Consider the following 57,671-nt stretch of genomic DNA (forward strand, 5'->3'; position numbering starts at 1 on the left):
CAACATCGCAGGCATTAGCGGCTGCTTGAGTTGGATACGCCCTTGCTCGCGGGTGAAGAAATGTTCCCCGACTTCAACACCTTCATCATCCCAAGCGTGTAAGCGAGCGTGCGGATGGGCAGTGGTGGCAAACGCCGTCCCCGCTGGTAATTCCGAGAAATTGTAACGATCGAGTGCCGGTAATAGTTGAATATCCATCATCGGGTCAATGAAACTAAAACTGTATTGTTCCGGCAGCGTCACCCGTGCCACCGTTTGGTAAATCTGCATGTCGTGCGGCGGTAGCGGGTGATCTGGCAATTCCTGCAAGTGCAACACCGCATCCAAAAACTCCAGCACATGCTCAACCCCGTGCGCCACACCGGGTTTACCGCATTCCACCGTCACCGCAGGGCAATGCGGCGCAAACGCCATCGACTGTACCCCACGCGGCGTTTCAAAATACACCGCAATATTGGCGAACAACCGCGCCAATTGCAGCGCGCGATTATCCAGCACATTGATGCAGCCGTAATGCGGATTTTTGCCGGTATTATTGTGAACGTCAATGCTGGCAAATAAACCTTTGCCCAGCATAATGTCAGTCACTTGCGCCATCAACCAGGTTTCATCGCAATCACCTAACTCGCTACCCGGCCACACCCGGTTATAGTCGGGCTGACCTTGCAAACGGCGTTTCCCGAACGTCGCCGCTTCAATATTGCCGAAAAACACCGACAGCGAACGCGGTAACGCTTGTGTCTGGTACTTCTGCAACAGTTGCTGAATGGCAAAAAACCCCGTGTCTTCATTGCCGTGCAATAGCACCGAAATAAACACACGCGGCTCACGTTTGCCCTGCAAATGCAGCAGCGTTGGGTTCGGCATCAAAGTATGTAAGTCACGCGGGCTGCGCAACGCAAAAAAGCCCGCTGGTAACGTATCTAATTCAGTCAATGTCAGCATGTGTGGTTGTTCTCAATCCATAGCCCAAGTGTGAACAGGTGTGTGAGTACGCTGCAAGCGCACGTAATCCAGCAATAGCCGGTAAAAACTGCCCTTAGTCCGTGCCAGATGGCGCTGTTGCCACACCGACCCGGTTTGTCCGGTTTCAATCCGCGCCGCAATAATGCTCAGGTAATGGCGAATATCCACCTCCGCAATCCCCAATTGCGCCAAACCTTCCGCTGCCTGCGGCAACAACTCCTCTAACATCAGTTGCGGCACTTGCCATTCCTGACGCTGCCAACGCAAGGATGCATCCAAGCCCACCCGTGCTGCGTTGTAGAAGTTTTCACGGGCGGTGGCAAATGCCATTGGCAAGGGTTCGCCTGCGCACAGTTGCTCACCGATATATTGAGTCAACCCGTAGAATAACGCGGCATTTGCCAGCATATCCGGCACACTAGGGCCTGCGGGCAAAATGCGGTGTTCAAGACGAATATGCGGCGTACCATCAGGATCAAACCCCACCAGCGGGCGATTCCAGCGCCAGACCACCCCATTATGCAAGCGTAAGTGGGCAAAGCGTTCGGCGGGTTCATCCAACAACTCCGGCAATAACACGGGGTAAATGTCGCGGTTTTCCTCGAAACATTCCGCAATACTGTTATCCGCAAAACCCGAACCGAAACTCACCCGTGCCGGACTCTCGCGCCCAGCATCCACCGCTTGCTCAAACACCGGAATCCGCGTTTCCTCCCATAAGGCTCGCCCGAACAGAAAAGGGGAATTCCCCGTCACCGCCATAATCGGTGCCGAGGTAATCAGCGCCGCGTTATAGAAATGATGAGCAACGTCTGCCGACACTTGCCAATGCACCTGAAACGAAGTCGTCACCGCCTCCAGCATCACGCTATCGTGGTGAATATGCAGCGATTCGCGCCCGTCAATTGCCATGCGTAACGGTCGCCCCTGCCGCGCTTTGAGAATTTCAGCATTCAACACATGGTAGCGGTTGGAATCGGTCATGGTTGCCAAACCAAAATCACTTTGCGCGGCACTGGGTAAAATGCCGATCAGCACTAAGTTTGCATCGAGGGTTTGCGCTGCCGTATTGGCACGTTCCAGCAGTTCACGCAGGGAAGTTTCAAATTCAGACAGCGCCAGCGCCGTCAGCAGGCGTGGGGGTGTATTCAGTTCAATATTAAATTTTGCCAGCTCCGTGGTCGCCAGCGAACTGTTTAAGGCGTGTAGAAAAGCGGTATTGCAGGACAAGGGGCGTAAGTGTACATCCGTGAGCCAGCCTTCCAACTCAAAGCCACCCTTTGCGGGCTGCTTTGAAAACCTCCCAGCCGTTAACTGCTCACGCAACAAGCGGGTTTCTGCATCTAAACGCCGTGCGTATTCCAGCCAGTCTTCAGGACTAAAATGGTCGTGTGCAATTTCCTGCCCCATCTGTCACCTCCCGTAAGCATGGTTTGATTATGCCACGTTTACCGACTTAGTGATTGATACTCGTCAGCAAGGCAGCTCTTCATTCGGCGGCAATTGCAGGAAAAACCCATTCGTCTGCATCACGCGCCGCACTTCGCTGGCAGCAACCTTGAATTGCAACTGGCGCTCATCATCCAGAAAAAACTCAAACGAGAATTCAGGCACTCCAAAAATTTTCAATAAAACCTCAGGGACTCGCGCAAAATTATCCTTTTCCGGCAGGAACAGGAAAGAACCCTGTTTGCGCCGACTGCGGTAAACGTAGCATTGCATGGCGTTACTCCTTGCCTTGTTCGTGTGTCATAAGCGCTGCTTCGCGGATGTCGGCAGTTTTCAAAGCGCGTGTCACCGTGCCACCGTTCAAACGCTCCTCCAGACCAATCTCATTGGCAGAGGTCGTCACCAGCTTGCCTTCACGCTTACGCCCGTCTTTCTGCGTAATACGCACGTATTGCCCGATATTGCTTGACAATTTACCCAGCTCAATCGGCTTGAACACCACATGGTATAAGGCGTTGGAAGGTAAACTTTTCGCCCCTGCCAACACATCCGCTGGTTTAGGCTCAGGAGCGGGAACTGGTGCAGGAGTCGTCGCGGCAGCAGCAACCGCTGGCTGCTCAGAACGGGCACTGGACGGAATATCGATGGTATGTGTGACCGGCGCGGCTTCCGCTGGTATTGCCACCGTCTGCGAGGCGGTATTCACTGGCACAGACACATTCATCCCCATTGCTTGCGCCTGACGGTAAACTTGCTGATTAGCACCCGCAAACCAAGCCACTGCTGCCAATAACACGCCGATAAAACTGGTAATGACCCAACCGCCCACCCGATGCCACATCGCAGGCAAGGTCAGCAGATTCACCCCCGGAATCAATGCCACCAACCCCGTGACCGGATGTCGCTGGAAACACAGCACTACCATTACCAACCAACCCAGCAAAAATAACACCGCACCTAACAACAGTACGCCTAATAATACGTATTCCATGATTTTCCTATTTGCCCCACTAATCTTCGAGGTAAGTATAACCGATTAAACCGGCTTCTATTTCACGCAATAGCATTTTTTGGCGCTCAGAATCGTCAACCGCAGCGGCAAGTTTGCGGCGGCATTGCGCCAGCAAGTCTTTCGGCTCGAAATGCACGTAGCGCAACAGCTCATCAATCGTGTCACCGCGTTCCGGCTCGGATAACTTATAACTGCCATCCGGTAATAATTCCACATTGATGGAATCGGTGTCGCCAAACAGGTTATGCAAATCGCCGAGGATTTCCTGATACGCGCCCACCATGAAAATCCCCAGCAAATACGGCTGATCTTTTTGCAACGAATGCAGCGCCAACGTGCTTGCCAACCGCCCGCTTTCCACATAATGCGACACCGTGCCGTCGGAATCGCAAGTTAAATCCTGCATGGTGACACGCCGATCCGGATTTTCCTGCAAGCGGTGTAGCGGCATGATCGGGAAAATCTGCTCGATTGCCCAGGCATCCGGCATCGACTGGAACAGCGAGAAATTGCAGAAATATTTATCGGCCAATTTTTCCTGCAAACTGGTTTGAATCTCCGGCTCTAACACCTCAAACAGCTCCGGTTGGCTGAGCAGTTTGCGGCAGATCGCGCGGTGAAACTCTTCCGCCCGCGCCCGTTGATTCAAGTCGATCGAACCGTGCGCGTACATGCCGTGCGCCTCGTCCAACCAATACGCCGCGTCGTGGTAGATTTCTGAAGGCGGTAAGCGCTTACGGTTGTGATACAGGCGGAACAGATTGTGCAAGATCATCGGGTCATCATCGTCCGGCTCACTCAGCGTCGGCTGCACTTCCGGCTGTTCGGGGTCAGTGTCAATGACGTTGGTGATTAAGACCGCGTGATGGGCGCTTAAACCGCGCCCGGATTCGGAGATGAAATCGGGGAACGGCAGTTCGTATTCTTCGCACACGTCCTGCACGCTGCGCACGATGGTATTGGCGTATTCCTGCAAGCTGTAGTTGATCGAGCATTCATTGCGCGAACGTGAGCCGTCGTAATCCACGCCCAACCCGCCGCCGACATCGACCACGCGAATGTTGGCACCCAAGCGATGCAATTCTGCGAAATAACGGCTGGCTTCGCGCATTCCGCGTTGAATATCTTGGATATTGGCAATCTGCGACCCCATGTGAAAGTGCAGCAATTGCAGGCAATCGAGTTTCCCAGCGGCTTGCAATTGCTCAATCATGTGCAAAGCTTGCGCAGCAGAAAGCCCGAATTTGGACTTCTCGCCACCGGTATTTTGCCATTTGCCTTTGCCGAGGGTGTACAAACGGGTGCGAATACCGAGCAATGGTTCAATGCCAAGTTTGGCAGCTTCTTCTAGCGTTTCGGCGAGTTCCGAGGGTTTTTCCACCACGATGAAAATGCGATGCCCCATTTGCCGCCCGATCAAGGCGAGGCGCAGGTATTCGCGATCTTTGTAGCCGTTGCAAATGATGGTGCTGCCCGTAGGCGCTGAGCCGAGCACCGCCATGAGTTCGGGTTTGCTGCCCGCTTCCAAACCGACTTGTGCGCCGCCGCCTTTGAGGATTTCTTGGACTACGCTGCGTTGCTGGTTGACTTTGATGGGGTAAATCGCGGTGTATTGGCTGCTTTGCCCGCAATCGGCAATCGCTTGGTTGAATGCGCCTTGCAAGCGTTGCACCCGATCATGCAATACATTGACGAAACGTACTAACAGTGGGAAACGCATTCCGTCTTCGTTGTGGACGCGCATAGCGAGGGCGTGCAAATCGACTTGCTGCGCTGGGTTGCCGGGGACGCACATGGCAACATTGCCTGCGGCGTTAATGTCGAAATAGCCATCACCCCAATGCTGGATGCTGTATAGGCGACGGGCGGCTTCAATGTTCCAAGTGTTGTGGGTATACATGGTGTTCCTGCTGGCGTGGGTGGCACGGTTTCAAGGAGTGCAGGATACTAGAAAAGTTGCCCAAATAAATACCCCCGCTTTCGGAACGGGGGTTAGAGGAGTCGAAGCATGGTCAGGCAATTTATTGTTATTAATGGTTAAGCCTGCTCTCTGCCTCTTGGGGCTTGCTGATAAATACTTGTTGTTGTTTCGCTGTTCTGACTGAAAGGACTATTGCAATGGGTATGCCAACGTTGGCGATTATTATTAAGTGATTGATAATATTGATTGAGACTGTTTTTGGCGGGAAAAAGTGCTAGGCATTGGCTTGGCAATGCTGTCAGAAAACGACAGGGTGGCGGCAGAGAGTGACAGAGGTGACAGTACGAAAATTAGCAACCCACACGAAATACTGGCTTTCGGTAACGGATTTTGTGAATCCAGAGGGCGCGTATGCCATACGCCCCATTCTGATATACTGCTGTAAACCTCAACAAGCAGGGCTTGCAGTATGTCAGGGCAACACCAACACATCTTCATTTCCCACGCGAGCGCTGACGATGCGTTCGTCAAGCAATTGCGTGAAAAGCTGGAACTTCATCACCTTAACGTGTGGGTCGATTCGCGTAATCTGCGCGGTGGCGACAAACTTTGGCCGGAAGTTGCCGAAGCCATCCGCACCGCCCGCCATGTGTTGGTTGTCATCAGCCCGCAAACCATCAATTCCGACTGGGTATTCGACGAAATTGAACTGGCGGAACAGGTCGAAAAGGAAGGTGCCGATTACCGCGTGATTCCGTTGATGCTCCCCGACATTACGCCCAAAGCCCTGAAACGCTATTTCACGGAAGAACCCGCTGGCGAAAAGATCGAGCTGGAAGTCGGCAAGTTGCAGGAGGCGATGCCGCGTATCCTCGCCGCCCTCGGCGAACGCTTGCCCGATGACTTACCCACCGAACAAACCATCGAAAACAAACCCCTTGCCGAATTGCTGCTGGAACTCACCGAACCCACCTTGACGCGCAATGCCGATGGCAGCGAACAACTGAGTGCGCGGGCAACCCTGACCTACACCCCCGCCGACCTCAGCAAGGAACGCGAAGTCACCAGCCGCCCGTTCCGCTTCACCGCCCCCATCGGGCAGATCGAGCAGGACGAACTGCGCTGGTATCTGGAGGCGTATTACCACTGGCCTGTCGGTTTGTTCCGCGAACGGGCGCAACGTACCGAAGCGCAATTGCCGCAATGGGGCGCGAAGCTATCCGCCGCTGTGCTGGACAAACCCGAATGTCAGGCAGTGAAAGCGGCTTGGCACAATACCCGCACCGAGTCCGAACGCCTGTTTTCGGTGCTGGTGGAAACGGCGTTGCTGGAGGATGCCAGCGATGCGGAAAAAGCCAATGCCAATACTGCTGCCAGCCGCTTGCAAAGCCTGCCGTGGGAATTGCTGCACGATGGCAAAGGCTATGTCAGTGATGGCAAATACCCGGTGCGCATCCGCCGCCGTTTGCCCAATTACGATCAGAAACCGCCCAGCATTACCCAGTTGCCGATCCGCATTTTGCTGCTGAGTCCGCGCCCGGAACAGGCTGGCGTGGGTTATATCGACCACCGTGCCAGTGCCTTGCCGCTGGTGGCGGCGGTGGAAGCATTGGGTGATTTGGCAGAACTGAGCGTATTGACTCCACCAACATTGGGCGCACTGGAAAAGGAATTGCGTCGCGCCAGTGAAGCGGGCAAACCCTATCACGTCGTCCACTTCGATGGTCACGGGATTTATGACCAGCAGCATGGGCTGGGTGCGTTGTGTTTTGAAGACCCGCAGGATAGCCATGAGTTGAAAAACCGACGGATGCAATTGGTACACGCTGACACGCTGGCGGTGCTGTTGCGCGATTACCGCATTCCGCTGGTGTTTCTCGAAGCCTGCCAAACCGCGCAGACCGATACCGACCCCAGCGCGTCGGTTGCCGCCAAATTGCTGGAAGAAGGCATTGCCTCGGTGGTTGCGATGTCGCACAGCGTGTTGGTGGCAACGGCTCGGCGTTTCGTCACGCAGTTCTACCGCACCTTGGCGGAGGGGCAACGCATTGGCAAGGCGATGCTGGCGGGGCAAACAGAGCTGATGCGCGACAAGTTTCGTCTGTCGATTGCGGGCGCGGGCGATTTGCACTTGCAGGACTGGTTTGTGCCGATTTTGTATCAGGAACAGCACGACCCGCAGTTGTTCGCACGGCTGCCATCCGCCACCGCGCAATTGATGACGGCGCAACAACGCCAGACGCGGCTGGGCAGGTTGCCCGAACCGCCGCCACACAGCTTCATCGGACGTAGCCGCGAATTGCTGCAAGTCGAGCGGCTGCTGGAACAGCAACCCTATGCGGTGCTGCGCGGTCAGGGTGGTGCGGGCAAAACCACGCTGGCGGTGGAACTGGCTCGGTGGCTGGTGCAAAGCCGCCGCTTCGAGCGGTGCGCCTTCGTCAGCGTCGAGCAATACACCCACCCCGACTACGTGCTGGAACAACTACTCCAGCAACTGGTGAACCCGAATCACAATTTTGCAGCGGAATACGCCAGCGACACCGACCAAGCCTTGCAGGCAATCCGGCGGGTGCTGGAAAACGAGCGGGTGTTGATTGTGGTGGATAATGTGGAGGCGTTGCTGGCGGATGAGGGGAATGTGGGGGCGGTGTTGCAGATTTTGAAGCAGTTGGAAAACCCTCACCCCAACCCCTCTCCCAGAGGTAGAGGGGCTAATACAACTTCTTACTCCCCCTCTACCGCTTCGCGGGAGAGGGGGGCGGGGGGTGAGGGTCTTTCCCTTCTGTTTACTACCCGCGAACCACTCCCCGCGCCGTTCAACCATAAAGCCCGCGAGATTGTGCTGGGGGCGTTGAGCGTGACGGATGCCAAGGCGTTGGTGATGCAGGTGATGAACAACGAAGGTTTGCACCTGCGCCATGATGATCAGGGCAATACGCCGCAGGAAGTGGACGATCTGGTGGGTTCAGTCGGTTGCCATGCGCGGGCGTTGGTGCTGCTGGCGCGGGAACTGGCACAGCGCGGGGTGAAGGCGACCACCGCGAATGTGCGGGCGATCATGCAGGAACTGGAACAACGCCATCCGGGGCAGCGCGAACTGTCGCTCTTCGCCAGCGTCGAACTCTCCCTGCGGCGGCTGTCGCCGGAAGTGCGCGAACAGATTGCGGGGCTGGCAGTGTTTCAGGATGGCGGATACATGGGAGGAATGCACCATGTATTAGGTGTCACAGGCGAACAAGTCACCGAAATCATCAAAGCACTGATCGAAGTCGGTCTGGCACAACCCATCGGCGACTACGGCTACATCCGTCTTGATCCCGCTTTGCCTGCGACGCTGGATTTGGGGCTGACAGCGGAACAGCGCGATGGCTATCGGCAACGCTGGCGGGAAGTGATGGGGCAACTGGTGGATTTTCTCGTCGGTAATCTTGGAAAAGACATCAAACTAGCATTCAGCCTCACCCAACTGGAACTGCCCAACCTGATGGCTTATCTGCAAACGCTGGTGGCGGATTTACAAGCCGGAAGTGTGGCGGCAGAAGTCGTGGCTGACAAGGCAGGCAGTGTCGAGCAATTGCTGGCAAACCTGCATCAACCGCAGGCACTGGCGCAGGTGGTAGCATGGCGCAAGCAGGCTGCACAGGCTTTAGGGGAGTGGAGTCGTGCCCGCTTTGAAAATGAACGCATGAACATTGAACGCCTGTTGCAGCAGGGTGATCTACAAGCCGCTTTTCAGGCAGCCCAAACCTTGTTGCAGCAATGCCAGCAGGCTGGGGAACAAGCGTATGTCGATGCAGATTATGATCTGGCGATGGCACACATCCTGTTGGGGCGGGTGTTGCAAACAGGCGGCGCAGCCGCGCAAGCCTTGCCCTATTTGCAGGAAGCGCAACGGCGTTTTGAAGCATTGGGGGAACGCAGGGCAAGGATGGCTTCAGCCGCCTTGACGGAACAGGGCGATTGCCTGCAAGCCTTGGGGCAACTGGAAGCGGCGGCAGCGGCTTATGAGGAACGCATTAAACGCGGTGAAAAACTGGAAGATACACGCGGTGTTGCGGTAGGCAAAATCCAGCTTGCTTCGGTACGTCTATTGCAAAAACGCTATACCGATGCCCTGCAAGGCTATCAGCAAGTACTGGCACTGTTCCAGCAACTGGATGAACCGGGTGCAGTGGCAACGGCTTGGCATCAGATCGGGATGACGCACAGGAATGCAGGCGACTTTGCACAGGCTGAGCAGGCGTATCGGCAAGCATTAGCGATTCATACACAAAACAATAATCGCTCGTACATGGCGAGTAGCCTGAATGAACTGGGCAATCTTTATAATGTCTGGAATCGCCCGGAACAGGTGGTGAGTTTTTATCGGCAGGCAGCGGGCATGTATGTGGCATTGGGGGATTTGCGCTATGAAGGTGTTGTGCGTAACAACCTCGCGGCTACCTTGATCAAACTCCAACGCTATGACGAAGCCCGCCCGGAACTGCTACGTGCGATTGAGTGCGATCAGGCATTTGGTCATGCGGCTCAACCGTGGCAAACATGGGACATCCTGCACGATCTGGAACAAGCCAGCGGCAATCCACAAGCCGCCCGCGAGGCACGGCGACAGGCACTGGCGGCTTATCTGGCGTATCGGCGGGATGGCGGGGAGAATCATTCTGGTTTTGGGCGTTTGGCTTTGGCGGTGGGGCAGGCGATACAGCAGGGGGATGCCGTGGAGATTGAGCAGGTGATCGGGCAATTGCTTGAACTTGAGGATTGGGACAAAAACTTCCTGCACAAGCTGCAAGCGATTATCGCTGGGGAGCGGGATTTGGCTTTGGCGGAGGATGAGGATTTGCACTACGAGGGAGCTGCGGAGTTGGTTTTGTTGTTGGAGGGGGTGCAGTAAGAACCCCCCATCCCCAACCCCTTCCCCCGCAAGGGGGGGCAGGGGCCAAGAACACGGCTGACAGGCAAGTGCCAAACTTTGAAAATAGTGCAGCTTGCTCCCTTCACCCCTTGCGGGGGAAGGGCTGGGGATGGGGGGAAGAAAGGGAGCAAGAGGTGCTGTCTGTCGGTGAATATTGCGTGGCAGGGCGAGGTTACTGACACTGGCGGGATGGAAAGACAACACAACAAGATTCATCGTGACCTTGCCCGCAATCTGCGCAAGAACATGACCACACCAGAACAGCAGTTATGGGAAGCCCTGAGAAAACGCCAACTCGACGGCTACCGCTTTCGCCGCCAAACCCCGCTAGGGCGTTACATCGCTGATTTTGTTTGTCTGGAAGCACGCTTGGTGATTGAGCTGGATGGCAATCACCATCACGACCAGCAAGACTACGACCGCGAACGCGACGACTGGATGCAACAACAAAACTTTTGCGTACTCCGCTTCTGGAATCACGAAATCCAGCACCATCAGCAAACCGTCATCCAACAAATCCGCCAAGCCCTACACCAACAATCTTCTCTCCTCTTACCCCCTTCACCCCCTGCGGGGGAAGGGCTGGGGATGGGGGGTAAGTTCGGAGTGAGATAGTTAGTCACGCCCCCAACACCACATCCAAAAACGCCTGCCCATACTGCGCCAACTTACGCTCCCCAATCCCCGCAATACCCCGCATCGCCTCCAGCGTTTGCGGGCGTTCATCCGCCATTTGCAGCAAGGTGGAATCGTGGAAAATGACATACGGCGGCACACCCTGCTCCTGTGCCAAGCGCAGTCGCAGCGCACGCAAAGCTTCCCACAAGGCTTCCACCTCAATGGGCATGGTATCGCGGTTAAACCGAGGTTTGGCCACAGGATCACCCCGCACACGATCACGCCGCATCCGTTCGCGCTTCTGCTCTTTGCGCAAATGCAGTTCGATTTCCCCGCGCAACAACGGGCGGGCATTATCGGTCAAACGCAAGCCGCCATGCCCGTCCACATCCACCGTCAAATACCCCAATGCAATCAGTTGGCGGAAAATATTGCGCCATTCCGCATCCGAATGTTCCTTACCAATCCCAAAGGTGGAAAGCTGCTCGTGGCGAAACTGGCGGATGCGCTCATCATCCTTGCCCAGCAACACCTCGATAATGTAATTCACCCCGAAACGCTGCCCGGTGCGGTACACGCACGACAAGGCTTTTTGCGCAGCCACCGCTGCTTCCCACACTTCCGGCGGATTCCGACAGTTATCGCAATTCCCGCACGGTTGCGGTGTCGGTTCACCAAAGTAGCTCAATAACGCTTGGCGGCGGCAGGTGGTCATTTCGCACAAGCCCAACATGGCTTGCAGCTTGTGGTGTTCGATGCGCTTTTGCTGCTCGCTGGCGGTGGATTCCTGCATCATCTGGCGCAAGGTGATGACATCCTGCAAGCCGTAAGACATCCACGCATTCGCAGGCAAACCGTCACGCCCCGCCCGTCCGGTTTCCTGATAATAAGCTTCGATGCTTTTCGGCAGGCTCAAATGCGCCACGAAACGCACATCCGGCTTGTCAATCCCCATGCCGAACGCGATGGTAGCAACAATGATCACCCCCTCTTCGCGCAGGAAACGTTGCTGATGGTTACGGCGCGTATCCGCATCCATCCCCGCATGATACGGCAAGGCGGTGCGCCCCTGTTGCGCCAGCCACGCGGCGGTATCTTCGACCTTTTTGCGCGACAAGCAGTAAACAATCCCGGCATCCTGCGAATGATGCGCGTCGATAAACTGCCACAATTGTTGCCGTGCGTTTTGCCCCTGCTGGATGGTGTAGTGGATATTGGGGCGATCAAAACTGTTGACGTAAATATCAGCGCGTTGCAGGCGCAACTGCTCGATAATTTCTTGGCGCGTGCGCTGATCCGCCGTCGCCGTCAACGCAATGCGCGGCACACCGGGGAAACGTTCCGCCAGGATCGACAATTGCTGATATTCCGGGCGGAAATCATGCCCCCATTGCGACACACAATGCGCTTCGTCGATGGCGAACAGACTGATACCGATGGTGGTGTGCAAACGTTCCAGCAAGGGCAGCATTTTTTCGCTGAGCAAACGTTCGGGCGCGACGTAGAGCAGGTCGATTTCACCCGCCAGTAATTCGCGCTCTACCCGCTGCACCGCGCCGTAGTTCAGCGAGGAATTGAGGTACGCCGCACGAATCCCCAGTTGCAGCAAAGCATCGACCTGATCCTGCATCAAGGCAATCAGCGGCGACACGATAATACCCACACCATCGCGCACCAACGCCGGAATCTGGTAACACAACGATTTGCCGCCGCCCGTGGGCATTAGCGCAAGGACATCACGATCTTGCAGCAATGATCCAATAATATCGCGCTGGTTCAGGCGAAAATCGGCGTAGCCGTAGGTGTTGTTGAGAATGTGGTAGGCACGTTGCATGGCGCTATTGTTTCACCTTAATGGGTTCGTAACCACTGCCATGTTGCCATACCCACCAATGTCATGAGCAACGAACCAATAACATGTACGCTAATAACGCCTGCCGCCCATGCCATACGCCCGTTTTGGAACAACAACATGACTTCCGCCGAAAACGTCGAAAACGTCGTCAAACTGCCGCAAAAGCCAGTGATGATCAGCAGCTTCCATTCGGGAGACAGGTTGGTGCTGGAGAAAAATGCAATCGCCAAGCCGATGGTGTAAGCACCCAGCAAATTAGCGGTGAGCGTACCCACCGCCAGATGCGGCAACAGCGTGTTGAGCTTCAAACCTAACAACCAGCGTAACCATGCACCAAGTGCTGCGCCAATGGCGATGGCGAGAAAGGTTTTCCACATGAACGTTATTCCCTGAATTTTTAATCCATATTCGATTCTGCTAGCTCCACAAGAGTGTGTCAAAGCATGATTCGACGGTAATGGTAAGGTTTTTTGCACTCCCACAACTCACACCCATACTGAGCATTTTTCATTGGGAGTTGCCTATGCCATTCCACGGTGTCTTACCCCATCGCCAACACCTGTTCCAGCCGCAACCCGTGCAAAACATTGGCGTGAACGATACTTACGCTTGGCAGCTTAATCCTGAGCATCGCCATGTCTACAACAAATTAGCACTAGCGCTTGCCCAAGGCTTGCAAGCTGCGCCGTGTGGCATTGACCCGCTGAGTGTCGGTATTGACGCGGCAATCCCGCTATTCGTCAAACCGATTACCAATTTGTTGGGCATGTCGCTGGATGCGCAAGCCACCACCGCAGGCGATTTGGCGAGTGGGTATACTCAGTGCGCCCCCGGCTGTTTCTGGGGTGAATACTTGGTCGGCGACCACACCAGTACCGATTGTTTGGTACTCGCGGGCAAAGTGTTGTGGTTTGCCCATACGCAAGGCGCAATCACCAAAGACAAACAACGCCCGATTTATTGGCATATTGGGGTACGTTTGCCTGCGTTAGAGCCGCTAATTGCCACTTTCATCCAAACCCAGCTCCCCGGTTATACTGGACTGTGCAATGTGGAAATGATCGGTGACAAGGTTATCGAAATGCACTTGCGCGGCTCCAACGGCTTCTTCGATTTTTACGGCGCACATTTTGTCCCCGCTTGGGTGGAATTGGTGGATAAACACCTCTGGCATGGGCTGGAATTTGTACGCGAAGGTTATGTTTACTCGCTGTTTGGTGAAGGTGAACTGCCTGCGGATTATGCCGAGATTGCGGCGGCGCATGGGGTGAAAGCTGTGCCGGACACGGTGACGCGGGATCGTATCGCTATTTTGTATGCTGGCACGCTCGATGCGGCAGAACAGGTTGCCATGCGCTTGCGTAACTACCAATGACAAAGGAAAAACAGGCGTTCTCCTTCGTCATAAAATTTTAATAAATAAGGGATTGCGTTGAGTCCAAACACTCCGACACAAACGTTGCGCCGCCAACGATAACCGCACCATCGACCAACTCACCTTCTTTGACCTGACGCGCCCCGACGCACGGCCCACAAACATACATTTTGCCACCAGCGTCAGCATATAAACTAATCATCTCAACCAATGTTGGGAAACCTTTTGCTGCCACATGCTCTGCAATCCCTTTAATCATCAACATACTGCCGTTGCCTTGAAATCCCATTACCACCTCTACATCGGATGCTTGCGCAGACGTTGCCATTACAAAAGGGATGGTTGCCAGTTCTGGATTTTCAGGACCATTCGTAACCATGATGAACAGTTTTTTCTTAGCCTCTGACATTTTGATTTCTCCTGTTATCAACAGCTTTAAATACAGTTTCATACTGGCACAAGTTACCAACACCAGAATTGATATGCGTCATAAACAAGTCACAGAAGCGTCAAACAAAAACCCCACAATCATGGCGTACACCTGCCTTCGACGCGAAAACGTATTACAAAGCACCAAACAACGAAGGAATGTCAGATGACCACTACCCTAGCCTCCGAATACCAACGCATCCGCCACACCAGCGCGGCAATTTGTGCCCCGCTTGCCCGTGACGATTACCAACTGCAAAGCATTGTCGAAACCAGCCCCCCAAAATGGCATTTGGGGCATGTGACCTGGTTTTTTGAAACCTTTTTGCTGCAAGCGTTTGTGAAAAATTACCAACCGTTTCGCGCTGAATACAACTACCTGTTCAACTCGTATTACCAAACCGTTGGCTCAATGCAACCCCGCGCCGAACGCGGCTTAATGTCACGCCCGACGGTGGAAGAAGTCTACGCCTACCGCGCCGCGATTGATGAGCGCATGATGGCATTGCTAAGCGACGCTGACCCCAGCCAAGCACAGGCAATCGCCGCACGGGTCACACTCGGCTTGCACCACGAACAGCAACACCAAGAACTGCTGTACATGGACATTAAACACAACTTCTGGCGCAACCCGCTGCGCCCGATTTACCTCCCCAAAACCTTGCCCGTGCAGGAAGCCGCCCCGCTTGAATGGGAAATGCGCGAAGGGGGTTTGATTGAAAGCGGCTTCGACGGCGACAGCTTCGCCTACGACAACGAACGCCCGCAGCACAGGGTTTGGCTCGAACCGCATCGCCTTGCCTCGCGCTTGACCACTAATGCCGAATACCTCGCCTTCATCGAAGACGGCGGCTATCAACGCGCCGAACTGTGGCTGGCGGATGGCTGGTATCACCGCAAGCAACACGGCTGGCAAGCGCCCTTGTATTGGGAACAACGTGACGGGCAGTGGTACGAATTCACCCTGCACGGTTTCGAGTCACTCAACCTTGCCGCGCCCGTTGCCCACACCAGTTATTACGAAGCCGATGCCTTCGCCCGCTGGTCAGGCAAACGCTTGCCGCTAGAAGCCGAACTCGAACACAAATTGCGCGAATTGCCGATTAAGGGGCATTTCACCGACAGCAATACCTTCCACCCGCAAGCAGGCACAGGGCAACACTACGGCTCGCTGTGGGAATGGACAGCCTCGCCCTACACCGCCTACCCGCGTTTCCAACCGCTGGAAGGCAGCATGGGCGAATATAACGGTAAATTCATGTGCAACCAGTGGGTATTGCGCGGCGGGGCGTGTATAACACCAGCCGACCATATTCGCCCCACCTACCGAAACTTTTTTTACCCCCACGACCGCTGGCAGTTCAGCGGTATTCGTCTCGCGGAGGACGTATGAACGCTATTTGCCCCAAAGCCACCAAGGTCAGCTTCCACGATTACCAGCCGGAGCTGGACAATTTCCGCCAAACCGTGCTGCACGGGTTAGCGCACGAACACAAACAAATTCCGCCGAAATTTTTCTACGATGAACGCGGTTCGCAATTGTTTGAAGCGATTCTGAAACAGCCGGAATACTACGTGCCACACGTCGAAAAACAGCTCTACCGCGACTATGCGGCGGACATGGCAGCGTTAATCGGCAAGGATGCGGTGCTGATCGAACCCGGTAGCGGCAGTTGCGAAAAGGTGCAGTTATTGCTGGATGCACTGCGCCCAGCGGCGTATGTGCCAATGGATATTTCTGGCGATTTTCTGCGCCAGTCGGCGGCGACGTTGGGGGCTGCATTCCCGTGGTTGCACGTTCATGCGGCGTGTTTGGATTTCACCCGCGAGTTGCACTTGCCGCAAAACGTACCCGCCGGGCGGCGCGTGGTATTCATCCCCGGCTCTAGCTTGGGCAATTTTGATTTGCCAGAAGCGCAGCATTTCCTGTTCAATATTGCACAATTGGTCGGCAAAGGCGGCGGCTTGCTGATCGGTGTGGATCGCAAGAAAGACAAAGCGGTGCTGGAAACAGCCTACAACGATGCGGCAGGTGTGACCGCTGCTTTCAACTTGAATTTGCTGGTGCGTATCAATAACGAGTTGGAAGGCACGTTCGATCTTGAGCAGTTTGCGCATTATGCGTGTTACAACGCGGCAATGGGGCGGATTGAGATGCACCTCACTAGCCTGCAAGACCAAAGCGTGCAAGTGGCGGGTAGAACTTTCCACTTTGCACAAGGGGAACGTATCCATACCGAAAATTCCTACAAATACCACCCTGAGGAATTCATCACGCTGGCGATGGCGGCAGGCTTCAAATGTGAGCAACATTGGACGGATGCTGCTAACCTCTTCGGCATCTATTACTGTACCGTGTGAGCCTGTCATGCCAACCGCTGAAAACCGCTTCCCTGCCCTGCAAAACTGCTTGTATTTAAATCATGCAGCGGTTGCCCCTTGGCCGCAAATCACCGCAGACGCAGTACAAGCATTTGCGGCAGAAAATGCACAGCAAGGCACACTCAATTACCTGCATTGGCTGACGGTGGAACAAGCCTTGCGCGAACAAGCGCGTGAATTGCTGAATGCGCCCGCCGCAGGTGATATTGCGCTGGTGAAAAACACCTCGGAAGGTTTGTCCTTCGTTGCTTATGGGCTGGACTGGCAAGCAGGCGATAATGTGGTGGGGATTCGTCAGGAATTTCCTTCCAACCGCTATGTCTGGCAATCGCTGGCAAGCCAAGGCGTGGAATTCCGCCAATTGGATTTGCGCGAATACCCTGATGCCCCCGAAACGGCGTTGCTGGCGTTATGCGACTCCCGTACCCGTTTGCTCAGCATTAGTGCGGTGCAATACACCAACGGTTTGCGCATGGATTTGGCAAAAATCGGCGCGTTTTGCCGCGCCAAGGGCATTCTACTTTGCGTGGATGCGATTCAACAAATCGGTGCAATCCCGTTTGATGTGCAGCAAGTGCAAGCTGACTTTGTAGTGGCAGATGGACACAAATGGATGCTAGGGCCGGAAGGTTTGGCACTGTTTTACGTGCGCCGTGAGGTGTTGGAGTCTTTGCGCTTAACCCAATACGGCTGGCACATGGCAGAAGGTTTGACCGATTACACGATGGAAGACTACCAACCCGCGTTGGATGCACGGCGGTTTGAATGTGGCAGCCCGAATATGCTGGGGATTCATGCGCTGCACGCCAGCCTTGGGGTATTGCTGGAAACCGGCATGGCGACGGTGTGGGAACAGCTTAGTGCGCGGGTACAGTATTTGCTGGACGGTTTGCAAGCCTTGCCGGATATGGAAATTCTCAGTGATACGCGGGCGGAACGGCTTTCGGGTATTGTTACCTTCCGTTCGCACACGCGCACCAATGCCGAACTGTTCCAGCACCTGCAAAATAATGGCGTATTTTGTGCGCAACGCGGTGGCGGGATTCGCTTTTCACCGCATTTTTATACGCCGTTCAGCCAGCTAGAACAGGTACTTCACTTACTCAATGCCTGACATAAGTTGTGTGTAACATTCCACTGCCGTGAATTCCTGCGTGTCTTTGGGTGGTTGCTGCGAGTCAGGCTGGTGAATCGCCAACAGATACTTCACGCCATGCGCTTGCGCCGCCCGCAGCACATGCAGATTGTCATCAATGAATAAGGAATGAGCAGGATCATAGACCTCCACTTCGCTTAACTTCTGCCAAAAATCAGGGTGCTCTTTGGGTAAGCCAAGGGAATGCGAGGTGATAATGTGATCAAAATACTGCTCTAAGGCCACATAGCCGAATTTCATCCCCACGCTTTTTTGGTGTGCATTCGTGAGTAACACCACCCGCTTGCCGCGTTTATGCAGGGATTCTAAAAAGCGTTCGACATGTGCCCGAATCTGGATACGATCCGCTACCTCGTGTTTGAGTGCCACCAAGTCCGTTCCCAAATGATTTTGCCAATAATCAAGGCAATACCACTCCAGCGTACCCTCCATTTCGGTGTAACGTTGATGCAAATAGGTACGAACTTCATCCGGCGTTGCGCCGCGCTGCGCGGCAAGGCGCACGGGCAAATGTTCTAGCCAAAAATGGTTGTCGAAATGCAAATCCAACAACGTGCCATCCATGTCCAGAAACACGGTGTTTATCTCATGCCAATTTAAATCTATTGCGTTATAATTCATTTTATGGGCTTCCACATACCACTAAAAATCGCATCATACCGGAGGATAATATGAAAAATCTGCATTTGCTGGGACTAAGCCTTTCCATCGCCGTGTTACTCGCTGGCTGTGGCGGCGGTGGTGTCAGCGGAAATAATCCCTCGAATACCGTCAGCAAACCCGCGTTAAAACAAGCGACCTCTAATGCCGAGCTAGAAGCCTTAATTAAAAAGCAAATGTTGGCAATCTACGGCACAACGCGCCCAGAAATTTACCCCGTTGCCTACACGACAGGCAGCAGCAACTCGGCTCCCGACAGTGCCGCAGGTTCGACTCAAAGTTTTTCCAGCACCAATACCCAAGAAACCTCAGTCGATGAAGCCGACCGCCTAAAAACCAATGGTAATTATCTCTACACCGCCGCCCTCGACAAACCCATTGTGCGCATTTTCAAAGCAAATCAGGCGACGACACAAGCAGTAGCCGAACTGCCCTTGAGCAACGACACCAACACCGTGCTGACCGGGCTTTATCTGGATGGCTCACACTTGGTAGCTCTCGCTGAAGACCAACAACAAGTGGGCATTTGGGACGGTTGGTTTACGCCCAGCTATTGGCGCAACCAACAAAGTCAGGTGCACTTACTCAATGTTGCTGATCCTGCTGCCCCGGCTCAGACCAGTAAGCTAACCCTAGAAGGACAGATGATCAGCAGCCGACGCATCGGTTCGACCCTCTACCTCGCCACCCGCCATACACCCACCCTCAAAGGTTTAATCGAGTACCCGACAACGGACACCGAAGCTGCCGCCAACCGTGACTTGATCAACCAAGCGACACTCAGCGACTTTTTACCCGATTACCGCGTCAATGACGGCACAGGGCAAGAGCTATTTGCTGCCGATGATTGCTTTATGACGCAATACAATGGCAAAGATGACTATCAAACCAGCATCATCAGCCTCTTGACCCTCGACTTGACTAGCAGCAACCCCATCCCTCAAGGCAAATGTTTCGCCGGTGATACTGAGACCTTGTACGCCTCCAGTGAGGCTATTTATTTAGCGACTACGCATTACAACTACACCACTGCACAAGTCGCTGACGCAACCGTCAGCAATACTGTTACCAACTATGACACCGCGATTACCACCGACTTGCATAAATTCTCCCTCGCCAACGGCATTACCTACCAAGGCTCAGGGCGCGTCAATGGGCACTTAGGCTGGCAACAAGACCTAAAGCCCTTCCGCATGAGTGAGCACAACGGTGTATTGCGCTTGATCACTTACACCGGTAGCTGGTCAAATCGCACTGCTTCCCCCGCCAGTTTGTATACGCTGCAAGAAAATACAGCGACCCAATCACTGGATATTCTCGCGAAACTGCCCAATGACACGCGCCCCGCACCGCTCGGCAAACCGGGTGAACAAATTTATGCGACACGGTTTCTTGGTGACAAAGGCTATTTAGTGACGTTCCAAACCACTGACCCGTTGTATTTGCTGGACTTGTCTAATCCGCGTGACCCATTCATCGCCAGCGAACTGCAAATTGATGGCTATTCCGACTACCTGCATCCGGTTGGCAACCACTATTTATTGGGGATTGGTAAAGACGCAGTAGCCGTTGCCGGAGGTGATGAGGGACGTGGCGCATGGTATCAAGGTGTGAAACTTTCCCTCATCGACATCAGCAACCCAGCCGCCCCGTATGAGAAAGAAAAGATCATTATTGGCAAACGCGGTACAGAAACCGGTGTTTCCCAAAGTCATCACGCGTTAACCACTTTGCAGCAAGGTAATAACCTGCAATTAGCCTTACCCGTTAGCTTGCATGAATCTGCCCCCAGTTACGCACCATCTGGGCCAAGTACCCACTATAGCTGGACACAAGACGAACTCTACCGACTCAACATCAACACCGTCACGGGTACTATGCAGGCACTGCCCCCCATCGTCGGCACTGTTAAAAATAGCGCCGACATTTACGGCTATTCCTACCAATGGCCTTATGACCGTTCGGTGATGATCGACACTTATGTACATTACCTGCACGGTGACAAGGTGATTAGTCAAGCCTGGTAGGTTAGAATCTGGGTATGCAAAAACCACCCAACATTCATGCCATACACCCGGTCACTAGCAGCCGCTTATTCCACGTGGAGGAAATCCACTTGGAATTCAGCAACGGTGAACGCCGCATTTACGAGCGCCTTGCTAACCGTGGCAATGGCGCAGTGTTGATCGTGCCGCTGCTGAATGACGACACACTACTGCTCATTCGCGAATATTCGGCGGGAACCGGGCGCTACGAACTCGGCTTCCCCAAAGGCAAAGTCGAGAACGGCGAAAACATCCTTGAAGCGGCTAATCGCGAAATCATGGAGGAAGTCGGTTACGCTGCCCATGACTTGCACTTGTTGCGGCGCGTCAGCCTATCCCCCGGCTATATGCAGCACCATACCCACCTGATTCTTGCCCGCGACCTATACCCCCATCGCGTTGATGGTGACGAACCCGAACCGCTAGAGGTCGTGCCTTGGAAATTATCTGACGCCGCAGACTTACTGTTGCAGGATGATTTCACCGAAGGGCGCAGCTTGCTGGCGCTGTATTTGGCACAGGATTGGCTCAAACAACACACATAAGGACTTTCATGGATTTACCGAACCTCCTCCACGCCACCGTGCGCATTGCTCAAGAAGCAGGCGATAAAATCATGGCTGTATACAACACGGTCGACTTCGCGGTGGAGCATAAACATGACGATTCACCCCTCACGGCTGCGGATATGGCCTCACACCATCATATTGTCGATGCACTGAAGGCATTAACGCCCGACTATCCTATACTTTCAGAAGAATCCGCACAGTTACCCTTTAGCGAACGCAGCCAATGGCAAACCTACTGGCTGGTTGACCCGCTGGACGGAACCCGCGAATTCGTCAAACGCAACGGTGAATTCAGCACCCTGATTGCATTAGTACATAACAATCAAGCCATTCTCGGCGTTGTTCACGCCCCCGCATTAAACGAAACCTGGTTTGCGCACCAAGGCGGCGGCGCATTCAAGCAAATGAACGGGGAAACCCTCCCAATCAGCACCCGCACCACCAGCAAGCCGCTCAAAGTCATGGGCAGCAAATCGCACCGTGACCCAATCATGCCGCAGTTTTTGGAACGCATTGGCGAACACGAGTACGCAGTGATGGGCAGCATACTCAAAGCCTGTCGCGTTGCTGAAGGTTCGGCGGACATTTACCCACGCCTCGGTTTAACCTCTGAATGGGATACTGCCGCCGCACAAATCATTGTGGAAGAAGCCGGTGGGTATTTCACCCGCACCGACATGCAACCCATGCGCTACAACACCAAAGACTCCATGCTCAACCCGCATTTCTTTGTATTCGGCAAGGACTACCACGACTGGTCGCAGTATTTAGTGTAGGTTTTGCAACATTCCCACTTCCAGATCAATCCCCAACTCATGGTCGGGGTTGATCGAAATGCTATAACCCACACCGACTTTCTCAATAATCCACTTAAACTCCGCCAATAAACCGCCGCCGTAGCCTGGGAAATCGCGTACAAACGCCTTGGCACGATCCGGGCTGGTGAATAAAATCAGGATTTTATTGCCTGCGTCATCATCCAAGGTCAGTGGCACTGCCTGATCACTGGTGGTCGGCTGCAAACCGCCAATCTGGTGCTTTTCATAAATCGGCATGAATAGCGTCACTTCCAACAATTGTTGAATAAAAGTATCGCCCTCCAATTCGCCCGCTAAGGCTTTCACTAGCAGCTCTTCGGCTTCGTTCATCGTTTGTGGCGTCATCTTGGTATCCTGATAGGTGTAATAGGTTAAAGGGTAATCAATCGCCGTATCCGGCACAATGACCCGTAAGAAGTATAATGATAAACCCTAAAGCCTGTTCTTTAAGGCGGGAAAATAATCATTTCTGTTGATTCTACGCTACAATATGCCCTCATTATTTGCCTACTTGAGCCATACTTATGCCTACCCTGTTTCGCACCCTCTACCGCAGCAGCCGATACCTGCTAACCGCAGTATTATTATTCATCACCTTCCCCACTATGGCGGATGAACCGCCATCGCAAGACATGCTGGAAAATTCCATCGTCAAAATTTATGTCACTAGTAAAGCCCAAACCAGTTATTCCCCCTGGAATGCGGATAGCATCGCTTCCAGCGGCTCCGGCTTTATCATTGAAGGCAAGCGTATCCTCACCAATGCACACGTAGTTGCCGATCATATTTTTGTCGAAATCCAACGCGATGGCACGCCCAAACGCTACCAAGCAACCGTCGAGTATGTATCGCATGAAATGGATATTGCCGTCCTCAAAATTAAAGACGAAACGTTCTTTGCCAAAGGTAAACCCCTCACCTTGGGCGAACTCCCTGATATTCACCAAGAAATCATGGTGCATGGCTTCCCCATTGGTGGTGACACCCTCAGTACCACACGTGGGATTGTGTCACGTATTGAATACATGCCTTATGTTCACAGCGGTCTGTCTTACCAAGCCATCCAGATAGACGCAGCGATTAATCCCGGCAACAGTGGTGGCCCTGCGATTATCAATGGCAAAGTGGCAGGCATGGTGATGCAAAAATCTGATGAAAGTGCCGAAAATATCGGTTACATCATCCCCACCGTCATGATCAACCGCTTCCTCACCGACATAGCGGATGGCAAATACGACGGCTTCCCCTCTTTTTCGGTGGAAATACAAAACCTGCTTAGCCCAACGTTGAAACAAAAATATCAATTAAATGAGGAACAAAGTGGTGTCCTCATCAGCAAAGTCTGTGCCAACACTTCCGCTGAAAAAGCGCTACAAGAAAATGATGTCATTACCCACATTGACGGCAAAAATATCGATGATGATGGCACTGCACTGCTAACCCAGCGCAAAACCATTAACTTTCAACATTATCTCGACTTGCATCAAGTAGGGGACACGCTAACCCTGGACATCGTGCGTAATGGTAAACCGCAACAGGTCAAACTGCTGCTGGATAAAGCTGATGAAAGCGATTACACCTACGACAAAGAACCGCGCTACGTCATTTATGGTGGTTTTGTCTTCGTGGCTAGCGACGTCTACGAAGGCTGCCAAACCCGTGAAGACTATGATGAGCGTAAAGATAAAGACAAAAAAGATGATATTAGTATCACCCAAGTACTGGCAGCCTCCGGCAACTTAGGATTTCACGACCTCTCATCATTGAGTATCAAAAAACTCAATGGTGAACGTTTCAACACCTTTGAAGAGTTCTACAAACGTTTACGCAGTAGTACAACCCCCTTCATCATTTTAGAAGACTATTCCGGCTACGAAGTCGCGATTGACCGCAAACTCGCTGACAGTGAGCACGACGACATCATGGAGCAATACAGCATTCACAAAGATCGCTCCAAAGATGTCGCGGCCTGGGATAAAGAACTCGCTCAAAAGTAGTCCAATATTCGCCTAAAACCGTTTAGCCACTCAAAGCCCAGCGCTTTGAGTGGCTGCAAATACGCTGGCAACTTCCTTAAACATATCACGATTCGCTTGATTAACAGTCATCACCAACGCTGTATCGTTAGCAGGGTCGTACAGCATCATAGTTCCCCAAAAACCGGCATGACCCCACATTTCGCGCCCATTAAATACCGCACGTTGCAAACCCAGACCATAATTCGGGCTAACCCCACTGGTTTGTCGCATGAGCTGCAAGGTTGTACGCTCACGGAACAATTCCCTGTGCATCAAGGCTCGCAAAAACAGCGTCAAATCCTCAGTGGTCGACACCAGCGCTCCACTTGCCCACGCCGCCGAGGTATTCAGCGAAGTTGCCGTAATATCGAGGTTATTGCCTTGTGCCACAAGATTATAGAAATGATGCGCTAAACGTCCACGTCCGGTTTCAAAACCTTCGTGCCAAGTGTTCACCATGCCTAAGCGATTGAAAATTCTCCCCCGATAATTCGCGCTCAAAGACTGCCCTGTTACCTGCTCAATCACCAAACCTAAGAGCAAATAATGCGTATCGCTGTATTCAAACTGCCGACCTGGAGCTGCCAACGCATTCGCTGCCAAACCAGAACTGAGGTAATAGCCTAGCAATGCCCGCCCATTCCACTGACGTGAAGCCAGACCCTGCCCATTGTTACTGAGTACCTCGCCGATCATCTGTGCAAACAAACCATTGCCATCCTGTGCGGTTGGCGTATCCGCGAGATAATCCCGCAACCCTGCCGTATGCTGAAGCAACTGACGCACCGTGATGCTCCCACCGGCTTTCACGCCCCCCATCACATGCAAATCATCCAAGGTATATCCAGCAGGTAATAGCGTATTATCCAGCAAGCGTGACAAGGGCGTATCCAGCGTCAAATAGCCCTCTTCCACCAACTGCAATACCACTGTCGCGGTGAATACTTTGGAAATGCTGGCAACCCGAAAAGGATAAGCCATACTCATCGTTTCACCTGTTTGCGGATTCGCCAAACCTTGCGCCCGTGCATAACGGTACTGCTGCTGCGGCACATCCAACAACAGTGTTGTACTGATGACATCCGCCTGTTGCAACGTATCGGCTCCCCAACGATCAAGACTAATAGTCAAGCGATTCGCCAAAGGGGTATCCTCACGAGAAATAATGCCGAGCTGGTCAGGAGCTATACCACTACCGCCACCACAACCTGCGACTAACGACATCAAGAGGCCAGCCCCGATTAAAGCAACCCTACGCCACACCAATCTGACCATATTATCCCTTCCCTTCACTGTGTTAAGCATGGGAAGTGGTATAGGTTAAACCTTGCTACTCATTGGGTACGGGCAGCAGTGACGGCTAAAGCCAACCGATAAATGGCAGTGATCAAACTTCAGAAATGCTTATGAAAAAATTTGCGCCCGAATAAGCACGACACTGCTATCCTCCACTACACTATTTCACTTTACTGAATTGGATAGATACTATTATGAAAAACACCAATTTTTGGCTGGGTAACGGCTTGCTGGCCTTAGCCTTATTGATACTGGTTTTCATGGGCACACTGTCAGAAATGCTCGGCATCGGCGCGGTCATTTTATGGATGGGCGTCGCTGCCGCAGGCACGTATTTTATTATGAAAAGCTAATTACCGTAGAAGAACAGCTCCACGCTATTCTTCCACACCTGCGGCAACAATGTTTCTAACGGCACACCTTTCACCGCAGCCACCTGCTCGGCAATAAACGGCAAATACTTCGGCTCATTCTTATGCCCACGGTAAGGAATCGGTGTCAAATACGGCGCATCAGTTTCAAACAGAATTTGCTCGATGGGCGTGATACTAATAATTTCACGCACATTGTCCGCCGCTTTAAACGTGCTAATACCGTTAAAGCCCAGACAAAAGCCTTCCCCAAGGCAATATTCCGCCAACCCCTTCCCCGACGTGAAGCTGTGAATCACCCCTCGCTTCGGCATTTGTCCCACGAACTGACGCAAAATGGCTTGCGTATCCTCATCTGCCTCGCGGGTATGCACCACAATCGGCAAGGCCAGATCAATCGCTATCTGCAACTGGCGCTCGAAGGCATCGCGCTGTTTGGCTCGATCCGAATAATCGTAATGGTAATCCAACCCAATTTCGCCAATCGCCAGTATCTTCTCGTGCAACGCATTGGTGCGAATTTGCGCATCCACCGCGTCGCTGTAATCGTTGGCATCGTGGGGGTGAATGCCCTGTGTTCCCCAGACTTGCGGGTAGTGCTGCACCAACGCCATCACTTTTTCCAGATTGTCGGGGGAAACCGCAATGGTAATAATACGTTCAACATTCACCTCGCGGGCGGCTTGCAAAGCAGCGTCCAGCGCGTCACCTTCCAAATAATCCAGATGGCAATGGGTTTCGATAATCGAGTGCTCGAAGACAGGAATAGCACGTTTTTTAGACATAAATTTTCCGTATTTCTATAAGGGTTTGTTGTCGTTGAGAATTTTTCACACTACATTGATTCCAATCCCTAGTAAAACGTTAGGGTATTAACCAACAAAGTGTTCTCACAGGAGGTTTACCATGGCACAGATTGCAAGTAAATCGGCTGGGGTTTCCAGTGCTCCTCACGCCGAACAATTATTCAAAAGTTACCCCGTCCAACACGTTGAACCTGCCGCGATTATGCGTTGGCTGCGGCAAGGCTGGGCGGATATGAAAGCCAACCCTTCAGCCAGCTTAGCTTACGGGATTGTGTTCGCCTTGGTCGGTATTCTCATGAGCATCGTCTCAACCGCTAATCCGGCGTTTTTTGTGGCAGCCAGCACCGGCTTTTTACTGGTAGGCCCTTTCCTTGCCTTAGGCTTGTATGGCTTGAGTCATCAAATTGAACAGGGGCAAGCTCCGCGCTTCTGGTCATCTCTCCGTGGTATTCGGGAAAATGCTATTAGCCTTGGGCTATATGCCGTGGTATTGGGAATGATGATGGTATTTTGGGTGCGCTTATCAGCCGTCATCACCGGTATTTTCTTTAACCAAATGTCGGTCGATATGGCGGGTTACGCAGGGCTATGGAATGCCTTAATCACCATGGAACAGGGCTGGATGTTTATTCTGGCCTTCTTCGGTGTAGGGCTATTGTTTGCGTTGTTTGCGTTTATGACGGGTGTGGTGACAGCCCAGATGTTGTTGGAACGTAAGGTGGATATTGTGACAGCCGCGACCACCAGTGTGCGTGCCGTTTTCAAAAGCCCGTTGACCATGCTGCTGTGGGCACTCACCATCACCGTCGTTATTGGCCTAGGGATTGCAACCTTTGATCTCGGTTTGATTATTGCGATGCCCTTGATTGCCCATGCGAGTTGGCACGCTTACCGCGACATGGTGCAGGAAAAATGACATGCTAAACGTCTTGGATAGCCAGATCTTGGGCATTTTCCACGGTTTGCGCTCCCCGTATCTGGATCATTTTTTTGCATCTGTTACGTGGTTAGGGTCGCTGTGGTTGTTAGTACCCCTGAGTGCGTTAGGTATTGTGGTGGTATGGCGTTTAGGATATGCCTCCGTGCTATCGTTACACAGCACGTATTTGCCTGCGGCGTTGCTGCTGGCAAGTGCGTTGGCTTTTGCGCTCAAGGCGTGGTTTGAACGTCCACGCCCGGCGTTGTTTGAAACCTTGACGGCAATGCCGGTGGATTCGGCATTTCCCAGCGCACATTCGGCACAAGCCGCCGCGTTTTTTGTAGCACTGTGGTTCTTGCTACCGCCCGCGCTGCGGGTCGGCGGGGGCATTGTTTTAGCGGGTGTCGTGAGCGCGGTGATGATGTCTAGGCTATATTTGCAAGTGCATTGGCCGAGTGATGTGCTGGTCGGTGCACTGCTAGGGGGTGCCTGTGCAGTGATATTACGTGTGGTATTTTTGCCAAAGGTTTACGCATGAAGAATAAATTTCTCGGCACCGGAGATGCGGGTTATCACCCCTTGCGAAAATTTCGCACCGTGTTATCCGGTCTGAGTTACGCAGTCAAATACGATTTTAGTGTCACCTACAAACTCGTGCTGTCAGTGACCGTATTGATCGTGGCCTTCGCCTTCAGAGGCTGGGTGGATTTTCTCATGGTATTGGTAGCCACCACCTTAGTACTCATGGCGGAACTGTTCAACAGCGCGATTGAAGCACTCTGTGACTTTGTGGAAGAGCGCCACAATGAAAAAATCAAAGTGATCAAAGACATCGCCGCCGCTGCGGTCGGCGTGTCCATTTTGTTGTGGGTAGTGGTAATCGGGATGGAACTCTGGAGCATGATCAAATAACGCCTTGCGCCAACATCGCATCGGCTACTTTCACAAAACCCGCGATGTTGGCACCCGCCAGGTAATTACCCGCCTGCCCGTAAGCCGCTGCGGTCTCCACGCATTGATGGTGGATATTCACCATAATCGAATGCAATTTGGCATCCACTTCACCACGTGTCCAACTCATGCGCAGCGCATTCTGGCTCATTTCCAAGCCCGATGTTGCCACCCCGCCTGCATTCGCTGCCTTACTGGGTGCAAACAAAATCTGCGCCGCTTGGAAACGCGCTATCGCCTCCAACGTACTCGGCATATTCGCACCTTCGCACACCAACGTGCAGCCATTTGCCAGCAAGGTATCGGCATCGTCGGCGGTAATTTCATTCTGGGTCGCGCACGGGAACGCGCAATCACACGGCAATCCCCACGGGCGCTGACCGGGCAAATACTCAGCAGAAAACTGCTCAGCGTATTCGCTAATACGCCCGCGCCGCACATTTTTGAGTTCCATCACCCACGCCAGTTTCTCCACATCAATGCCCGCTGGGTCATAAATCGTGCCATCCGAATCCGACAAGCTGATCACTTTCGCGCCTTGTTCATGCAGCTTTGCTACCGCGTGTTGCGCCACATTGCCAGAACCAGAAACGGTACACACCTTGCCTTCTAGCGCCTCATGACGGGTTTGCAGCATGGCTTGGGCAAAATACACCACCCCGTAACCCGTGGCTTCCGGGCGAATCAGCGAGCCGCCCCAGTTCACCCCTTTGCCGGTTAATACGCCGGTAAACTCATTACGAATCCGGCGGTATTGCCCAAACATGAAGCCGATTTCACGCGCCCCCACGCCAATATCACCCGCAGGCACATCGGTTTCCGCGCCAATGTGTCGCTGCAATTCGGTCATGAACGACTGGCAAAAACGCATCACTTCCGCATCCGACTTGCCTTTGGGGTCAAAATCCGCGCCGCCTTTGCCTCCGCCCATTGGCAAGGTGGTCAGCGCATTTTTGAACACTTGCTCAAAGCCCAAAAACTTCAGGATGCTGACATTCACGCTGGGATGAAAGCGCAAGCCGCCTTTGTACGGGCCAATCGCGCTATTGAATTGAATGCGAAACCCGCGATTCACCTGCACCTGCCCCGCGTCATCCACCCAGGGTACGCGGAAGATGATTTGGCGTTCCGGCTCGACCATGCGCTGCAAAATTCCCGCATCGCGCAAATCCGGGCGCTTGTCCAGCACTGGCGCTAACGATGCCAGCACTTCATGCACCGCTTGGTGAAATTCTGGCTCGTGTGGATTACGGCGTTTTACGGTGTCGATCACCTCGTGAATCACTGCCATTGGCTACATCCCTTCAATTAATCATTTTGCGCATCATCCGCACTGCAAAATCCACCGTCAAATCCAATGACGCCAAGTGGTGGCAATCGGCTTGTTTTTCGGCACTCGCTGACCAGTAATACGGGGTCATGTGCAACAATGCCGCAATACTTGCCTGATCCGGCAAGGTAATGGGGTAACTGACAGCCAACGGCGGGCATTCTTGCATCGTGTCCAGCGGCGGCAATTCCTCCACCGTATGCGGTTGCGGCGTGTCGTAAATCAACTGACGCAACTCGAACAAATGCTGGGCGGCGGGGTATGCCCACAAATACAACCCGCCTGGTTTCAATACGCGCACAATCTCGGCTTCAGAGGCAGGCGCAAATACGCGCACCAACACATCCACCGACGCATCCGGCACGGGCAATTCAAAGCTGGAAGCCACCGCGAACGACAGCGCAGGGTATTGTTTCGCCGCCAGCCGCATCGCTGCCCGCGAAATATCCGTGCCATAACATTGCACATTAGCGCCGAGGAATTGCACCAGTTGGTTGAGGTAATAGCCTTCGCCACAACCGGCATCCAACAGCGTCAACGTTTGCTCAGTGTCGGGGAAATGCTCACGAATCGCCGCTCCCAACGCCATTGCTAACGGCGCGTAAAACCCCTGTTGCAAGAAATAGCGACGGCTATCCAACATCGCTTTATTGTCACCAGGGTCAGCCGAATGCTTGCGGTTGACCAACAGCAGGTTCACGTAACCTTCTTTCGCACGATCGAAACTGTGGCGGTTAGCACACACCCAAGTGCGCTCGACCAAGGTCAGCGATTCATTACACAACGGACAACGCCAAAACACGGGATTCATACGGTATATCACCTTCACAATGGAACTGTTGGACTAGAATATGATCATAAGCGAGATAAAATGCAAACAAGGGAGTCTCCATGAAAACGATAATATTCGCCCGCTTTTTACCCGTCCTGTGTGTGCCGTGGCTGGTTTCCTGCGCCTCCTTAGACGCACCGGTTGATAATGAAACCGGCGGGCTAAAGAAAACCAGCGCTGCCGAGTTACGCGATTACTTGCTGAAATCGTATCAACAGCCGCGCTACTCCCCGGCAATGGGTGCGCCTGTCACGATGGCAGCGCCTGCGCCTGCTGCCGCATCCGTTGCCGCCAGAACGCCTGCCTTTTCCACCACCAACTTGCAAGAACGCGGCGTCGATGAAGCTGACCTCATAAAAACCGACGGTCGCCACGTCTACGCCATCGGCGCACCCAATAACCAACATTATCAAGACAACACCCTGCGCATTATGCAGGTCAACGATGGCGGCAAAAGCTTACAAGAGGTCAAACGCCTGACATTTCCCGAAGGCAGTAGCCTGCAAAATCTTTACCTCGCAGGAAAACAGCGCCGCTTGGTAACGTTGGGCAATGCGTATCAAGCCATGCCTGTTCCGATGCCAATGCCAGCCGGAACAGCCCGCATGATGCCGCCACCTTACGTCATGCCGCGCCCGCAACAAACCGAATTGCGTTACATCGACGTGCGCCAACCTGAAAAAGCCGCATCCACCTTGCAGGTGCAATTGGGTGGCGACCTCAACGCCAGCCGCCGCGTAGGTGATACGCTGTATTTGGTGCTGCAAAGCTACCCACAAATCAACATGAGCAGTGGGCTGGACAAACTGACCGCGCAAGATTTTCTGCCCACCTATCGCACGGCGGATGGTAAAACCGCACCGTTGGTCACAGCGGATGATTGCTACGTCAACCGCCCGCCCAAAACGGCTGATGCAGATTCCGGCTATTACAGCAACAATATTATCAGCGTGGTGGCAGTCGACTTGAATGCAACTGATTTCCGCTTCAAAAGCCGTTGCTACGTGGGCAATACCGAAACCTTGTACGCCTCGCCACAAGCACTCTACCTTGCCACTACCAATTACCAATACAACCAAGCACAAGGCGCTCGCAGCCATACCGACATTCATAAATTCGCCTTCACCGGCACTGACATTGCCTACCGTGGTAGCGGCTCCGTACCGGGGCATTTAAGCGGGCAGGAATCCTCCTTCCGTTTCAGTGAACAAGATGGCTACTTGCGCGTTCTCACTGAAAATGATCAATTCAGTGACCCGTCGATGGCGATTACCGCGCCTTATGGCAAATCCCCTGGCATTCTCAGCATCCTCAAGGAAGGCGGCACAGACGGTTTGCAACTGGTATCACAATTGCCTAACCGCAAGCGCCCGCAACACATTGGCAAACCGGAAGAACGGCTTTACGCCTCCCGCTTTGTGGGCGATCAGGCGTATTTGGTGACGTTCCAAAGCACCGACCCGCTGTATGTGCTGGATTTGACCAACCCACAAGACCCGTACATCGCGGGCGAATTGCACATACCGGGTTTTTCCGACTACCTGCACCCCATCGGTAAACACTTGCTGCTGGGCATTGGCAAAGATGCGATTGCTGACACTAACGGCGATTTTCGGGGCGCATGGTATCAAGGCATGAAACTTTCCCTGTTCGACACCAGCAAACCGGGTGAAATGAAAGAAGTCGACAAACTGATTCTCGGCAAACGTGGCACCGATTCTGCCGCGCTGCACGATCATCATGCTGTCACCGTATTGCCGGTAGGTACGGATTTGCGGGTGGCGTTGCCGATAAAATTGCACGACACCCCGCAAGCGGGAATGCAGGGGCAACCATCCGATTATTACGCTCACACCCAAACTGGGCTGTATCGGTTTGAAGTCGACAAAGCTGCCAAGAAAATCCGCCAGTTCGCGCCGCTGATTACCGAGCACGGGCGTGAAGAATATTGGCGCTACCCTCAGAATGACCGCAGCGTGATGATTGGCGATTACGTGCATTACTTCCACAATGGGAATTTCTGGTCACAACGCTGGTAAGCTTGAACGCTGAAGTAAAGGGGCTGATTCCGTTCAGCCCCTTTGCCTTTTTACAGCACGATGTCAGTAAGCTCAGCCACGCGCCGCCGTGGGAATGCACCTGCCCGTTCCAAGCCCGTGCCAGTATTCAAATCCACCTGAAAGCTGCTGAGGTAGGAAAAATCTAGCGCTGTGCGTTGGCTAATTTCTTCTACCGTGACTTGAAACACCCGCGCATTGAAACGCGCCAACGCTTGCAAATCACCGAGAACGCTTTGCTGTTCCAGCAAATACGCCGATACCGCAAGACTCCCATCCGCTTTAACGTGTACCGCGATTTTCCAAAAGCGCAACGGCAAACGCACGCCACGGTACAAGGGATCTTCCTCATCAAACACCGGCCCGGTAAACACGCTCAGGCGCTTGCGCTCGCTGACAGCGGTATTCAATAAGTAATCTTCGATGCCCAACCAGGTTTGGCTGTTTTGATTAAAGCGTTCGTGTTGCGGCGAACAATTGGTGAAATGGAAGGTGTCAGCATTGGCGTTACGAGCCTCGCTTTCATCCCCCCATACTGGGTCACGCCGCCGTACCAAATGCCCACGATCCAAGGCGTTACGGGCATACAAGTCTTCGCCAATTTGCTCAGATTCGGCAATGCGTGGGTCAAATGCCCATTTGTCACGCGAACGCGGCACATCACGGATGCGTTCACCATCAATATTCACTACAGTGTAGTAAGCCAGTTGGCGGCTACGATTCATGACCACGGAAAAATGGTGATACGGAAGTACCGTGTTATCGGTTTCCGGTTCTGCCTGATTGTTTTTAGCTGCATTGCTGCGTTGCTCATCGGTCAGAATCGGCAACGGCACGGGGACGTTTGCCTCTAGAAAATCGGGGGAATACCCCGTGCGATTGCGGTAATCACGGTCGGTGATGCGCCCCACTTCCAGATCCGTCGCCTGTGGCTCAATCGGCGGCTGTAATACCGTCACTTCAGCAGGGGAATCGGGGGTGGTTGGCGTGCCGATGGAGACGGTAATACGTAGTGGAATGTCGATGGTCATTGTGTTCATGAAACTCACTCCTATGCGTGGAATAATCGGCTTGACTGCTCTCCATTAGCATAGACAAGAAATGTTTCATGCAGATGTTTGTGCGGTTCTCAGCGCCAATTTCGCGTAGTAATTCGCCGAATAGCTGAAATACGCCTGCTCTTTTTCAGTCAACGCCCGCGTTTGTTTGACCGGATTGCCCACGTACAAATACCCGCTTGCCAAACGTTTGCCCGGTGGAACCAGACTGCCCGCACCGATTATTACGTCGTCTTCGACCACTGCGCCATCCAGAACGATAGCACCCATGCCTACCAAGCAGCGGTTGCCAATGGTGCAAGCGTGTAACACGGCTTTGTGACCGATCGTGACTTCATCGCCAATCAGCAGCGGGCGACCGTCGGGTGAGGAATACGGGCCGCCGTGCGTCACATGCAGCACCGCGCCGTCTTGTACATTGGTCAAGTTGCCAATGCGAATGTGGTTGATGTCACCGCGCACCACCGCCATCGGCCACACCGATGAACCTTCGCCCAAAGTGGTTTGCCCGCTGACATACGCCATCGGGTCGACGTAGGCGGTCGGGTGAAGCATTGGGGTGTGGTTTTCAAAGGCTTTGACGGTCATGAATGGCATCCTAGGGGTGATTTTTCCAATACCAGCCATTGTAAGGCAATAATTGCTAGGGATGCTTGGATTTTACCGGCTTTGAGCCATGCCAGCGCGATGTGGCGCGGGATGACCGATACGCGAATGTCCTCGTGTTCTTCGGGCAAGCCGTGGATGCCGGTTGGCACGGCGGATAAATCGACGGGGGCGTAATACATGGCGTATTCGGCAATACATCAACGACAGGCACAAAGCGCCCCAAACCCCGCATCAAATGACAACCAGTAGCTTTTCCCGCAAATCTTTGCCCTGTTTTTGCCCTTGCCGCGTATTGGCAATCTCCTCATGCCACTGCTCAAATAGCGCACGCAGTTCAGCATGAGTCTGGCAATGGTCGATGCTTCGCACCAAATTCGTTGCCCCATAAGCCCCTTTAAAAGCATTTAGGCTATTCATCATAAAGTTCTTGGCCATGTTGAACTTGGCAGGATCAAAGGTTGCCGGTAATTCACGAAAAAGAGAAGGTTCTGTCGCAGAGATTTGCTGAGTCGTAGATGGGGTTGAAACACCCTTGGGGACATGGTTGATCGGGGCAATGTAACCACCTACTTCCAGAAAGTTTAGAATACCGCCCAAATCATCAACACGTGGCAAGGTTTGCAGTTCTTCAAACGTGCGCTTACCATCAATATAAATCAGTACCCAACGTTCCAATCGGGACAAGCCATTTGCTTTGGTTTCAACTTCCTCGATACCTTTAAAAGTCTTAGAAAAAATTATGTTTGTCATTAGCTACTCCTCCTTTTTATCTTGTTTGATCGTTTTTTAATTTGGAAAATTAACCAATACTTTATAGTAGAAACCACTCGGCTGGCTACATTACAGAAAAAGGGAGCCGAAGCTCCCTTTTTCTAAACATCCTGTAGCTGTTTGCCGCAGAAACGCAAAATCTTGCGTCTCTGCATTGGCTTGCTTACGACACTTTCGGGTCGAGCTTGCCAGCTTTGTATTCACCGAACATGACTTCCAGTGAAACCGGTTTGATCTTGCTGGCTTGACCGGCACAACCAAACGCTTCAAAGCGGTCTTTACAGATGCCTGACATCGCTTTAGTCGCTTCTTTCAGGAATTTGCGTGGGTCGAAGTTGGACTTGTTGTCAAACAGGTGCTTACGGATTGCACCAGTCGAAGCCATACGCAGGTCAGTGTCGATGTTAACTTTACGCACACCGTGCTTGATGCCTTCCACGATTTCAGAAACCGGTACGCCATAGGTTTGACCCATGTCGCCGCCGTAGTTATTAATGATTTCGAGCCAATCTTCTGGCACAGAAGAAGAGCCGTGCATAACCAAGTGAACAGTCGGAATGCGAGCGTGGATTTCTTTCACACGGTCGATACGCAGCACGTTGCCGGTAGGCTTCTTGGTGAACTTGTATGCACCGTGTGAAGTACCAATCGCAATCGCCAACGCGTCAACGCCCGTTTTGCGCACGAAGTCAGCCGCTTCTTCCGGGTCAGTCAACAATTGAGAATGATCCAGCACACCTTCTGCACCGTGACCGTCTTCTTCACCCATCATGCCGGTTTCGAGTGAACCCAAGCAACCCAGTTCGCCTTCCACAGAAACGCCGCAAGCGTGAGCCAACTCAACCACTTTACGCGTGGTTTCAACGTTGTATTCGTAAGTAGACGGGGTTTTTGCATCCGCCATCAACGAGCCATCCATCATGACCGATGAGAAGCCGGACTGGATAGAACGGAAGCAAACCGCTGGTTCAGCTCCGTGGTCTTGATGCATAACCACCGGGATGTGCGGGTACATTTCGATAGCCGCTTGTACCAAGTGACGCAGGAACGGTTCGCCCGCGTAAGAACGCGCACCGGCAGAACCTTGCAGGATAACCGGGGAGTTGCACGCATCAGCCGCTTGCATGATGGCGTGGATTTGCTCCATGTTGTTGACGTTGAATGCTGGCATCCCGTAGCCGTTTTCAGCCGCGTGATCCAATAATTGACGCAAAGAAATCAAAGCCATGTTGTTCTCCTCAAAATGTTGTTTAAACTATTAACGTATTGTGCCTTAGCCGTTCTGGTGTTCGCCGACGCGCAGAATCTTGAGCTGATTAGTCCCACCCTTCGTACCCATCAGATCGCCTTTGGTAATAATCACCAAGTCACCGTTTTCCACGATGCCTTCTTCAATCATCAGTTCGACCGCTTGCCGGTTGGCTATTTTCGGGTCTTTCAGAGGTTCATGCAATTTCACTGGGTAAACACCCCGATACATGCTGACCCGACGCGCCGCTTCATCGCTAGATGTCAGCGCGTAAATCGGAATGCCAGAACGAATCCGTGACATCCACAACGGGGTGGCACCCGATTCGGTCAACGCCGCAATCGCGCGTACCCCCATGTGATTGGCGGTGTACATGGTTGCCATCGCGATACCTTCGTCGATACGCTCGAAACGGTCTTCCATGCGATGCCCAGAACGGCGGGTTTCATTGGAATTTTCTGCTTCCTTACAAATCGCTGCCATCGTTTTCACCACGAGCGCCGGGTGTTTGCCTGTCGCCGTTTCGCCCGACAACATTACCGCATCCGTACCATCCATGACCGCGTTTGCCACGTCGAAAACTTCCGCCCGCGTGGGGATAGGGTTGTCGGTCATGGTTTCCATCATTTGCGTGGCGGTAATCACCACACGATTGAGGGTACGCGCCCGACTGATTAAGCACTTTTGCGCCTGTGGCAGCTTGGCATCGCCGATTTCCACCCCTAAATCGCCGCGAGCAATCATAATCACGTCGGATGCGAGAATGATTTCGTCGCGAATCGCCTCTTGCATGGTTTCCGCACGTTCCATTTTGGCAACGATAGCAGCTTTGCAACCTGCTTCTAGTGCCAAGCGGCGAGCTTCGTGAATGTCGTCAGCGGAACGTGGGAATGATACTGCCAAGAAATCCACACCGATGCTGGCAGCAGCGGCAATGTCTTCCTTGTCTTTGTCAGTCAATGCCTCGGCACTCAAGCCGCCGCCGCGCCGATTTAAACCCTTGTTATTGGAAAGAATACCGCCGTTGATAGCGCGGGTATGGATTTCCTGCCCCTTCACCTCGACGATTTCCAACACGATGCGCCCGTCATCCAACCAGAGTTCATCCCCGGCTTTCACATCGTTGACCAGTTCTTTGTAACCGAGGCCAACGCGCTCTTGGGTTCCGGCATCACTGGCAAGATCGGCATCCAGAATAAAAGCATCGCCTGCTTTCAGGGTAATTTTACCGTCTTTAAAACGTGCAATGCGTAACTTTGGCCCTTGCAGGTCGCCGAGAATACCGACGATACGCCCCGCTTTCTGTGCTAATTCACGTACCAAAGCAGCACGTGCCGCGTGTTCTGCGTGGGTACCGTGCGAGAAATTCATTCGCACTACGTCCACACCCGCCCGGATAATGGCTTCGATCGCCTCCGGCGTATCGGTAGCAGGCCCCATGGTCGCTACAATTTTTGTCCTTCTCAATGGATTACCTATTAACTGTGTGCTGTAAAGTGCGTAGTTTATGCTTGTTTTATGTCATTTGTGTGGGATTGTAGGGGCAATTCATGAATTGCCCCTACGGAAGGGTCATTAACCCTTAGCGCGTTCTTCCAACATCGCTACTGCTGGCAGGGTTTTGCCTTCGAGGTATTCGAGAAACGCACCACCCGCTGTGGAGATGTAAGAAATCTTGTCGTAAATATCGTACTTCTGGATCGCCGCGATAGTGTCGCCGCCGCCAGCCAATGTGAACGCTTTGGTTTCCGCCATTGCCATTGAAATCGCTTTGGTGCCTTCGCCAAATTGGTCGAACTCGAATACACCAACCGGGCCATTCCAAACGACCGTGCCAGCACTCATGATAATATCGACCAGTTCTTGCGCAGACTTGGGGCCAATGTCGAAAATCATATCATCGTCTGCCACGTCTTTCGCGTCTTTCAGAACCGCAGGTTCGGCTGGGTCAAATTTCTTGCCGCACACCACATCAACCGCGATAGGAATGATTGCGCCGCGTGCGGTCATCTTATCAATCATTTTTTGCGCGGTAGGTACAAGATCATCTTCGCACAAAGACTTACCGACATTGTGACCAGTAGCTTTCAGGAAGGTATTAGCAATACCACCACCAACCACCAACTGTTCGCATTTTTCAGACAAGGCTTCCAACACGGTCAGTTTAGTGGAAACTTTAGAGCCGCCGACGATAGCTACCATTGGACGAGCGGGGTTTGCCAGTGCTTTATCCAACGCCAGCAGTTCTTCAGTCAGCAACATGCCAGCGGCTGCGATTGGTGCAAACATACCTACGCCATAAGTTGATGCTTCAGCACGGTGCGCTGTACCAAACGCATCCATCACGAATACATCGCACAGGGCAGCGTATTTCTTGGCTGTTTCTTCAACGTTTTTCTTTTCGCCTTTGTTAACGCGGCAGTTTTCCAGCACGACGAGTTCGCCGTCAGCCACGTCAAAACCACCGTCAACCCAATCCTTAATCAAGCGCACGTCTGAACCCAAACGCGCTGCAATATTGTCAGCAACCGGCTTCAGGGAAACAGCTTCAGACCACTCGCCTTCGGTCGGACGACCCAAGTGAGAAGTCACCATCACTTTTGCACCTGCATCCATCGCGAACTTGATGGTCGCCATTGATGCGGTAATGCGTGCGTCGGAAGTTACTTTGCCGTCTTTGACAGGAACATTCAGGTCGGAACGGATCAGAACACGTTTGCCCTTCAGATCCAGATCGGTCATTTTGATGAAAGCCATGTGGTGGAACTCCTTGCAGAAATCAAATCAGTCAAATAAAGCGCGGGATGATTTATGTGACGGATCTGAAGATTACCCCCCACCCTAACCCTCCCCCGCAAGGGGGGAGGGAAAAGATGCACTCCCACAATCCCCTCTTGCTCCCTTCACCCCTTGCGGGGGAAGGGTTGGGGATGGGGGTTCTTCTCTTAGTTCGCTGCTACGTGCTCAACAAAGCGCAGCATGTTCGCGGTGTAGCCGTATTCGTTGTCGTACCAAGCCACGACTTTCACGAAAGTGCCATCCAGCGCGATACCAGCTTCAGCATCGAAAATGGAAGAGAAGCCAACGCCACGGAAGTCAGTGGAAACCACTTTCTCGTCGGTGTAGCCCAGCGTCTTGCTCATGTCGCCAGTGGTAGACGCTTCTTTCATCGCTGCACAGATTTCAGCGTAAGTCGCTGCATTGTTCAGCTCAACCGTCAGGTCAACCACAGAAACGTCAGAAGTCGGCACGCGGAACGCCATACCGGTCAGTTTGCCTTTCAACTCTGGCAGTACCACGCCAACTGCTTTAGCCGCACCAGTGGATGATGGAATGATGTTTTCCAAAATACCACGGCCACCGCGCCAGTCTTTCATGGAAGGGCCATCAACGGTTTTCTGAGTAGCGGTTGCAGCGTGAACGGTAGTCATCAGGCCGCGCTTGATGCCCCACTTGTCGTTCAATACTTTCGCAACAGGTGCGAGGCAGTTGGTGGTGCAAGAAGCTGCAGAAATGATTGCCTGACCTGCGTAAGTGCTGTGGTTTACGCCGTAAACGAACATTGGGGTAGTGTCTTTGGAAGGAGCAGACATCACTACTTTCTTCGCGCCTGCTTCGATGTGCTTTTGGCAAGTTTCTTCGGTCAAGAAGAAGCCAGTGCATTCCAGCACGATGTCTACGCCGATGTCGCTCCACTTCAGGTTAGCAGGATCGCGTTCAGCAGTCAGGCGTACCGTTTTGCCGTTTACGACCAAGTTGCTGCCTTCAACCGCAACGTCACCATTGAAACGACCGTGTACGGAGTCGTATTTCAACATGTATGCGAGGTAATCAGGTGCCAGCAGGTCATTGATACCGACCACTTCGATACCGGGGAAATCTTTTGCAATAGCGCGGAAAGCCATACGACCGATACGGCCAAAACCATTGATACCAACTTTAATTGTCATGAAGAACTCCTCAAAAATTAACCAGATAAAATAGTTGGCGGCTCCCCTCCTCAGAAAAGCCGCCGGGTGTTGTAATGCTTACGCGACGCTATTGATAGCGTTCAGAACATTGTCAGCGGTGAAGCCGAATTGCTTGAACAATAGGTCAGCCGGGGCAGATTCACCAAAAGTGGTCATGCAAATGACTTTGCCGTTCAGGCCAACGTACTTGTACCATGCATCACCAACCGCTGCTTCAACAGCAACACGGGCAGTGACGGCTGCTGGCAATACAGATTCTTTATACGCCGCATCTTGTGCATCGAACACATCACAAGAAGGCATGGAAACCACGCGCACTTTCTTGTCAGATTTCGCTGCTGCTTGCATAGCCAGTTCCACTTCAGAACCCGTGGCAATCACGATCACGTCAGGTGTGCCGTCAGTGTCTTTCAACACGTAGCCGCCTTTAGCGATGTTGGCAATCTGTTCAGCAGTACGCACTTGATGCTTCAAGTTTTGGCGCGAGAAGATCAGGCAGCTTGGGCCTTTGTATTCAATCGCATGTTTCCAAGAAACGGCAGTTTCTACTGCGTCACATGCACGCCAGACGGACATACGCGGAATCATGCGCAGCGTTGGGATTTGCTCAACTGGCTGATGGGTAGGGCCGTCTTCGCCCAGGCCGATGGAGTCGTGGGTGTAAACGAAGATGCTTTGAATTTTCATCAACGCCGCCATACGCAGCGCGTTACGGGCGTATTCAGAGAACATCAGGAAAGTCGCACCGTAAGGCAGTAAACCGCCGTGCAAAGCCATACCGTTCATGATCGCGCTCATGCCGAATTCACGCACACCGTATGACAGGTAGTTGCCGCTGAAATCTTGCGCTTTGCCGTGGCCTGCACTGATGTGCTTGCTGGACTTGTTGAAGGTATTGTTGGAAGGTGTCAGGTCAGCCGAGCCGCCAAGGAATTCAGGCAGCAACGGTGCGAACGCATCCAGCGCATTTTTGGAAGCCACGCGCGTTGCAGGTGATTCAGCTTTGGCATCAATCGCCGCAATAGCAGCAGCAGACGCTTCAGCCCAGTTCGCAGGCAATTCGCCCGCCATACGACGCTTGAATTCAGCCGCTTCTGCTGGATAAGCCGCCGCATAAGCCGCAAACGTGCCGTTCCACGCTTCTTCAGCCGCTGCACCTTTGGCTTTTGCATCCCAACCCGCGTAAACGTTGGCAGGGACAACAAACGGTTCGTGTGACCAGCCCAGTTCAGTACGGCACAGAGCGATTTCTGCATCACCCAGTGCAGCACCGTGGCAGTCATGTGAACCGGCTTTGTTCGGGGAACCGAAGCCGATAGTGGTTTTGCAGCAAATCATGGACGGCTTGCTGGTTTCAGCACGTGCAGCTTCTACTGCTGCTTTGATCGCGTCAGCATCGTGACCGTCAATACTGATAACATGCCAGCCGTAGGCTTCAAAGCGCATTGGCGTATTGTCAGTGAACCAGCCGTCCACTTCGCCGTCGATGGAAATATTGTTGTCGTCGTAGAAGCAAATCAGTTTGCCCAGACCCATTGTGCCTGCGAAAGAGCAAGCTTCATGGGAGATACCTTCCATCAAGCAGCCATCGCCTAGGAACACGTAGGTGTAATGATCAACAATGTCATGACCCGGCTTGTTGAACTGTGCAGCAAGGATTTTTTCCGCCAATGCCATACCCACAGCATTGGTGATACCTTGACCCAGCGGGCCGGTAGTCGTTTCAATGCCAGGTGCATAGCCGTATTCAGGGTGACCTGGTGTTTTGGAATGCAGTTGGCGGAACGCTTTCAGGTCGTCCATTGACAGGTCATAGCCGGTCAGGTGCAGCACGGAGTACGGCAGCATGGACGCATGACCGTTGGACATGACGAAACGGTCACGGTTGACCCACTTTGGATTTTGTGGGTTGTGGGACATGTAGTCGTTGTAAAGGACTTCGGCAATGTCTGCCATTCCCATCGGTGCGCCCGGATGCCCGGAATTTGCTTTTTGTACGGCATCCATAGTCAAGAAGCGGATTGCGTTAGCCAGCTCGCGGCGTGTAGTCATTAGACGGGTCTCCTGTAGTTTTCAAATATCGTGATCAGCCACGCAAGCGGCGTAGCTAAAAAATGGCGAATGCAAGATGCCGATACTGACTGTTACCACCGAAGGATGCAGTCCAATATGGGGTTCCTGCATTGCCCTGATATTGACTGCCACTTCGTTAGCGCGACCAAAACGAAACAGCAGCGCCTTATGTGTATTTATTATTCAGGCAAATTAAAGCACATCTATTGTGGCTAACTTCTCAAGCAGGGGCAACTCCCCCTAGTTGGATAGATAAAACCTTGTTGATCGGAAAATTACAGCGAATCCACCTCTCAACAATGCTGCATGACAGATTTTTTTACGCTATTATTGCGCACACTCATCCGAGGAGCGTTGCGACAAAGGGGTTTTGATACTTTGCCAGGCTCGGATTGTGTTGAACATACAACGGCGCTCAGTCATTTAATTTTTAGTTTAGGAGAACATTAATGACTGAGAGAAGTTACCTCTTCACGTCCGAATCTGTTTCTGAAGGCCACCCGGACAAAATGGCAGACCAAGTGTCTGACGCCATTTTGGATGCGATCATTGCCAAAGACCCGTATGCACGGGTTGCGTGCGAAACCCTGACCAAGACCGGCATGGTCGTACTGGCAGGCGAAATCACTACCACGGCGGAAATCGACTACGAAGGTATCGTGCGTGGCGTGGTCAATGACATCGGCTACAACAATTCCGAAATCGGCTTTGACGGTCACACCTGCGCGGTGATCAATGCACTCGGCAAGCAATCCCCTGACATCGCCATGGGCGTTGACCGTGCGAAACCAGAAGACCAGGGCGCGGGCGACCAAGGCTTGATGTTCGGTTACGCCAGCAATGAAACCGACGTATTAATGCCAGCCGCACTGACTTACGCCCACCGTTTGGTGAAACAACAGGCGGATATGCGTAAAAACGGCACACTGCCTTGGCTGCGCCCGGATGCTAAATCCCAAGTCACCGTGCGTTACGAAGGCGGCAAAATCGTCGCTATCGACGCAGTAGTACTTTCCACCCAACACAGCCCCAACATCAGCTTGGATGACCTGCGTGCTGGTGTGATGGAACACGTCATTAAGCCGGTACTGCCACAAGAATGGCTGCACGCTGGCACTAAATACCACATTAACCCCACTGGCAACTTCGTAATCGGTGGCCCTGTGGGCGACTGCGGATTGACCGGGCGTAAAATCATCGTTGACACTTACGGCGGTATGGCACGTCACGGCGGCGGCGCATTCTCCGGCAAAGACCCATCCAAAGTTGACCGTTCTGCGGCGTATGCAGGCCGTTACGTGGCGAAAAACATCGTCGCGGCGGGCTTGGCGGATCGTTGCGAAATTCAAGTCTCCTACGCTATCGGTGTCGCACAACCGACTTCCATCACGGTTGAAACCTTCGGCACCAACAAGGTCGATGAAATCCTGATCGAAAATCTGGTACGCGAACACTTCGACCTGCGTCCTTATGGCATCACCAAAATGCTGGATCTGCTGCGCCCGATTTATCGCGGTACGGCGGCTTATGGTCACTTCGGTCGTGATGACCTTGACCTGCCTTGGGAACGCACTGACCGCGCTGACGCGTTACGCGCTGCTGCTGGCCTGTAAAAATATTAGGAGATTTCAACATGACTACTTTTAACGACTATATCGTCGCCGATATGGGCTTGGCTGCTTGGGGTCGTAAAGAACTCAACGTTGCTGAACACGAAATGCCCGGTTTGATGGCGATTCGCCGCGAATTTGCGGAATCCAAGCCGTTGGCGGGTGCGCGTATCGCGGGTTCACTGCACATGACCATCCAAACTGGCGTGTTGATCGAAACCCTGACCGCACTGGGCGCAGACGTGCGCTGGGCTTCTTGCAACATTTTCTCCACGCAAGACCACGCCGCAGCCGCCATTGCGCAAGCAGGCGTTCCGGTCTTCGCGTACAAAGGTGAATCGCTGGAAGAATACTGGGATTACACCCACAAAATCTTCGAGTGGCCGAATGGCGAACAAGCGAACATGATTCTGGATGACGGCGGCGACGCAACACTGCTGCTGCATTTGGGCGCACGTGCTGAAGTTGACCCTAGCTTGGTTGCCAAGCCTGAGTCTGAAGAAGAAACCTATCTGTACGCCGCCATCCGCAAGCGTCTGGAAACCTCCCCGAACTGGTACAGCAGCCGTTTGGCAGAAGTCCGTGGTGTTACTGAAGAAACCACTACCGGGGTTCACCGCCTGTATCAGATGCACGCGCGTGGCGAGCTGAAATTCCCCGGCATTAACGTCAACGATTCCGTCACCAAATCCAAATTCGACAACCTGTACGGCTGCCGCGAATCACTGGTTGACAGCATCAAGCGTGCTACCGACGTGATGATTGCGGGCAAAGTCGCACTGGTCTGCGGTTACGGCGACGTAGGCAAAGGCTCTGCGCAAGCCTTGCGTGCTTTGTCTGCACAAGTCTGGGTTACAGAAATCGACCCGATTTGCGCCTTGCAAGCGGCAATGGAAGGCTACCGCGTGGTAACGATGGAATACGCGGCGGATAAAGCTGACATTTTCGTGACTGCAACCGGCAACTTCCACGTCATCACCCATGACCACATGGCTGCGATGAAAAACGAAGCCATCGTTTGCAACATCGGTCACTTCGACAACGAAATCGACGTAGCCTCACTGGAACAGTACGAGTGGGACGAAATCAAGCCACAAGTTGACCACGTGATCTTCCCTGACGGCAAGCGTATCACCCTGCTGGCAAAAGGCCGTTTGGTGAACCTGGGTTGTGCGACTGGGCATCCGTCTTACGTCATGTCCTCCTCATTTGCCAACCAAACCATTGCGCAAATCGAGTTGTGGACTGAGCGCGATTCCGGCAAATACCCGATTGGCGTTTACACCCTTCCGAAGCATTTGGACGAAAAAGTTGCACGGTTGCAGTTGAAAACCCTCAACGCGCAACTCAGCACCTTGACCGAAAAGCAAGCGCAGTACATTAACGTCGCAGTGGAAGGGCCTTACAAGGCTGACCATTACCGTTATTAAGGTGTAAAAACCCCAACTCACTCCCCCCCTTCTTGCTCCCTTCACCCCTTGCGGGGGAAGGGCTGGGGATGGGGGGAAGTTCGGAGTAAGTATGACTGACGACCATCAACACGATCACGTAAATCACGATGATCTAATCTTTAGCTTCGAGTTTTTCCCACCCAAAACAGACAAGGGCGCGGAAAACCTACGTGCAGTACGCACGCAATTGGCAGCATTAAAGCCGCGCTTCTTTTCGGTCACTTACGGTGCAGGCGGCTCAACGCAAGCAAATACCTTGAACACCGTGCTGGAAATCCAACGCGATTCCGGCATTGAAGCCGCGCCACATTTGTCGTGCGTCGGTTCGAGTGCCGAACAAATCCGCGAGATTCTGGACACCTACCGCAATAACGGCATCAAGCACATTGTTGCTTTACGCGGCGATTTGCCGTCCGGTTCACGCGATTTGGGGCAATTCCGCTATGCCAACGAGCTGGTGGAATTTATCCGCAAGGAAACGGGCGACCATTTCAATATCGAAGTGGCAGCTTACCCCGAAATGCACCCGCAAGCCCCGAACCTCAAAGTCGACATCGACAACTTTGTGCGTAAGGTGAATGCAGGCGCGAACAGTGCGATTACCCAATACTTCTTCAATGCCGATGCGTATTGGCATTTTGTGGATGAATGCGTGAAAAAGGGCGTGGAAATCCCCATCGTCCCCGGCATTATGCCGATCACCAATTATTCACAACTGGCGCGTTTTTCGGATATGTGCGGAGCGGAAATTCCGCGCTGGTTGCGCAAGCAACTGGAAACGTATGCCGATGATGTGGAGGCGATTACCCAATTCGGTGAGGAATTCATCAGTTTACTGTGTGAAAACTTGCTGGAAACGGGTGCGCCGGGGCTGCATTTCTACACCATGAATCGGGTTGAACCGACCATGAGTATTTGGAAAAACATCGGGTTAGCGGACTAATGCGCATCCCGCGTTTTTACGTCCCGCAACCTTTCGCGGTCGGGCAGGAAGTCACCTTGCCCGACACGACTTTTCGCCATGCCGTGCAAGTCTTGCGCTTAGGCGTGGGCGAACCACTCATCCTGTTTAACGGTGAAGGTGGCGAATATGTCGCACACATGAGCCATATCAGCAAACGTACTGCATCGGTGCTGATCGACAGCTTTTCCGCGATTGATACCGAATCTCCCGTCCACCTCACCCTCGTACAAGCCGTCATCAAACCCGACAAGATGGATTTTGCCTTGCAAAAAGCCGTGGAGCTGGGGGTAAATACCATTCAGCCGCTAATCACGCAACGCAGCGTAGTCCGCATTGGCAAAGAACAGGTGGACAAGAAATTGCTGCATTGGGAAGGTATTGTAGTCGCGGCTTGCGAACAATCGGGGCGAACCCGAATGCCCACCGTGCAAGCGCCGTTAACACTGGAGCGCTGGTTAGAAACGCCTTTGTCAGGCACGCGGATGATTCTTGCGCCCGGTGACTTCCCACGCATTAACGCTATGCCCGCAGATTTACCCACACCGATTGCGCTGTTGATTGGTCCCGAAGGTGGGTTTACTGGCGCAGAAGTGGAAACTTGTGTGCAAGCTGGGGTAATGCCCGTCTCGCTGGGGCCACGAATATTGCGGGCGGAAACAGCGAGTAGCGCGGCACTGGCCTTGCTCCAACACCGCTTTGGGGATCTTTAACTTACTCGTCGGCTAATTGCGAAGGCAAGGCATCTGCTGCCCGTTGCAAATACGTTTCCAATGGCAGTGGCGGATTCGCATGAATATTCAACGAACTCAATTCCTGATGGTAATACGGCTCGCTGGAAAACTCATTCGCCAGTGTCACTTGATCCAACACGCTAATCGCTCGCAACCCCAACGGCAGCGCACTCAATACCAAAGCAATGCCCAAAGCGGGCAAACGTTTCTGACTTAATACCCAATGCAGGTAGACATACAACAACGCCGGTATCAGCACGAAACCACTGACACCCGTCATGAGCCAGGTAAACGGCGCATCCGATGACAGAAAATAACTCAGCCAGCCGCTTATTTCTTCCAATACCATTGGCACTAAATTAAACAATGACACCACGCTCAAGGCTGGGGCAAACTCCCAACGGTGCGTAAACAGCCGCGTAATGCCACTAATCACCAAGGTCGCAAACAACATCCACACCAAGGTCGGCAGCACGCCACTGATGTAAAATAGCGGCTCTTTAGCCACCGGTACATTCAAATAGTCATTAAGCAACAGCGATACCACCGTCAACAACAGCAGCAACGCTGCCCACAACGGTTGACAAAAAGGCGCAAACAATCCCCCACAACGGCTGACATGCGTGGTTTCCACTGGCATCGCAGTCGACGCCAAGCGCAGTTTACGGTTACCCAGCAATAACTGACTGGGAATCGGCACCTGCACCGGCTGCAACCCAAGCTGATGCTTATTCAGGCGCGTACCGTTTTCACTCGACAAATTATGGGCGAATACCTGTCCCTCGGCATCTTGCTCCAAACGCAAATGATAAGGCGACACCGAATTATCGGAGAGAATCACATCATTATCCAACGCCCGCCCAATCGTTACCGGGAACTGCTCTAAACGGTAGTATTGATTTAAACCGCGTGTTTGGATTTCAAGAATCATGGTTGCCATTTGAAATCCCCCAACATCCGCTGCAACAGCGCCATACCACTCTCAAAGGTCGTGCCAGTCATATCCAAATTAAACAGCATCCCTTGACGCTTATGCCCAACCAAGGCCGCTGTCACCAGTAAATCACTTAACCCGATATAATTGAGGTAATCACGCCGACACACGGTCATTTTGAATTCCTGTCCCGCAATCAGCGTAAAATCGGTGAAACACTCAAAATTGGTTACATCTTGCTTGCCAGCCCCACTCGCCGAAACGCTGACATTCACACTCTCGTATTGACGGTAAAAGCGTGCCGGAATCATTTCCCCAGCATCCAACCACACATACTCATAGTCTAACGTGCCCACTTCCAGCTCATCATCCAAATAAATGCTGCTCTCATTGCTACATTGGGTAAAATACGAGCGCATTAAATTGTCCGGCATTGGTTTATCACTGTTATCCCAGCAACGCACCACGCCGGTAACATCCATCGGCACTTTGAAACGCCCCAGTTGCTGAAGCGTCCATTCCCGCTTCTGCAAATTTTGTACATATTTATCGGCGTTGCTTTTCAATTGCTCAGTAATGCGCTGCCCAATATCTTCATCCGCCTGAAACCCAGTCAATTTCAGGCGCTCCAAAATAATCGCTAAATAGTCAGCAGGCACAAGATAGCTCAAACCATTGCCAGAAGTCGCCACATTGACCCCCACTACGTTTTTGTTCTCATCCAACGTAGGGCCACCGCTCATCCCAGAATTAAGGCTACCAGAAAACAGGATATTGTTATCATCGCTGGATTTCATGACCCCGTTATTCGTGCCTTCCACAATAGAAAAGCCTTTATCCATCGGATTTCCCAAGGAATATAATCGCGCCCCCTTTGGTGGAATCTTAGCAATTTGTAAGGGTTTACCTAAAGGAGTATCGGCTTTCAACACAGCAAGGTCGTGCAACACATCCACCGCCAGCAATTCCAAGCGCCCGGTATTGCCGGAAGTCGACAAATAATCCAGTGCAAAATCGCCTTCCGGGTTATTGATGTAGGTGCTGACCACGTGATAATTGGTCGCAATAATATCCGGACGCATCACCACAAACGCCGAACCAATCGCGGTTTTTTTACCAGTTTGCTGATTAATCACCCGCACCTGATACACCGACGCTTCTACATCGGAATAAATGGAAGAAGAACTGTTTTCCGCCCACGACGGCGAGGCGACCCCTAACCACAAGGTCGCCAACAAAAGCAAAAGTCTTAACGACACTAGGGCATTCCTTACCGCTTATAAGCTGGCAAATACGTCTTTAGCAATGGCGATGGTTTCATCCAAATCGGCTTGAGTATGGGCGTTGGATACAAATCCCGCTTCATACGCCGACGGCGCGAGATACACGCCCCGGTCTAACATGCCGTGGAAAAAGCGGTTGAATTGTTGAATATTGCATTGCGTCACTTGCGCGTAAGTGTCAATGCGCGATTCCGTGGTGAAGAACAAACCGAACATCCCCCCCACTTGCTGGGTAATAAACGGCAAACCGGCAGCGTCGGCGGCTTGCTGTAAACCTTCTAACAAATACGTGGTTTTACTGGTGAGTTCTGCGTAGAAATCGTCGCGAGCAATGATGTCCAGCATTTTCAACCCCGCTGTCATTGCAATCGGGTTGCCGGATAAGGTGCCAGCCTGATACACCGCACCCAATGGCGACAAATGTTCCATAATGTCACGCCTGCCACCAAACGCACCGACCGGCATCCCACCACCGATGATTTTACCCAGCGTGGTAATGTCGGGCTTCACGCCGTACACCTGCTGCGCCCCACCCAATGCCACCCGAAAGCCGGTCATGACTTCATCGAAAATCAGCACCGCCCCCGACTGATCACACACTTCGCGCAAGGTTTCGAGGAAGCCGTCAAGAGGCGGGATGCAATTCATATTGCCGGAAACGGGTTCGACGATAATGCAGGCAATTTCATGCCCCCGCGCCGCGAACACTTCGCGCACCTGTGTGCTATTGTTATAGTCAAGCGTCAGGGTGTATTGCGCCAATTCCGCTGGAACACCGGGGGAACTTGGTTGTCCAAAAGTCAATGCACCCGAACCGGCTTTCACCAGCAACGAATCGCCATGACCATGATAGCCCCCCTCAAACTTGACCAAGAAATTACGCCCGGTAAAACCGCGTGCCAAGCGAATCGCCGACATGGTGGCTTCCGTGCCCGAACTGGTCATCCGCACCATTTCAATGGAAGGCATGATGGCGCAAATACGCTCTGCCATGGTGATTTCCAACTCAGTAGGTGCACCGTAGCTCAAGCCATCTACCGCAGCCGCTTGCACAGCAGCGACCACTTCGGGGTGTGCGTGACCGGCAACCATTGGCCCCCACGAACCCACGTAATCAATCAGGCGATTGCCGTCCGCATCCCACATGTAGGCACCTTGAGCGCGGGCAATAAAGCGGGGGAAACCACCGACGCTACGAAAAGCCCGCACCGGGGAATTGACCCCACCGGGAATGGAATGTTTGGCTTGCTCAAATAAAGTCTCAGAACGGGTCACGGCTGGCATCCTTGGCAGAATTGACGATTAACAGGAAAGGCTTATAATCTTACGCGAGAGGCGATCACTTGAACAGTTACAAACTGGGTTTTGGATTATTAGCAATATTTGTTATTTCCTTGGCTTACTTACAAAGCAAGTCAAATACTCCGGTCACGACCCCTTCAGCAAGCACCACCGAACTAGCCCCCCTTAACACCACCGTTGCTAGCTTATCTACACCCGCTTTACCACCCGACATTCTGAATCCCCCCGCTACTACATCACACGCTAACTCCATACAATCCCTAACATTGACGACACTTCTCAATGAAATTGCCAGTCTCCTGCAAGAAATATCTGGACTACAACGACTGCTCTATAATCCCTTTGATCCTTACCAACCGGTGGATGAAACCTTACAACAAACCTATCAACCCCACCTTGATGCCTTATCACAGCGTCTCGAAACACTGGTGCGCAAAGCAGAAGGTATTTCCAAACCCCAAACCCAACGGTTTTTATGGGAACAAGCACTCGCATTAGGGTTAGAAGATCCTGCCAGTTTGCAAGCGATCAGTCTCATCAGTTATTCACTAGACGACGCACTGTTTGAAGACATGCTCACCGCCTTAAGCAATGGCGGACACACCAGTACCGCACGCTCCAGCTTAGCATTCAGCATCCTGTTACCCGCAGAAACGAATTACAATGACGGCAACACTGTCCAACCCTTTCATAAGGCCACACCCCGTCAACGTCGTATCAAAGCTTTTTTGGAAGAACAACTCCCCCAAGAAACAGACTCAGAGGTGTTAAACGCCTATATTGACGTTTACCATACCATGTCTCAAGATGGGCACCGGCTAGTTTCTAACGCTGACTTCTGGCAGCAACTAGAAACCTTACGAGCGCAAATAGCCCCTGACCAATACTTTGCTTACCGCCTGCAACAACAAAAACTCACCAATCCTAACTCTGACCTTGCCAGCTTACTTCGCGACATCAACAGTACCCCAATGACACCACAACAACGCCAAAACATGATCTCACTGTTGAGTTCTAACGTTTTTATGGAAAATGCTGCCTATTCGGGTGATACGCTTGTCAACACGCAAATACCAGACCCACAACGGCAATTACTCTTGCAATACTTGGAAAGCAATTTACCCCCACCCACACTGCAAGACCGCTACAGCCTCTACGAATACGGCAATCAAGCTTATGCCATTGAAATACTCAAACACCGCGAACAGGCTACTGACAAATTTTACCAACGCATTGTCGAAAGCAATAACGTAGTAGAACAAACCGCCATGATTTTAGGGGCATCAGTAGCAGGTGAACGCCTGATCACGAAACTGCAACAACATACCGCTTTGCGTCAACGTCTGGAAAACCAGTTTAAACAATCCAATCTGCCCCCAGAGATACGGACAGTGTTACAAGATGCACTAAATATCATCAGTGTTACCCTACCACCAGCAATGCCGACTTACCCTAATGATGAGGCGGGAATGCCGCTCTACTCTCAAGAAACAGTGCCTGATAGCGGCTCGCCTGATGGGCAATATCCGGGCTATTAAACACATCAGCAATCACCGCCAGCATATCCGCGCCGTTTACCAGCAAGTTAGGGGCATTCTCCAGCGAAATGCCACCGATAGCGCAAATGGGTAGGGCGAGTTGCTGACGCGCTTGGCACAATAATTCTAGCGTAGCGTGGGGTGCATTCGGTTTGGTGGATGAGGGGAAAAAGCTGCCGAAGGCGATGTAATCCGCGCCCTGCTCTGCTGCATTCAGTGCCAGTTGTAGCTGGTTATAGCAGGACACGCCGATGATGGCGGTGTTACCTAAAACCTCCCGTGCAGCACTCACGACGGCATCGTCGCGCCCCACATGCACACCATCCGCTTGCACCGCTTGCGCTAATGCCACGTCATCGTTGATGATGAATAGTGCGTGGTGGGCATGGCAGAGTGAGCGCAAAGCAGCCGCTTCTTGTTCGCGCCGTGCTTGATCGGTGGTTTTGTCGCGGTATTGCACAATAGTTGCACCGCCGCCTAGGGCTTGTTCGACTTTGCTGAACAATGTTTCGCCAGTTGAGCCGTCGGTGATGACGTAGAGTCCTTGCATCATGCCTGCCTCCAATAAAACCGATCCGGCAGCCACTGCCCGCGCCCGATCTTCCGCCCCGCCTGCAAACTGCCCCACGTATACGCCTGCGCCGCTGCCACCGCTTTGCTCATCTCCATCCCCTTCGCCAGATTCGCCGCGCAAGCCGCTGCCAGTGTACACCCCGAACCGTGGTAAGTTTCCGGTAGCCGTTCCCACAACCAAGTGCGCAAACGCTTGCCATCGCCATACAGCGCATTTTCCACGCGCTCGGTTGCGGCATGAGTTCCGGTCAGCAACACGTATTCACAGCCCTGATCCAGCAACGCAAACGCCTGTTCATCCAACGATTCCCCCATCACTGCCAATTGCCGCGCTTCCGGCACATTCGGCGTCAGCAAGGTCGTCAGCGGCAATAAGTATTCGCGGATTGCCCCTAACAATGCATCATTGGCAAAGTCTTTCCCACCACCTGCCGCTAACACAGGGTCAAGAATCACTGGTACATCCGGTGCTTGTAACAGAATGCGATGCACTGCGTGCACCACTTCCACACTGCCCAGCAGACCGATTTTGAACGCCGCAATCGGCATATCCGCCAATAACGCTTCTGCCTGCTGCTCAATCAAATAATCTGCCAGCGGCTCAATGCGTTGCACATTACAGGTGTCTTGCACCGTCAAACAGGTAATCACACTCACCGCATGACAGCCTTGGCTGGCAATCGCCTCGCTGTCTGCCTGAATGCCTGCCCCACCCGTGGGGTCATGCCCCGCCAAGGTCATTACCACCGGCACTGCCAATGCAACGCTATGCTCTGTTAGCAACAGGAATCTCCTAAACGTTTACTCACCATCACGACACCATCGTCCATCCCATCCTGATGACGGGTGAACCCCAAACGCTGCATCAATTTCAGCATCCCGTGATTATGCGGCAATACCTCGCCCTCAATGGTGCGCAAGCCTTTTGCCCGCGCCGCCTCAATCAAGGTTTGCATCATCAAACCACCCAAACCCCGGTTTTGCCATTCATCGGCAATCACCAGCGCAAATTCACAGCTCATTTTATCGGGGTTAATCGCATACCGTGCCACCCCCATTTCCACTTCCTGCCCGTCTTGGCGGGTCAGTGCCAGAAACGCCATTTCACGGTCATAATCAATTTGCGTAAGACGCACCAGCATGTCGGGCGTGAGTTCGCGCAATGCCTGCATGAAACGCATGTATCGCGATTCTTTTGACAGGTTGCGCACGAATTCCTGCTCCATTTCGGCGTCTTCGGGGCGAATCGGGCGAATCACAATATCCGTGCCATCTGGCAATTGCAGACGCTTCACCAAATCATTCGGGTAGGGGTGAATCGCCATGTGATCATAACGCCGCGCCGTGGTCGGCGGGTAGTTGATAATGAAACGCGCATCCACCGCCACCACACCATTAGCATCTGCCATCAGTGGATTGATGTCCATTTCCACTATTTCTGGTAATTCACACACCATTTCCGAGACGCGCTGCATCACTTTCCACAAGGAATCGAAATGGATCGGCGGCATATTGCGGAATTTACCCAGCAAACGCGCCACACGGGTACGGCACACGGTTTTCTTAATCATGTAATCGTTCAACGGTGGCAATGCCACGGCGCGATCACGGTGAATTTCCACCGATGTACCACCCATGCCGAAACTGATCACCGGGCCGAATACCGGGTCACGTACCACACCGATCATCAGTTCACGCGAGGAATTGCTGTGGTACATGCTTTCCACGGTCACGCCATCAATCCGCGCTTCTGGCAAATTACGGCGCGTGGTTTCCAGCAATTCTTGGTAAACACTGCGTACCGCGTGAGCGCTGGCAACGTTGAGGCGCACGCCATCCACATCCGACTTGTGGTGAATATCGGGGGAACTGATTTTCAGCACCACCGGATACCCCAAGGATTCCGCCGCCACCAACGCTTCCGCCGGACTGCGCACCAAAATGGTCGGCAACGCGGGAATACGAAACGCCGACAAAATCGCGCGGGATTCGGTGGTGGACAGCGCTCGCCGCCCTTCTGCCAGCACGCTTTCGATGATTAACCGCGCCCCATCAACATCCGGTTCGGTTTTTTGCTCCTGCACGGAAGGGGGAACTTGCATCAGCAATTTCTGATTACTGCGGTATTGGGTTAGGTAAGCAAACGCCTCCACCGCTGCTTCCGGGGTACGGAAATGCGGCATACCAGCTTCTGCCAATAGCTTGCGCCCTGCTGCCACTTGTTGCTCACCCATCCAACAGGTGAGAATCGGCTTGCAATGCTTGCCTTTTTTGCTAGTGTCACAAATGTTGATCACCGTGGCGGCGACTCCGGCGGGGTCTGTCATGGCTTGCGGAGTCAACATCACCAGAATACCGTCGAGATTGTCATCCTGCATACAGATTTTCAGCGCAGCAGCATAACGTTCCGGGTCAGCATCACCAAGAATATCCACCGGATTGCCGTGCGACCAAGTAAATGGTAATACCTTGTTCAACTCTGCCAACGTGGTGGGCGAAACCTCTGCCATGCGCAAGCCCATTTCCACCGCTCGATCGGTTGCCATCACCCCAGGGCCGCCGCCATTGGTGATAATCAGCAAGCGGTCTTGTTGCACGCGAATGCCGGAAGAAAGGATTTGTGCCGCCGAAAACAATTGCGCAATGGTATTAGCGCGTACCACACCGGCACGTTCCAGCGCAGCATCAAAGGCATCATCGCCGCCTACAATTGCACCCGTGTGCGACATTACTGCACGCGAACCTTCTTCATAGCGCCCCGCTTTCAACACAATCACCGGCTTCATGCGCGAAGCGGTGCGCAAGCCACTCATAAAACCGCGTGCATCGTGAATCCCTTCCACATACAGCAAAATGCTGTCGGTTTTGGGATCAAGCGCCAGATAATCCAACGTATCGCCGAAATCGACATCCGCCGTATCGCCCAAGGTAATCACGGTCGAAAAGCCAATACCTTGCGTAGCGGCCCAGTCCAAAATCGCGGTACACATCGCCCCGGATTGTGACACCAACGCCAGATTACCGGCTTGCGCCTGATTACGGCTAAACGTGGCATTCAAACCGACGGAGGGGCGCATAATCCCCAAACAATTCGGGCCAATGATATGCATCGCGTATTGGCGGGCAATATCGGTAATGTCTTTTTGCAAACGCTGCCCACGATTGCCCGCTTCAGCAAAGCCAGCGGACAGCACCACCACACCCTTGACCCCGTGTTCACCACATTGGCGAATAATACTAGGGACAGTCGCAGCAGGCGTTGCCACCACTGCTAGGTCAACCGGCTTGTTCAACGCGACTAAAGTCGGATAAGCTGCTTGACCTTGAATCTCCGTGTGTTTGGGATTGATGGGGTATAACGCCCCTTTAAACCCTGCGGACAATAAATTCTGGAACACCACGGTTCCCACGGCTTTTTCCCGCTCACTCGCACCGAATACCGCGACGCTTTGCGGGGCAAATAATTGATTTAAGTAATGGTGGCTCATGGCCAAAACCTCTATGATAAACAGTTGCAAAAGCGCGGAAATCGGCTTTTGTTGCATTGCAACATATCTTACTCTGATTTGTGTGAAAAGAATATGACCGTCGCTGTAATTACCCATTCCCATTGCCATTTGCACGATAATGGCTCACCTCACCATCCCGAATGTGCGGAACGTCTGGATGCCATTAACAACCGCATGATTATGTCAGGTGTGGACTGGATTTCACGCCATTACGATTCGCATTGTGCCGAGCGCGAACACCTGTTGCGGGTGCATGATGCAGAGTACGTGGAACGGGTGTATGCCACCGCGCCTACCGAAGGTCACACCATGCTGGACGGTGATACCGGCATGAATCCGCATTCGTTGGATGCGGCTTTACACGCCGCTGGTGCGGTGGTAATGGCAGTCGATTTGGTAATGGCAGGCTCACACAAACACACGTTTTGCGCGATTCGCCCACCGGGTCATCATGCCGGACGTAACCGTGCGGCAGGTTTTTGCATTTTCAACAATGTCGCGGTTGGCGCTGCTCATGCCATTGAGGTGTATGGCATTGAACGTGTTGCGATTATTGATTTCGACGTACACCACGGTGATGGCACGGAAGAGATTTTCAGTGGCAATGACAAGGTAATGTTTTTTTCATCTTTCCAGCATCCGTTCTACCCGTTTAGCGGCGCGGATACTGATGTTCCCAATATTCGCAACTTACCACTGCCTGCCGGAACCGGTGGGGCGGCGTGGCGTGAAGCGGTGGAAGCCAGTTGGCTGCCAGCCTTGCGTGAATTTAAGCCGGAATTGGTGATGATTTCCGCCGGGTTTGATTCGCATCTGGAAGACGATATGGGTGGCTTCAATTTGGTGGAACGTGATTACATTTGGATCACCAAAGAGTTGTGCCAGATTGCTAAGGAATTTGCCGCAGGTCGCGTGGTGTCGTGCTTGGAAGGCGGCTATGAACTGTCACCGCTGGGTCGGGCGGTGACAGCGCATATCAAAGAATTGGCAGAATTTCACTGACACCGCTCACGGGTGCTTTGATTAACTGCAATAACCCAACTGGGCATACGTTTTAGTGCTGCCGGATGGTTTGGCGGTACACAAAGTCTGTAATAGCGAGCCGATGTTGCCTGCACCATACGTTCCGTAGGAAGCGTTGGGGTAACGGGAGTTTTGGCGGAACTGTGAGGCATAATTATCCTTTGGGGTATTTGGGTTAGAGGATCCCCATGAGGTAACACCAATGACCACATTTCGCAAAGCAGAAGTACCTGCTGCAGCCCCACCACTTCTTGCAGGATCTTGATAACCAA

Annotated in this window: 51 protein-coding genes and 1 riboswitch (2 of these 52 cut by a window edge); of the genes, 21 read left to right on the forward strand and 30 right to left on the reverse strand. The window is 52.8% G+C overall.

Annotated elements, in window-relative coordinates:
• The 5 genes from BLV87_RS01720 to speA all read right to left on the reverse strand — a co-directional run.
• Positions 1–945, reverse strand: partial view of a M14 family metallopeptidase gene (locus tag BLV87_RS01720; RefSeq protein WP_093064768.1) — the 5' portion only. 63 nt of this gene lie to the left of the window's left edge; the window shows 945 of its 1,008 coding nt (coding positions 1–945); it begins with the start codon at positions 943–945; the stop codon falls past the left edge of the window.
• Positions 946–957: 12 nt separating this feature from the next.
• A complete protein-coding gene (locus BLV87_RS01725) occupies positions 958–2,376 on the reverse strand; it encodes a glutamate-cysteine ligase family protein (RefSeq protein ID WP_093064770.1) in 1,419 nt (472 codons plus the stop codon).
• Between the two features lie 63 nt (positions 2,377–2,439).
• Entirely contained in the window at positions 2,440–2,688 is a 249-nt protein-coding gene (locus tag BLV87_RS01730) for a YcgL domain-containing protein (RefSeq protein WP_093064772.1), read from the reverse strand.
• Between the two features lie 4 nt (positions 2,689–2,692).
• On the reverse strand, positions 2,693–3,406 hold the full coding sequence (locus tag BLV87_RS01735; protein WP_093064774.1) for a hypothetical protein: 714 nt from the start codon (positions 3,404–3,406) through the stop codon (positions 2,693–2,695).
• Positions 3,407–3,425: 19 nt separating this feature from the next.
• Positions 3,426–5,327, reverse strand: coding sequence for a biosynthetic arginine decarboxylase (speA, locus tag BLV87_RS01740; RefSeq protein WP_093064776.1), 1,902 nt, complete (start codon positions 5,325–5,327; stop codon positions 3,426–3,428).
• Between the two features lie 490 nt (positions 5,328–5,817).
• On the opposite strand from speA, the gene BLV87_RS01745 reads away from it, so the two are divergent.
• Both BLV87_RS01745 and BLV87_RS01750 read left to right on the forward strand, forming a co-directional pair.
• On the forward strand, positions 5,818–10,242 hold the full coding sequence (locus tag BLV87_RS01745) for a TIR domain-containing protein (protein WP_093064778.1): 4,425 nt from the start codon (positions 5,818–5,820) through the stop codon (positions 10,240–10,242).
• A 168-nt stretch (positions 10,243–10,410) separates the two neighbouring features.
• The gene (locus BLV87_RS01750; protein WP_217629910.1) at positions 10,411–10,878 is read left to right on the forward strand and encodes an endonuclease domain-containing protein; all 468 of its coding nucleotides are present in this window, start codon (positions 10,411–10,413) and stop codon (positions 10,876–10,878) included.
• A gap of 4 nt (positions 10,879–10,882) precedes the next feature.
• Here BLV87_RS01750 and recQ read toward each other — a convergent pair whose 3' ends face one another.
• Both recQ and crcB read right to left on the reverse strand, forming a co-directional pair.
• On the reverse strand, positions 10,883–12,715 hold the full coding sequence (gene recQ / locus BLV87_RS01755) for a DNA helicase RecQ (RefSeq protein WP_093064780.1): 1,833 nt from the start codon (positions 12,713–12,715) through the stop codon (positions 10,883–10,885).
• A gap of 17 nt (positions 12,716–12,732) precedes the next feature.
• Entirely contained in the window at positions 12,733–13,113 is a 381-nt protein-coding gene (gene crcB, locus BLV87_RS01760) for a fluoride efflux transporter CrcB (protein ID WP_093064782.1), read from the reverse strand.
• 146 nt (positions 13,114–13,259) lie between these two features.
• On the opposite strand from crcB, the gene BLV87_RS01765 reads away from it, so the two are divergent.
• Positions 13,260–14,111 carry a hypothetical protein gene (locus tag BLV87_RS01765; RefSeq protein ID WP_093064784.1) on the forward strand — a complete coding sequence of 284 codons (852 nt, stop codon included), beginning with the start codon at positions 13,260–13,262 and terminating at the stop codon, positions 14,109–14,111.
• A 37-nt stretch (positions 14,112–14,148) separates the two neighbouring features.
• Here the strand turns inward: BLV87_RS01765 and BLV87_RS01770 are convergent, their stop codons facing one another.
• Positions 14,149–14,562 (reverse strand): DsrE family protein, encoded by a 414-nt coding sequence (locus BLV87_RS01770; protein ID WP_093064786.1) that lies wholly within the window; start codon positions 14,560–14,562, stop codon positions 14,149–14,151.
• Positions 14,563–14,706: 144 nt separating this feature from the next.
• On the opposite strand from BLV87_RS01770, the gene egtB reads away from it, so the two are divergent.
• From egtB to BLV87_RS01785, 3 genes are read left to right on the forward strand one after another with little or no spacing between them, the layout of a single operon-like run.
• On the forward strand, positions 14,707–15,933 hold the full coding sequence (gene egtB, locus BLV87_RS01775) for an ergothioneine biosynthesis protein EgtB (protein ID WP_093064788.1): 1,227 nt from the start codon (positions 14,707–14,709) through the stop codon (positions 15,931–15,933).
• A complete protein-coding gene (egtD, locus tag BLV87_RS01780) occupies positions 15,930–16,901 on the forward strand; it encodes an L-histidine N(alpha)-methyltransferase (protein WP_093064790.1) in 972 nt (323 codons plus the stop codon). Before egtB ends, egtD begins: the two co-directional genes overlap by 4 nt.
• Before the next feature lie 7 nt (positions 16,902–16,908).
• On the forward strand, positions 16,909–18,036 hold the full coding sequence (locus BLV87_RS01785; protein ID WP_093064792.1) for an aminotransferase class V-fold PLP-dependent enzyme: 1,128 nt from the start codon (positions 16,909–16,911) through the stop codon (positions 18,034–18,036).
• Here the strand turns inward: BLV87_RS01785 and yrfG are convergent.
• Entirely contained in the window at positions 18,022–18,699 is a 678-nt protein-coding gene (gene yrfG, locus BLV87_RS01790) for a GMP/IMP nucleotidase (protein WP_093064794.1), read from the reverse strand. The two genes, BLV87_RS01785 and yrfG, sit on opposite strands and share 15 nt — an antisense overlap.
• A 50-nt stretch (positions 18,700–18,749) precedes the next feature.
• Between yrfG and BLV87_RS01795 the strand changes: the two genes are divergently transcribed.
• From BLV87_RS01795 to cysQ, 3 genes are read left to right on the forward strand one after another with little or no spacing between them, the layout of a single operon-like run.
• Positions 18,750–20,765, forward strand: a complete 2,016-nt coding sequence (locus BLV87_RS01795) for a beta-propeller domain-containing protein (protein WP_093064796.1) — start codon at positions 18,750–18,752, stop codon at positions 20,763–20,765.
• 14 nt (positions 20,766–20,779) lie between these two features.
• Positions 20,780–21,328: an ADP compounds hydrolase NudE gene (gene nudE, locus BLV87_RS01800; protein ID WP_093064798.1), complete on the forward strand. Its 549-nt coding sequence runs from the start codon at positions 20,780–20,782 to the stop codon at positions 21,326–21,328.
• Between the two features lie 8 nt (positions 21,329–21,336).
• Positions 21,337–22,128, forward strand: a complete 792-nt coding sequence (gene cysQ / locus BLV87_RS01805; protein ID WP_093064800.1) for a 3'(2'),5'-bisphosphate nucleotidase CysQ — start codon at positions 21,337–21,339, stop codon at positions 22,126–22,128.
• Here the strand turns inward: cysQ and BLV87_RS01810 are convergent.
• Positions 22,120–22,515 carry an SseB family protein gene (locus tag BLV87_RS01810; protein ID WP_093065104.1) on the reverse strand — a complete coding sequence of 132 codons (396 nt, stop codon included), beginning with the start codon at positions 22,513–22,515 and terminating at the stop codon, positions 22,120–22,122. The genes cysQ and BLV87_RS01810 overlap by 9 nt on opposite strands.
• Positions 22,516–22,694: 179 nt before the next feature.
• Between BLV87_RS01810 and BLV87_RS01815 the strand changes: the two genes are divergently transcribed.
• Positions 22,695–24,167, forward strand: coding sequence for a S1C family serine protease (locus tag BLV87_RS01815; RefSeq protein ID WP_093064802.1), 1,473 nt, complete (start codon positions 22,695–22,697; stop codon positions 24,165–24,167).
• A gap of 30 nt (positions 24,168–24,197) precedes the next feature.
• Here BLV87_RS01815 and BLV87_RS01820 read toward each other — a convergent pair whose 3' ends face one another.
• Positions 24,198–25,463, reverse strand: a complete 1,266-nt coding sequence (locus BLV87_RS01820; protein ID WP_217629911.1) for a serine hydrolase domain-containing protein — start codon at positions 25,461–25,463, stop codon at positions 24,198–24,200.
• Between the two features lie 215 nt (positions 25,464–25,678).
• Between BLV87_RS01820 and BLV87_RS19185 the strand changes: the two genes are divergently transcribed.
• Positions 25,679–25,837 (forward strand): hypothetical protein, encoded by a 159-nt coding sequence (locus BLV87_RS19185; RefSeq protein ID WP_175517806.1) that lies wholly within the window; start codon positions 25,679–25,681, stop codon positions 25,835–25,837.
• Here the strand turns inward: BLV87_RS19185 and BLV87_RS01825 are convergent.
• On the reverse strand, positions 25,834–26,640 hold the full coding sequence (locus tag BLV87_RS01825) for a TatD family hydrolase (protein ID WP_093064806.1): 807 nt from the start codon (positions 26,638–26,640) through the stop codon (positions 25,834–25,836). The genes BLV87_RS19185 and BLV87_RS01825 overlap by 4 nt on opposite strands.
• 121 nt (positions 26,641–26,761) lie before the next feature.
• Here BLV87_RS01825 and BLV87_RS01830 point away from each other — a divergent pair, with 121 nt between their 5' ends.
• Genes BLV87_RS01830 through BLV87_RS01840 form a run of 3 tightly spaced genes read left to right on the forward strand, consistent with a single transcriptional unit; the run spans position 26,762 to position 28,492 of the window.
• Positions 26,762–27,577: a DUF2189 domain-containing protein gene (locus BLV87_RS01830; RefSeq protein ID WP_093064808.1), complete on the forward strand. Its 816-nt coding sequence runs from the start codon at positions 26,762–26,764 to the stop codon at positions 27,575–27,577.
• Between the two features lies 1 nt (position 27,578).
• Positions 27,579–28,118 carry a phosphatase PAP2 family protein gene (locus tag BLV87_RS01835; protein WP_175517807.1) on the forward strand — a complete coding sequence of 180 codons (540 nt, stop codon included), beginning with the start codon at positions 27,579–27,581 and terminating at the stop codon, positions 28,116–28,118.
• Complete coding sequence (locus tag BLV87_RS01840) at positions 28,115–28,492, forward strand: diacylglycerol kinase (RefSeq protein ID WP_093064812.1); 378 nt, start codon at positions 28,115–28,117, stop codon at positions 28,490–28,492. Before BLV87_RS01835 ends, BLV87_RS01840 begins: the two co-directional genes overlap by 4 nt.
• Here the strand turns inward: BLV87_RS01840 and gdhA are convergent.
• Both gdhA and BLV87_RS01850 read right to left on the reverse strand, forming a co-directional pair.
• On the reverse strand, positions 28,485–29,822 hold the full coding sequence (gdhA, locus tag BLV87_RS01845) for an NADP-specific glutamate dehydrogenase (protein WP_093064814.1): 1,338 nt from the start codon (positions 29,820–29,822) through the stop codon (positions 28,485–28,487). The genes BLV87_RS01840 and gdhA overlap by 8 nt on opposite strands.
• Before the next feature lie 13 nt (positions 29,823–29,835).
• On the reverse strand, positions 29,836–30,672 hold the full coding sequence (locus tag BLV87_RS01850; RefSeq protein ID WP_093064816.1) for a putative RNA methyltransferase: 837 nt from the start codon (positions 30,670–30,672) through the stop codon (positions 29,836–29,838).
• Positions 30,673–30,752: 80 nt separating this feature from the next.
• Between BLV87_RS01850 and BLV87_RS01855 the strand changes: the two genes are divergently transcribed.
• Positions 30,753–32,732, forward strand: a complete 1,980-nt coding sequence (locus BLV87_RS01855; protein WP_093064818.1) for a beta-propeller domain-containing protein — start codon at positions 30,753–30,755, stop codon at positions 32,730–32,732.
• A 50-nt stretch (positions 32,733–32,782) separates the two neighbouring features.
• Here BLV87_RS01855 and BLV87_RS01860 read toward each other — a convergent pair whose 3' ends face one another.
• The 9 genes from BLV87_RS01860 to tkt form a co-directional block, all read right to left on the reverse strand.
• Positions 32,783–33,790, reverse strand: a complete 1,008-nt coding sequence (locus BLV87_RS01860; RefSeq protein WP_093064820.1) for a DNA/RNA non-specific endonuclease — start codon at positions 33,788–33,790, stop codon at positions 32,783–32,785.
• Positions 33,791–33,856: 66 nt separating this feature from the next.
• Positions 33,857–34,396, reverse strand: coding sequence for a gamma carbonic anhydrase family protein (locus tag BLV87_RS01865; RefSeq protein WP_093064822.1), 540 nt, complete (start codon positions 34,394–34,396; stop codon positions 33,857–33,859).
• On the reverse strand, positions 34,393–34,596 hold the full coding sequence (locus BLV87_RS01870) for an NUDIX hydrolase (protein ID WP_175517808.1): 204 nt from the start codon (positions 34,594–34,596) through the stop codon (positions 34,393–34,395). Before BLV87_RS01870 ends, BLV87_RS01865 begins: the two co-directional genes overlap by 4 nt.
• Positions 34,597–34,648: 52 nt before the next feature.
• Positions 34,649–35,167 (reverse strand): hypothetical protein, encoded by a 519-nt coding sequence (locus BLV87_RS01875; RefSeq protein ID WP_093064824.1) that lies wholly within the window; start codon positions 35,165–35,167, stop codon positions 34,649–34,651.
• A gap of 184 nt (positions 35,168–35,351) precedes the next feature.
• Entirely contained in the window at positions 35,352–36,416 is a 1,065-nt protein-coding gene (gene fba, locus BLV87_RS01880) for a class II fructose-bisphosphate aldolase (RefSeq protein ID WP_093064826.1), read from the reverse strand.
• Positions 36,417–36,461: 45 nt separating this feature from the next.
• Positions 36,462–37,904: a pyruvate kinase gene (gene pyk, locus BLV87_RS01885; protein WP_093064828.1), complete on the reverse strand. Its 1,443-nt coding sequence runs from the start codon at positions 37,902–37,904 to the stop codon at positions 36,462–36,464.
• 108 nt (positions 37,905–38,012) lie between these two features.
• Entirely contained in the window at positions 38,013–39,194 is a 1,182-nt protein-coding gene (locus BLV87_RS01890) for a phosphoglycerate kinase (RefSeq protein ID WP_093064830.1), read from the reverse strand.
• Positions 39,195–39,382: 188 nt separating this feature from the next.
• A complete protein-coding gene (gene gap / locus BLV87_RS01895; protein WP_093064832.1) occupies positions 39,383–40,387 on the reverse strand; it encodes a type I glyceraldehyde-3-phosphate dehydrogenase in 1,005 nt (334 codons plus the stop codon).
• A gap of 78 nt (positions 40,388–40,465) precedes the next feature.
• A complete protein-coding gene (tkt, locus tag BLV87_RS01900; RefSeq protein ID WP_093064834.1) occupies positions 40,466–42,460 on the reverse strand; it encodes a transketolase in 1,995 nt (664 codons plus the stop codon).
• 361 nt (positions 42,461–42,821) lie between these two features.
• A riboswitch (S-adenosyl-L-homocysteine riboswitch) is annotated at positions 42,822–42,905 on the forward strand.
• Positions 42,906–42,930: 25 nt separating this feature from the next.
• Between tkt and metK the strand changes: the two genes are divergently transcribed.
• The 4 genes from metK to BLV87_RS01920 all read left to right on the forward strand — a co-directional run bounded on the left by metK (position 42,931) and on the right by BLV87_RS01920 (position 47,216).
• Positions 42,931–44,094 (forward strand): methionine adenosyltransferase, encoded by a 1,164-nt coding sequence (metK, locus tag BLV87_RS01905; protein WP_093064836.1) that lies wholly within the window; start codon positions 42,931–42,933, stop codon positions 44,092–44,094.
• 20 nt (positions 44,095–44,114) lie between these two features.
• A complete protein-coding gene (gene ahcY, locus BLV87_RS01910) occupies positions 44,115–45,521 on the forward strand; it encodes an adenosylhomocysteinase (RefSeq protein WP_093064838.1) in 1,407 nt (468 codons plus the stop codon).
• Positions 45,522–45,612: 91 nt separating this feature from the next.
• Positions 45,613–46,485, forward strand: a complete 873-nt coding sequence (gene metF, locus BLV87_RS01915; protein ID WP_093064840.1) for a methylenetetrahydrofolate reductase [NAD(P)H] — start codon at positions 45,613–45,615, stop codon at positions 46,483–46,485.
• Positions 46,485–47,216: a 16S rRNA (uracil(1498)-N(3))-methyltransferase gene (locus tag BLV87_RS01920; protein ID WP_093064842.1), complete on the forward strand. Its 732-nt coding sequence runs from the start codon at positions 46,485–46,487 to the stop codon at positions 47,214–47,216. Before metF ends, BLV87_RS01920 begins: the two co-directional genes overlap by 1 nt.
• Before the next feature lies 1 nt (position 47,217).
• Here BLV87_RS01920 and BLV87_RS01925 read toward each other — a convergent pair whose 3' ends face one another.
• From BLV87_RS01925 to hemL, 3 genes are read right to left on the reverse strand one after another with little or no spacing between them, the layout of a single operon-like run.
• On the reverse strand, positions 47,218–48,177 hold the full coding sequence (locus BLV87_RS01925; RefSeq protein WP_093064844.1) for an FHA domain-containing protein: 960 nt from the start codon (positions 48,175–48,177) through the stop codon (positions 47,218–47,220).
• Complete coding sequence (locus BLV87_RS01930) at positions 48,165–49,430, reverse strand: S1 family peptidase (protein WP_093064846.1); 1,266 nt, start codon at positions 49,428–49,430, stop codon at positions 48,165–48,167. Before BLV87_RS01930 ends, BLV87_RS01925 begins: the two co-directional genes overlap by 13 nt.
• An 18-nt stretch (positions 49,431–49,448) precedes the next feature.
• Positions 49,449–50,729, reverse strand: coding sequence for a glutamate-1-semialdehyde 2,1-aminomutase (gene hemL / locus BLV87_RS01935; protein WP_093064848.1), 1,281 nt, complete (start codon positions 50,727–50,729; stop codon positions 49,449–49,451).
• Positions 50,730–50,797: 68 nt separating this feature from the next.
• Here hemL and BLV87_RS01940 point away from each other — a divergent pair, with 68 nt between their 5' ends.
• Complete coding sequence (locus BLV87_RS01940) at positions 50,798–52,294, forward strand: hypothetical protein (protein WP_093064850.1); 1,497 nt, start codon at positions 50,798–50,800, stop codon at positions 52,292–52,294.
• On the opposite strand, the gene thiE is transcribed toward BLV87_RS01940, so the two are convergent.
• From thiE to BLV87_RS01955, 3 genes are read right to left on the reverse strand one after another with little or no spacing between them, the layout of a single operon-like run.
• Positions 52,209–52,847, reverse strand: coding sequence for a thiamine phosphate synthase (gene thiE / locus BLV87_RS01945; protein WP_342719185.1), 639 nt, complete (start codon positions 52,845–52,847; stop codon positions 52,209–52,211). The genes BLV87_RS01940 and thiE overlap by 86 nt on opposite strands.
• Positions 52,844–53,650, reverse strand: a complete 807-nt coding sequence (thiD, locus tag BLV87_RS01950) for a bifunctional hydroxymethylpyrimidine kinase/phosphomethylpyrimidine kinase (protein ID WP_217629912.1) — start codon at positions 53,648–53,650, stop codon at positions 52,844–52,846. The genes thiE and thiD overlap by 4 nt, the downstream gene beginning before the upstream one ends.
• Entirely contained in the window at positions 53,644–56,355 is a 2,712-nt protein-coding gene (locus tag BLV87_RS01955; protein ID WP_093064852.1) for a bifunctional acetate--CoA ligase family protein/GNAT family N-acetyltransferase, read from the reverse strand. Before BLV87_RS01955 ends, thiD begins: the two co-directional genes overlap by 7 nt.
• Before the next feature lie 93 nt (positions 56,356–56,448).
• Between BLV87_RS01955 and BLV87_RS01960 the strand changes: the two genes are divergently transcribed.
• Positions 56,449–57,378, forward strand: coding sequence for a histone deacetylase family protein (locus tag BLV87_RS01960; RefSeq protein ID WP_093065110.1), 930 nt, complete (start codon positions 56,449–56,451; stop codon positions 57,376–57,378).
• A 21-nt stretch (positions 57,379–57,399) separates the two neighbouring features.
• Here the strand turns inward: BLV87_RS01960 and BLV87_RS01965 are convergent, their stop codons facing one another.
• Positions 57,400–57,671 carry the 3' portion of a trypsin-like serine peptidase gene (locus tag BLV87_RS01965; RefSeq protein WP_217629913.1) on the reverse strand. The gene runs 955 nt beyond the window's last position, so only the last 272 of its 1,227 coding nucleotides appear in the window; its start codon lies beyond the right edge, outside the window — the gene reads right to left on this strand; the stop codon is at positions 57,400–57,402.

The sequence above is a fragment of the Thiothrix caldifontis genome, from assembly GCF_900107695.1.
GTDB lineage: Bacteria > Pseudomonadota > Gammaproteobacteria > Thiotrichales > Thiotrichaceae > Thiothrix > Thiothrix caldifontis.

Bases quoted from the DNA above. Each gene is read 5' to 3' on its own strand.
- BLV87_RS01830 (WP_093064808.1), top strand. From the start codon at position 26,762: ATGGCACAGATTGCAAGTAAATCGGCTGGGGTTTCCAGTGCTCCTCAC.
- crcB (WP_093064782.1), bottom strand. From the start codon at position 13,113: ATGTGGAAAACCTTTCTCGCCATCGCCATTGGCGCAGCACTTGGTGCA.
- BLV87_RS01865 (WP_093064822.1), bottom strand. From the start codon at position 34,396: ATGACCGTCAAAGCCTTTGAAAACCACACCCCAATGCTTCACCCGACC.
- metK (WP_093064836.1), top strand. From the start codon at position 42,931: ATGACTGAGAGAAGTTACCTCTTCACGTCCGAATCTGTTTCTGAAGGC.
- fba (WP_093064826.1), bottom strand. From the start codon at position 36,416: ATGGCTTTGATTTCTTTGCGTCAATTATTGGATCACGCGGCTGAAAAC.
- BLV87_RS01730 (WP_093064772.1), bottom strand. From the start codon at position 2,688: ATGCAATGCTACGTTTACCGCAGTCGGCGCAAACAGGGTTCTTTCCTG.
- BLV87_RS01955 (WP_093064852.1), bottom strand. From the start codon at position 56,355: ATGAGCCACCATTACTTAAATCAATTATTTGCCCCGCAAAGCGTCGCG.
- BLV87_RS01870 (WP_175517808.1), bottom strand. From the start codon at position 34,596: ATGTATTACGCCCCCGTCGATTTATCCGCCGTGCCAACCGGCATCCAC.
- BLV87_RS01850 (WP_093064816.1), bottom strand. From the start codon at position 30,672: ATGAATCCCGTGTTTTGGCGTTGTCCGTTGTGTAATGAATCGCTGACC.
- BLV87_RS01765 (WP_093064784.1), top strand. From the start codon at position 13,260: ATGCCATTCCACGGTGTCTTACCCCATCGCCAACACCTGTTCCAGCCG.
- BLV87_RS01890 (WP_093064830.1), bottom strand. From the start codon at position 39,194: ATGGCTTTCATCAAAATGACCGATCTGGATCTGAAGGGCAAACGTGTT.
- metF (WP_093064840.1), top strand. From the start codon at position 45,613: ATGACTGACGACCATCAACACGATCACGTAAATCACGATGATCTAATC.
- speA (WP_093064776.1), bottom strand. From the start codon at position 5,327: ATGTATACCCACAACACTTGGAACATTGAAGCCGCCCGTCGCCTATAC.
- tkt (WP_093064834.1), bottom strand. From the start codon at position 42,460: ATGACTACACGCCGCGAGCTGGCTAACGCAATCCGCTTCTTGACTATG.
- BLV87_RS01785 (WP_093064792.1), top strand. From the start codon at position 16,909: ATGCCAACCGCTGAAAACCGCTTCCCTGCCCTGCAAAACTGCTTGTAT.
- BLV87_RS01735 (WP_093064774.1), bottom strand. From the start codon at position 3,406: ATGGAATACGTATTATTAGGCGTACTGTTGTTAGGTGCGGTGTTATTT.
- recQ (WP_093064780.1), bottom strand. From the start codon at position 12,715: ATGCAACGTGCCTACCACATTCTCAACAACACCTACGGCTACGCCGAT.
- BLV87_RS01825 (WP_093064806.1), bottom strand. From the start codon at position 26,640: ATGTCTAAAAAACGTGCTATTCCTGTCTTCGAGCACTCGATTATCGAA.
- BLV87_RS01920 (WP_093064842.1), top strand. From the start codon at position 46,485: ATGCGCATCCCGCGTTTTTACGTCCCGCAACCTTTCGCGGTCGGGCAG.
- BLV87_RS01875 (WP_093064824.1), bottom strand. From the start codon at position 35,167: ATGACAAACATAATTTTTTCTAAGACTTTTAAAGGTATCGAGGAAGTT.
- BLV87_RS19185 (WP_175517806.1), top strand. From the start codon at position 25,679: ATGAAAAACACCAATTTTTGGCTGGGTAACGGCTTGCTGGCCTTAGCC.
- BLV87_RS01860 (WP_093064820.1), bottom strand. From the start codon at position 33,790: ATGAACACAATGACCATCGACATTCCACTACGTATTACCGTCTCCATC.
- BLV87_RS01770 (WP_093064786.1), bottom strand. From the start codon at position 14,562: ATGAAACTGTATTTAAAGCTGTTGATAACAGGAGAAATCAAAATGTCA.
- BLV87_RS01835 (WP_175517807.1), top strand. From the start codon at position 27,579: ATGCTAAACGTCTTGGATAGCCAGATCTTGGGCATTTTCCACGGTTTG.
- BLV87_RS01925 (WP_093064844.1), bottom strand. From the start codon at position 48,177: ATGGCAACCATGATTCTTGAAATCCAAACACGCGGTTTAAATCAATAC.
- BLV87_RS01840 (WP_093064812.1), top strand. From the start codon at position 28,115: ATGAAGAATAAATTTCTCGGCACCGGAGATGCGGGTTATCACCCCTTG.
- gap (WP_093064832.1), bottom strand. From the start codon at position 40,387: ATGACAATTAAAGTTGGTATCAATGGTTTTGGCCGTATCGGTCGTATG.
- egtB (WP_093064788.1), top strand. From the start codon at position 14,707: ATGACCACTACCCTAGCCTCCGAATACCAACGCATCCGCCACACCAGC.
- BLV87_RS01960 (WP_093065110.1), top strand. From the start codon at position 56,449: ATGACCGTCGCTGTAATTACCCATTCCCATTGCCATTTGCACGATAAT.
- nudE (WP_093064798.1), top strand. From the start codon at position 20,780: ATGCAAAAACCACCCAACATTCATGCCATACACCCGGTCACTAGCAGC.
- BLV87_RS01745 (WP_093064778.1), top strand. From the start codon at position 5,818: ATGTCAGGGCAACACCAACACATCTTCATTTCCCACGCGAGCGCTGAC.
- thiE (WP_342719185.1), bottom strand. From the start codon at position 52,847: ATGATGCAAGGACTCTACGTCATCACCGACGGCTCAACTGGCGAAACA.
- ahcY (WP_093064838.1), top strand. From the start codon at position 44,115: ATGACTACTTTTAACGACTATATCGTCGCCGATATGGGCTTGGCTGCT.
- BLV87_RS01795 (WP_093064796.1), top strand. From the start codon at position 18,750: ATGAAAAATCTGCATTTGCTGGGACTAAGCCTTTCCATCGCCGTGTTA.
- BLV87_RS01855 (WP_093064818.1), top strand. From the start codon at position 30,753: ATGAAAACGATAATATTCGCCCGCTTTTTACCCGTCCTGTGTGTGCCG.
- gdhA (WP_093064814.1), bottom strand. From the start codon at position 29,822: ATGGCAGTGATTCACGAGGTGATCGACACCGTAAAACGCCGTAATCCA.
- yrfG (WP_093064794.1), bottom strand. From the start codon at position 18,699: ATGAATTATAACGCAATAGATTTAAATTGGCATGAGATAAACACCGTG.
- BLV87_RS01810 (WP_093065104.1), bottom strand. From the start codon at position 22,515: ATGACGCCACAAACGATGAACGAAGCCGAAGAGCTGCTAGTGAAAGCC.
- BLV87_RS01815 (WP_093064802.1), top strand. From the start codon at position 22,695: ATGCCTACCCTGTTTCGCACCCTCTACCGCAGCAGCCGATACCTGCTA.
- egtD (WP_093064790.1), top strand. From the start codon at position 15,930: ATGAACGCTATTTGCCCCAAAGCCACCAAGGTCAGCTTCCACGATTAC.
- BLV87_RS01725 (WP_093064770.1), bottom strand. From the start codon at position 2,376: ATGGGGCAGGAAATTGCACACGACCATTTTAGTCCTGAAGACTGGCTG.
- BLV87_RS01820 (WP_217629911.1), bottom strand. From the start codon at position 25,463: ATGGTCAGATTGGTGTGGCGTAGGGTTGCTTTAATCGGGGCTGGCCTC.
- cysQ (WP_093064800.1), top strand. From the start codon at position 21,337: ATGGATTTACCGAACCTCCTCCACGCCACCGTGCGCATTGCTCAAGAA.